Origin of the sequence: Nonomuraea sp. NPDC050643 (assembly GCF_040654715.1) — a bacterium.
Taxonomy (GTDB): domain Bacteria; phylum Actinomycetota; class Actinomycetes; order Streptosporangiales; family Streptosporangiaceae; genus Nonomuraea.
This window is the reverse complement of sequence record NZ_JBFAIM010000048.1, coordinates 55,375-111,125: the sequence shown is the minus strand read 5'-3', so window position 1 is coordinate 111,125 and position 55,751 is coordinate 55,375. Positions and strand designations below refer to the sequence as shown.

At 72.6% G+C, this 55,751-nt stretch carries 49 protein-coding genes and 1 pseudogene (1 of these 50 running past the window's edge); 25 read left to right on the top strand and 25 right to left on the bottom strand.

From position 1 onward, the window contains the following. A pseudogene (locus tag AB0I15_RS44500) lies at positions 1 to 843 on the bottom strand (hypothetical protein); the annotation flags it as partial. 124 nt (positions 844 to 967) lie between these two features. On the opposite strand from AB0I15_RS44500, the gene AB0I15_RS44495 reads away from it, so the two are divergent. After that, positions 968 to 1,873 (top strand): hypothetical protein, encoded by a 906-nt coding sequence (locus AB0I15_RS44495; RefSeq protein WP_358110501.1) that lies wholly within the window; start codon positions 968 to 970, stop codon positions 1,871 to 1,873. A gap of 60 nt (positions 1,874 to 1,933) precedes the next feature. Here the strand turns inward: AB0I15_RS44495 and cpt are convergent, their stop codons facing one another. The 6 genes from cpt to AB0I15_RS44465 all read right to left on the bottom strand — a co-directional run bounded on the left by cpt (position 1,934) and on the right by AB0I15_RS44465 (position 7,722). Continuing rightward, a complete protein-coding gene (cpt, locus tag AB0I15_RS44490; RefSeq protein ID WP_358110498.1) occupies positions 1,934 to 2,467 on the bottom strand; it encodes a chloramphenicol phosphotransferase CPT in 534 nt (177 codons plus the stop codon). 103 nt (positions 2,468 to 2,570) lie between these two features. Continuing rightward, positions 2,571 to 2,696 (bottom strand): hypothetical protein, encoded by a 126-nt coding sequence (locus AB0I15_RS44485; protein WP_358110496.1) that lies wholly within the window; start codon positions 2,694 to 2,696, stop codon positions 2,571 to 2,573. Between the two features lie 92 nt (positions 2,697 to 2,788). Beyond that, positions 2,789 to 4,399, bottom strand: coding sequence for an alpha-L-arabinofuranosidase C-terminal domain-containing protein (locus tag AB0I15_RS44480; protein ID WP_358110493.1), 1,611 nt, complete (start codon positions 4,397 to 4,399; stop codon positions 2,789 to 2,791). Between the two features lie 20 nt (positions 4,400 to 4,419). Next, positions 4,420 to 5,250, bottom strand: coding sequence for a carbohydrate ABC transporter permease (locus AB0I15_RS44475; protein WP_358110491.1), 831 nt, complete (start codon positions 5,248 to 5,250; stop codon positions 4,420 to 4,422). After that, positions 5,247 to 6,170, bottom strand: a complete 924-nt coding sequence (locus AB0I15_RS44470; RefSeq protein ID WP_358110488.1) for a sugar ABC transporter permease — start codon at positions 6,168 to 6,170, stop codon at positions 5,247 to 5,249. Before AB0I15_RS44470 ends, AB0I15_RS44475 begins: the two co-directional genes overlap by 4 nt. A gap of 22 nt (positions 6,171 to 6,192) precedes the next feature. Beyond that, positions 6,193 to 7,722, bottom strand: a complete 1,530-nt coding sequence (locus AB0I15_RS44465; protein WP_358110485.1) for an extracellular solute-binding protein — start codon at positions 7,720 to 7,722, stop codon at positions 6,193 to 6,195. 381 nt (positions 7,723 to 8,103) lie between these two features. On the opposite strand from AB0I15_RS44465, the gene AB0I15_RS44460 reads away from it, so the two are divergent. From AB0I15_RS44460 to AB0I15_RS44445, 4 genes are all read left to right on the top strand, one after another. Further along, the gene (locus tag AB0I15_RS44460; protein ID WP_358110482.1) at positions 8,104 to 9,105 is read left to right on the top strand and encodes a LacI family DNA-binding transcriptional regulator; all 1,002 of its coding nucleotides are present in this window, start codon (positions 8,104 to 8,106) and stop codon (positions 9,103 to 9,105) included. Positions 9,106 to 9,453: 348 nt separating this feature from the next. Further along, complete coding sequence (locus AB0I15_RS44455) at positions 9,454 to 10,446, top strand: endonuclease/exonuclease/phosphatase family protein (protein WP_358110479.1); 993 nt, start codon at positions 9,454 to 9,456, stop codon at positions 10,444 to 10,446. Positions 10,447 to 10,721: 275 nt separating this feature from the next. Next, complete coding sequence (locus AB0I15_RS44450) at positions 10,722 to 13,004, top strand: MMPL family transporter (protein WP_358110476.1); 2,283 nt, start codon at positions 10,722 to 10,724, stop codon at positions 13,002 to 13,004. Continuing rightward, a complete protein-coding gene (locus AB0I15_RS44445) occupies positions 13,001 to 14,005 on the top strand; it encodes a phosphatase PAP2 family protein (RefSeq protein WP_358110473.1) in 1,005 nt (334 codons plus the stop codon). The genes AB0I15_RS44450 and AB0I15_RS44445 overlap by 4 nt, the downstream gene beginning before the upstream one ends. On the opposite strand, the gene AB0I15_RS44440 is transcribed toward AB0I15_RS44445, so the two are convergent. Further along, complete coding sequence (locus AB0I15_RS44440) at positions 13,987 to 15,126, bottom strand: hypothetical protein (RefSeq protein WP_358110471.1); 1,140 nt, start codon at positions 15,124 to 15,126, stop codon at positions 13,987 to 13,989. The two genes, AB0I15_RS44445 and AB0I15_RS44440, sit on opposite strands and share 19 nt — an antisense overlap. Before the next feature lie 167 nt (positions 15,127 to 15,293). Between AB0I15_RS44440 and AB0I15_RS44435 the strand changes: the two genes are divergently transcribed. The 3 genes from AB0I15_RS44435 to AB0I15_RS44425 all read left to right on the top strand — a co-directional run bounded on the left by AB0I15_RS44435 (position 15,294) and on the right by AB0I15_RS44425 (position 18,701). Beyond that, positions 15,294 to 16,490: an aminotransferase class I/II-fold pyridoxal phosphate-dependent enzyme gene (locus AB0I15_RS44435; RefSeq protein WP_358110468.1), complete on the top strand. Its 1,197-nt coding sequence runs from the start codon at positions 15,294 to 15,296 to the stop codon at positions 16,488 to 16,490. Between the two features lie 75 nt (positions 16,491 to 16,565). After that, a complete protein-coding gene (locus AB0I15_RS44430) occupies positions 16,566 to 17,723 on the top strand; it encodes an ROK family transcriptional regulator (protein ID WP_358110465.1) in 1,158 nt (385 codons plus the stop codon). 12 nt (positions 17,724 to 17,735) lie between these two features. Then, positions 17,736 to 18,701: a hypothetical protein gene (locus tag AB0I15_RS44425; protein WP_358110463.1), complete on the top strand. Its 966-nt coding sequence runs from the start codon at positions 17,736 to 17,738 to the stop codon at positions 18,699 to 18,701. Here AB0I15_RS44425 and AB0I15_RS44420 read toward each other — a convergent pair. Beyond that, the gene (locus tag AB0I15_RS44420) at positions 18,682 to 20,127 is read right to left on the bottom strand and encodes an MFS transporter (protein ID WP_358110460.1); all 1,446 of its coding nucleotides are present in this window, start codon (positions 20,125 to 20,127) and stop codon (positions 18,682 to 18,684) included. The genes AB0I15_RS44425 and AB0I15_RS44420 overlap by 20 nt on opposite strands. A gap of 298 nt (positions 20,128 to 20,425) precedes the next feature. On the opposite strand from AB0I15_RS44420, the gene AB0I15_RS44415 reads away from it, so the two are divergent. Continuing rightward, positions 20,426 to 21,382 (top strand): nitronate monooxygenase, encoded by a 957-nt coding sequence (locus AB0I15_RS44415; RefSeq protein WP_358110510.1) that lies wholly within the window; start codon positions 20,426 to 20,428, stop codon positions 21,380 to 21,382. Between the two features lie 221 nt (positions 21,383 to 21,603). Further along, positions 21,604 to 22,812, top strand: a complete 1,209-nt coding sequence (locus AB0I15_RS44410) for a SpoIIE family protein phosphatase (RefSeq protein WP_358110457.1) — start codon at positions 21,604 to 21,606, stop codon at positions 22,810 to 22,812. On the opposite strand, the gene AB0I15_RS44405 is transcribed toward AB0I15_RS44410, so the two are convergent. Next, positions 22,805 to 23,050, bottom strand: a complete 246-nt coding sequence (locus tag AB0I15_RS44405; RefSeq protein ID WP_358110454.1) for a hypothetical protein — start codon at positions 23,048 to 23,050, stop codon at positions 22,805 to 22,807. The two genes, AB0I15_RS44410 and AB0I15_RS44405, sit on opposite strands and share 8 nt — an antisense overlap. 84 nt (positions 23,051 to 23,134) lie before the next feature. Here AB0I15_RS44405 and AB0I15_RS44400 point away from each other — a divergent pair, with 84 nt between their 5' ends. Next, positions 23,135 to 24,049 (top strand): aldo/keto reductase, encoded by a 915-nt coding sequence (locus AB0I15_RS44400; RefSeq protein ID WP_358110451.1) that lies wholly within the window; start codon positions 23,135 to 23,137, stop codon positions 24,047 to 24,049. Positions 24,050 to 24,113: 64 nt separating this feature from the next. Here AB0I15_RS44400 and AB0I15_RS44395 read toward each other — a convergent pair whose 3' ends face one another. The 4 genes from AB0I15_RS44395 to AB0I15_RS44380 are packed head-to-tail and all read right to left on the bottom strand — an operon-like array spanning position 24,114 to position 29,118. After that, the gene (locus tag AB0I15_RS44395) at positions 24,114 to 26,153 is read right to left on the bottom strand and encodes a hypothetical protein (protein ID WP_358110448.1); all 2,040 of its coding nucleotides are present in this window, start codon (positions 26,151 to 26,153) and stop codon (positions 24,114 to 24,116) included. Then, positions 26,150 to 27,445: an extracellular solute-binding protein gene (locus AB0I15_RS44390; protein ID WP_358110445.1), complete on the bottom strand. Its 1,296-nt coding sequence runs from the start codon at positions 27,443 to 27,445 to the stop codon at positions 26,150 to 26,152. The genes AB0I15_RS44395 and AB0I15_RS44390 overlap by 4 nt, the downstream gene beginning before the upstream one ends. A 37-nt stretch (positions 27,446 to 27,482) precedes the next feature. Beyond that, positions 27,483 to 28,310 (bottom strand): carbohydrate ABC transporter permease, encoded by an 828-nt coding sequence (locus tag AB0I15_RS44385; RefSeq protein WP_358110442.1) that lies wholly within the window; start codon positions 28,308 to 28,310, stop codon positions 27,483 to 27,485. Then, complete coding sequence (locus tag AB0I15_RS44380) at positions 28,300 to 29,118, bottom strand: sugar ABC transporter permease (protein WP_358110507.1); 819 nt, start codon at positions 29,116 to 29,118, stop codon at positions 28,300 to 28,302. The genes AB0I15_RS44385 and AB0I15_RS44380 overlap by 11 nt, the downstream gene beginning before the upstream one ends. Before the next feature lie 375 nt (positions 29,119 to 29,493). On the opposite strand from AB0I15_RS44380, the gene AB0I15_RS44375 reads away from it, so the two are divergent. Together AB0I15_RS44375 and AB0I15_RS44370 are read left to right on the top strand one after the other, a co-directional pair. Next, positions 29,494 to 30,558 (top strand): LacI family DNA-binding transcriptional regulator, encoded by a 1,065-nt coding sequence (locus AB0I15_RS44375; protein WP_358110440.1) that lies wholly within the window; start codon positions 29,494 to 29,496, stop codon positions 30,556 to 30,558. 9 nt (positions 30,559 to 30,567) lie between these two features. Beyond that, positions 30,568 to 31,848: a hydroxyacid-oxoacid transhydrogenase gene (locus AB0I15_RS44370; protein ID WP_358110438.1), complete on the top strand. Its 1,281-nt coding sequence runs from the start codon at positions 30,568 to 30,570 to the stop codon at positions 31,846 to 31,848. 22 nt (positions 31,849 to 31,870) lie between these two features. Here AB0I15_RS44370 and AB0I15_RS44365 read toward each other — a convergent pair whose 3' ends face one another. Next, positions 31,871 to 32,512 carry a TetR/AcrR family transcriptional regulator gene (locus AB0I15_RS44365; RefSeq protein ID WP_358110435.1) on the bottom strand — a complete coding sequence of 214 codons (642 nt, stop codon included), beginning with the start codon at positions 32,510 to 32,512 and terminating at the stop codon, positions 31,871 to 31,873. Positions 32,513 to 32,599: 87 nt separating this feature from the next. Here AB0I15_RS44365 and AB0I15_RS44360 point away from each other — a divergent pair, with 87 nt between their 5' ends. From AB0I15_RS44360 to AB0I15_RS44340, 5 genes are all read left to right on the top strand, one after another. Further along, positions 32,600 to 33,907 (top strand): cytochrome P450, encoded by a 1,308-nt coding sequence (locus AB0I15_RS44360; RefSeq protein WP_358110432.1) that lies wholly within the window; start codon positions 32,600 to 32,602, stop codon positions 33,905 to 33,907. An 84-nt stretch (positions 33,908 to 33,991) separates the two neighbouring features. Next, positions 33,992 to 34,966, top strand: coding sequence for an NlpC/P60 family protein (locus AB0I15_RS44355; RefSeq protein WP_358110429.1), 975 nt, complete (start codon positions 33,992 to 33,994; stop codon positions 34,964 to 34,966). Between the two features lie 285 nt (positions 34,967 to 35,251). Then, positions 35,252 to 36,064, top strand: a complete 813-nt coding sequence (locus AB0I15_RS44350; RefSeq protein WP_358110426.1) for an N-acetylmuramoyl-L-alanine amidase — start codon at positions 35,252 to 35,254, stop codon at positions 36,062 to 36,064. Between the two features lie 65 nt (positions 36,065 to 36,129). Next, positions 36,130 to 37,428, top strand: coding sequence for an alpha-glucosidase/alpha-galactosidase (locus AB0I15_RS44345; RefSeq protein WP_358110423.1), 1,299 nt, complete (start codon positions 36,130 to 36,132; stop codon positions 37,426 to 37,428). 8 nt (positions 37,429 to 37,436) lie between these two features. Further along, entirely contained in the window at positions 37,437 to 38,216 is a 780-nt protein-coding gene (locus AB0I15_RS44340) for a DeoR/GlpR family DNA-binding transcription regulator (RefSeq protein WP_358110420.1), read from the top strand. A gap of 58 nt (positions 38,217 to 38,274) precedes the next feature. Here the strand turns inward: AB0I15_RS44340 and AB0I15_RS44335 are convergent, their stop codons facing one another. Both AB0I15_RS44335 and AB0I15_RS44330 read right to left on the bottom strand, forming a co-directional pair. Continuing rightward, positions 38,275 to 39,543 carry an alpha-glucosidase/alpha-galactosidase gene (locus AB0I15_RS44335; protein ID WP_358110417.1) on the bottom strand — a complete coding sequence of 423 codons (1,269 nt, stop codon included), beginning with the start codon at positions 39,541 to 39,543 and terminating at the stop codon, positions 38,275 to 38,277. Then, positions 39,540 to 40,457, bottom strand: coding sequence for a carbohydrate kinase family protein (locus AB0I15_RS44330; RefSeq protein WP_358110414.1), 918 nt, complete (start codon positions 40,455 to 40,457; stop codon positions 39,540 to 39,542). Before AB0I15_RS44330 ends, AB0I15_RS44335 begins: the two co-directional genes overlap by 4 nt. A gap of 116 nt (positions 40,458 to 40,573) precedes the next feature. Here AB0I15_RS44330 and AB0I15_RS44325 point away from each other — a divergent pair, with 116 nt between their 5' ends. The 3 genes from AB0I15_RS44325 to AB0I15_RS44315 are packed head-to-tail and all read left to right on the top strand — an operon-like array spanning position 40,574 to position 43,634. Then, positions 40,574 to 41,872, top strand: a complete 1,299-nt coding sequence (locus tag AB0I15_RS44325; protein ID WP_358110412.1) for an ABC transporter substrate-binding protein — start codon at positions 40,574 to 40,576, stop codon at positions 41,870 to 41,872. A 2-nt stretch (positions 41,873 to 41,874) separates the two neighbouring features. Further along, positions 41,875 to 42,816: a sugar ABC transporter permease gene (locus AB0I15_RS44320; protein WP_358110409.1), complete on the top strand. Its 942-nt coding sequence runs from the start codon at positions 41,875 to 41,877 to the stop codon at positions 42,814 to 42,816. After that, on the top strand, positions 42,816 to 43,634 hold the full coding sequence (locus AB0I15_RS44315) for a carbohydrate ABC transporter permease (protein WP_358110406.1): 819 nt from the start codon (positions 42,816 to 42,818) through the stop codon (positions 43,632 to 43,634). The genes AB0I15_RS44320 and AB0I15_RS44315 overlap by 1 nt, the downstream gene beginning before the upstream one ends. 42 nt (positions 43,635 to 43,676) lie before the next feature. Here AB0I15_RS44315 and AB0I15_RS44310 read toward each other — a convergent pair whose 3' ends face one another. The 4 genes from AB0I15_RS44310 to AB0I15_RS44295 form a co-directional block, all read right to left on the bottom strand. After that, on the bottom strand, positions 43,677 to 44,873 hold the full coding sequence (locus tag AB0I15_RS44310; protein ID WP_358110403.1) for a cytochrome P450: 1,197 nt from the start codon (positions 44,871 to 44,873) through the stop codon (positions 43,677 to 43,679). Between the two features lie 47 nt (positions 44,874 to 44,920). Next, on the bottom strand, positions 44,921 to 46,045 hold the full coding sequence (locus AB0I15_RS44305) for a sialidase family protein (RefSeq protein WP_358110399.1): 1,125 nt from the start codon (positions 46,043 to 46,045) through the stop codon (positions 44,921 to 44,923). After that, positions 46,042 to 46,998: a dihydrodipicolinate synthase family protein gene (locus AB0I15_RS44300; RefSeq protein WP_358110396.1), complete on the bottom strand. Its 957-nt coding sequence runs from the start codon at positions 46,996 to 46,998 to the stop codon at positions 46,042 to 46,044. Before AB0I15_RS44300 ends, AB0I15_RS44305 begins: the two co-directional genes overlap by 4 nt. 148 nt (positions 46,999 to 47,146) lie before the next feature. Continuing rightward, positions 47,147 to 47,824 (bottom strand): GntR family transcriptional regulator, encoded by a 678-nt coding sequence (locus tag AB0I15_RS44295; protein ID WP_358110392.1) that lies wholly within the window; start codon positions 47,822 to 47,824, stop codon positions 47,147 to 47,149. Positions 47,825 to 47,963: 139 nt separating this feature from the next. On the opposite strand from AB0I15_RS44295, the gene AB0I15_RS44290 reads away from it, so the two are divergent. After that, complete coding sequence (locus tag AB0I15_RS44290) at positions 47,964 to 49,292, top strand: MFS transporter (protein ID WP_358110389.1); 1,329 nt, start codon at positions 47,964 to 47,966, stop codon at positions 49,290 to 49,292. Positions 49,293 to 49,295: 3 nt separating this feature from the next. Here AB0I15_RS44290 and AB0I15_RS44285 read toward each other — a convergent pair whose 3' ends face one another. After that, positions 49,296 to 50,480 (bottom strand): winged helix DNA-binding domain-containing protein, encoded by a 1,185-nt coding sequence (locus AB0I15_RS44285; RefSeq protein ID WP_358110387.1) that lies wholly within the window; start codon positions 50,478 to 50,480, stop codon positions 49,296 to 49,298. A gap of 23 nt (positions 50,481 to 50,503) precedes the next feature. Then, positions 50,504 to 50,905 carry a hypothetical protein gene (locus tag AB0I15_RS44280; RefSeq protein WP_358110384.1) on the bottom strand — a complete coding sequence of 134 codons (402 nt, stop codon included), beginning with the start codon at positions 50,903 to 50,905 and terminating at the stop codon, positions 50,504 to 50,506. A 180-nt stretch (positions 50,906 to 51,085) separates the two neighbouring features. Between AB0I15_RS44280 and AB0I15_RS44275 the strand changes: the two genes are divergently transcribed. From AB0I15_RS44275 to AB0I15_RS44265, 3 genes are read left to right on the top strand one after another with little or no spacing between them, the layout of a single operon-like run. Further along, a complete protein-coding gene (locus AB0I15_RS44275) occupies positions 51,086 to 52,825 on the top strand; it encodes a SpoIIE family protein phosphatase (protein WP_358110381.1) in 1,740 nt (579 codons plus the stop codon). Then, on the top strand, positions 52,822 to 53,934 hold the full coding sequence (locus AB0I15_RS44270) for a cobalamin-dependent protein (protein WP_358110378.1): 1,113 nt from the start codon (positions 52,822 to 52,824) through the stop codon (positions 53,932 to 53,934). Before AB0I15_RS44275 ends, AB0I15_RS44270 begins: the two co-directional genes overlap by 4 nt. After that, a complete protein-coding gene (locus AB0I15_RS44265; RefSeq protein WP_358110375.1) occupies positions 53,931 to 54,332 on the top strand; it encodes an STAS domain-containing protein in 402 nt (133 codons plus the stop codon). Before AB0I15_RS44270 ends, AB0I15_RS44265 begins: the two co-directional genes overlap by 4 nt. Before the next feature lie 122 nt (positions 54,333 to 54,454). On the opposite strand, the gene AB0I15_RS44260 is transcribed toward AB0I15_RS44265, so the two are convergent. Beyond that, positions 54,455 to 54,892, bottom strand: a complete 438-nt coding sequence (locus tag AB0I15_RS44260) for an STAS domain-containing protein (protein ID WP_358110372.1) — start codon at positions 54,890 to 54,892, stop codon at positions 54,455 to 54,457. Positions 54,893 to 55,376: 484 nt separating this feature from the next. Continuing rightward, positions 55,377 to 55,751: the end of an FAD-linked oxidase C-terminal domain-containing protein gene (locus tag AB0I15_RS44255; protein WP_358110369.1), read on the bottom strand. 987 nt of this gene lie beyond the right edge of the window; 375 of the gene's 1,362 nt are visible here — the last part of the coding sequence; the start codon falls outside the window, past its right edge — the gene reads right to left on this strand; it ends in the stop codon at positions 55,377 to 55,379.

Here is a 55,751-nt window from a genome sequence, read left to right as displayed (position 1 = left end):
CGCGCGTCCGGCGCGGCGCGGGGTGCGGCCGGCTCGGGCGAACAGCCGTGAGAACGCCGCCGCCACCTGCTCCCGCTCGTCGTCGCCGGGCCGCCGGAACACCGCCCCGGCGGCCTTCCCCAGCGCGGCCGGCCCGGTCAGGTGCCCGGGGGCCCGCAGCGCCCTGGCCCGCTCCTCCGCCCTGGCGAGCAGGTCGCCCCGGGCGGACTCGTTCGGCGCGACCAGGCGCAGCAGCAGTTCGCGGGCAGCCGGCGGCCGCTCCGACGCCGCCGCCACCACCAGGGGCCGCAGCACGGCCGGCAGGGCGTCGGGCTCCGCCGTCGAGGACCCGGTGGCGGTGAAGCGGACGATCTCGGCCCAGGCGCGAACGTCCGCCTCCGGGGACGCCCCGGGAGGGCGGGGCCGTCCGAGGTCGATGACCCGGGGGCCGTCCGGGCCGAGCAGGATCTTGTCCGCGGTCAGCGCGCCGTGCACCACGCCGGCCTCGTGGAGCGCGGTCAGGGCCGCCGCCGTGCCGGCCGCCAGCCGGTGCGGGTCGTCGCCCGTCAGGGCCCCGTGCGCCGCCACCACCGCGGCCAGCGACGGCCCGTCCACGAACTCGCTGACCACGTAGGGCCGCCCGTCGTGCACCCCGCCCGCCAGAACCTCGGCCACGCAGGCGAAGGGCGCCCCGAAGGGGGCCTGCGGCCGGGACGGGCCGCGCAGCACCTTGATCGCCACCCGGGCGCCGGACTCGTCGTAACCCTCGTAGACGTCGGCCCGGTCGCCCGAGGCGAGCCGTCCCGACGGCCGGTAGGCCCCGATACGGGCGGGATCCTGCGCGGTGAGCGGGGCGCGAGCCATTGCGGACCTCCGCGGGCGACAAAGGCTGCTCTGCCCGTCACGGTAGACGAGCCCGGTCCGGGCGCCTCTCCCCCTGGGCGTCTCGGTTCCGTTCTTGCCGGGGATTGCCGATAGGTTCGGCCTCATGACGGAAACAGCACCCGACGTCATCGGCGAGGCCCTGCTGCGGGCCTTCGCGGATCGGGGATACGACGCCAGGCTGCCCGACCCCGCCACCGTCAGCGTCAGGCTGCCGGACGGCTCCACCGCCAGCGCGGACATCAGCGCGTGGCGCGCCCATGCCGGGCGCGGCGGCCCCGAAGGGCTGCCCGGAGCCGCCGCCGACTACGCCGACCAGGCCACCACGGCGTTCGAGCGCAGCACGGGCCAGGTCCAGGACATCTCGGCGAACCTGCGGGTCCGCCTCTACACCGACGACGCCCTCGGCGCGATGCGCGACGCGCTGGTGACCCGCCCCCTCGCCCCCGGGCTGATCGAGACCGTGGTGGTGGACTATCCCGACTCGATCATGCCGCTGGAGCGCAGTCGGCTCGGCGGCCTGACCGAGGACGCCGTCTTCGGCACCGCCCTCGCGCACTCCCTGGAGGAGCCGCACTACGCCGACACGGACACGGTCCAGGGCGTCCAGGTGACGCACGTGGGCGGCACGCACCTCTTCGTGGGCGTCCACGCGCACGCGCTGCTCCGCCACACCGGGCGGGCGCCGTACGGGGCGCTGGTCTCCTTCCCGCTGCCCGAATACGTGCTGGTCCACGTGATCGGCGAGGTGCACCTGTTCGCGGCGATGGAGACCGTGCAGGATCTGTCGCGGCGGCTCTTCGAATCCGGCGAGAAGGGGATCAGCCCGCAGCTCTACTGGTGGCGGCCGGGGGCGTACGAGGAGTTGCCCGAGGAGGCGGCCCTGGGCGGCGGGCACGTCCCGGACCTGCGGCCGGTCGGGATCCAGGTCGACCACGAGGACACGAGCGTCAGTTTCCAGACCACCGACACCGACGTGCTCGCCGACCTCTGGCTCCGCGACCACGCCTGACCCGCGCGGGCAGCTTTCCCCGTCCCGCGCTCCGGAAGCGCGGGGCGGGCCGGGCGCGGATCAGCGGACATGGGCGGCGATGGTTCGCGCGCACTCCAAGGACTCGGTGTGCGTCGTGTCCACCTCCAGGTCGTAGCGCACCCCCACGTGCACCACCTGCGCCTGGGACGCGGCCATCCCCCGGACCCGATCTCCTCGCGCGACCTCACGGCCCGCGGCGACCGTGCTCTCGCATCTGACGCCGACCCACAGCACGTCGAGTCCGCCGAGCACCTTCTGCCACCGCCGCTGGGACGCCGCTCCGCCGAGGAAGACCTCGTCGACGATGATCCTGGCTCCGGCCCGGGCCATGGCCACGACGCCCTGCACCCAGGCGGCGTCGAGCGCCGTGAAATCCGGCCCGACGCTCACCCCGCCGTCCGCCGTGAACACGATCCCCTCGTCCGACCCCTTCATCTTCGCGGGCATGGCGCCGACCAGCGAGTCGACCCCGAGCGCCAGCCACGGATCCGGCAGCACGGCCTGCAGGCACCGGACGATCCCGGACTTCCCCGAGCTGGATCCACCGTTGAGAAAGATCATCTGAATGGTCACCCGCGTCACAGTAGGGCACCCCGGCACGGCACGGAATCAAATTTCCGTTCACCGCCCATTTATCGCGGGCGGTGGGCCACCATCCGCGATAAGGCCCGGCCGTTCAGTTGAAGTGATTGTCGTAGTACGGCGTCGATTCGGTGCGTGACCTGTACTGCCCCTGGTCGTCGAACCACGCGCCCGTGAGCTCGAACCGAAGTTGCGCACTACCTCCTGTTTTCGTGGACATGGTGAAAATTTCATTGACTGCCGGACGTTGTGAAAATTTACGCCAAATGCCCGGCATAATCGCCCCGAGCCGCACCCACGGGGCGTACCGGCTCAGAAACTCAGCACGGTCACGGAGTGCGGCGCGATCTCGTACGTGCCCTCGCTCGCCTCGACCCGCCCCAGATCCCGTACGGCGACCGTGTCCGGCGCCTGGAGCGTGTTGACCGCGTACAGGGTGGGCACGTCGGCGCCGAGGGTGCGCACGTGGGCGCTGCCCGGCCCCGCGAGGCCGTCGAACACGAGCCGCAGCCGCACGGCGTCGTCGCGATGCCGGTTGACCACGGCGATCCGCACCGAGCCGCCGTCCGTGCGGGTGGCCGACACGTCGAGGTGGGGCACGGTCATGGGCACGGTGAGCAGCCGCCCGTCGGGGCCCCGGTTGTCGCCGAGCCGGACGGAGGTGGTGCGGGCCGGGCCGTCCACCTCGCAGGGCAGCACCGTGCGGCCGGTGTGGTGCCGGTACAGGTGCCAGAGGTGGTAGATGGCCGAGCGCAGCGCGCCGCCGGGGCGGGCGACCACCAGGCCGTTGGCGTTGACCAGGTTCACGGGGTTGGCCATGGCGACGGGGGCGGGCAGCCCGGCCGTGCGGTGGACGGCGTGGAACACCCCGGCGCAGAACACCACGTCGGCGACCGTCCTGGGGCTCCACCGGTTGACCCGGGTCCGATCCGGCTCGTCCACGGCGGTGGACTCGCGTGGCGCCACGCCGCCGTCGTCGCCGGGGAGCGGCTGGGGCCAGGACTCGGGCTCCAGGTGGCGCATCGTCCACTCGTCGAGCGCGAGGGCGGGCGGGCGGTCCAGGCCGGTCTCGGCGGCGATGGCGGTGACGAGCTGGGAGTAGGTGTGGATCTCGCGTTCGAAGTAGAGGGACTGGGCGGCGACGGCGTCATAGTCGTCGCCGGTCCACAGATGGGTGGAGGCGCCGTACAGGTGCAGGGACAACTGGTCGAGCAGCGCGCCCGCCCGGGTCAGGAGCGGGCGCGTCCACTCCTCCTGCCGCCAGGGGATGCCGACGCCGATCAGGCGGATCTCGGGGTCGGCCAGGCGCAGGAACCGGGCGTGCTCGCGGGCGGCGGCCGCGTACTCCTCGGGGCCGCGATGGCCCATCTGCCAGGGGCCGTAGACCTCGTTGCCGACGCCCCAGTACCGCACCCGCCACGGCTCGGCGCGCCCGTTCGCCCGGCGGCGGGCGGTGAGCGTGGTGTCCCTGGCGGAGTTGGTGTACTCGATCCAGCGCACCGCCTCGTCCACGTCCCGCGCGGAGTGCACCAGGTACGGCTCCGCCCCCACCGCCTCGCACCAGGCCAGGAACTCGTCGGTGCCGAACCGGTTGGTCTCCAGCCCGCCCCACGCCAGTTCGAGCCGGCTCGGCCGCGCGTCGCGGGGGCCGATGCCGTCCTCCCAGTGGTAGGCGGAGGTGAAGTTGCCGCCGGGCCAGCGGATGGGCCCGGGGCCCAGCTCGCGGCACAGCTCCAGCACGTCGGCGCGGACGCCGCGCAGCGGGCCGGGGTCGTCGACGGACAGGGGCGAGCCCTCGTCGAAGACGCCGCCCTCGATGTTGCCGAAGAAGGCCGACTCCAGGAAGTGCCCGTAGACGTCGTCGTCGATCCGGCCCACCGGGCGGCGGGTGTCGACGGTGACGAGGGCTTCGCGGCTGGACATGTGGGGAAACTCCGTTCCGGTCATTGCTTCACCGCTCCCGCGATGCTGTCGACGAACTTGCGCTGGAGCGCGACGAACACGGCGATCACGGGGATCAGCGAGATCACCGCCGCCGCGGCCATGCCCGACCAGTCGGTGCCCCGCTCGCCCACGAACACGGTCATGCCCACGGCCAGCGTGCGCAGGTCGGGATCGCTGAGCGTGAACACCAGCGGGAGCAGGTAGACGTTCCAGGAGAACAGGAACGTCAGGATGACCACCGTGGCGGTGATCGGCCAGGCGAGCGGCAGCATCACCCGGAAGAAGATCGCGAAGTGCCCGGCGCCGTCCAGGCGCGCGCTCTCCTCCAGCTCCTTCGGCAGCCGCCGGAAGTAGCCCGCGTAGAGCAGGGTCGCGGCGATCTGCCCGCCCGCGCCCAGCCCGAGGATCACGCCCGCGTGCGTGTTGAGCAGCCTGAGCTGGTCGGTGAGCTGGGCGATCGGGATGATCGTGTATCCCTCGGGGAGGAAGAACGTGACCAGGAACAGGCCGATGAGCAGCTTCTTGCCGGCGAAGTCGTAGCGGCCGAGCACGTAACCCGCCAGCGCGCTGCGCACGACGACGAGCAGCACCGTCCCGGCGGTGATGACGAGGGTGTTGACGAAGTACGTGCCGAAGCCCACCTCCGTCCAGGCGCGGGCGTAGTTCTCCCAGACCGGCTCCTCGGGCAGCAGGTTCAGCCCCCGGCCGAAGATCTCGGGCGACGACTTCAGCGACGCCGACACCAGCCATACGAACGGGTACACCCACAGCCCGCCGAGCACCGCCAGCAGCACGACGGTCACGACCTGGCGGGGCTCCGGGCGCCTCACGACGTGCCCATCCGGCCGCGGGCCCAGCGCATGCCGAGCGCCTGGGCGACGGCGAAGAGCACGGTCAGCAGCCCGAACAGCACCGCCGCGGCCGAGGCGTAGCCGAGCTGCGGGACCGTGGCCTGGAAGGCCGTGCGGAAGATGAAGATCTCGATCACCTCCGAGGAGAAGGACGGGCCCCCTCCGGTGAGGGTCTGCATCAGGTCGAAGACGTTGAACGCCGCCACGGTGTCGATCAGCGTGATGATGACGAGGAACGGCACCAGCAGCGGCATCGTCACGTGCCGGAACTCCGCCCACGCGCCGGCGCCGTCGATCATCGCGGCCTCGTGCACGCCCTGCGGGATCGTCTGGAGGGCGGCCAGCCAGTAGATCAGCGTGATGCCGAGCCACTTCCACACCCAGACGGCGATGCCGGCGTACAGGGAGGTGCCGGCGTTGGCCGCGAAGTTGGCGGGCGAGTCGATCAGCCCCGACCAGACCAGGGCCAGGCTCACCGGGCCGCTCGCGTCGAGCAGCAGGGTGAAGACGACGCCGACGATGGCGCCCGTGGTGACGACGGGCAGGAAGAACAGCGTGCGGAAGAACCCCTTGAACGGCGTCTTCTTACTGTTCAGCACGAGGGCCAGCGCGAGCGCCGCACCCACCCGCAGCGGTACGGCGATCACGAGGAACACGATCGAGTTCCAGAAGGCGTTCCAGAACAGGTCGTCCTCGATCAGGCGGGCGAAGTTGTCCAGGCCGGTGAAGGTGCCGGCGGTCGCGAAGCCCGGCCAGTCCAGCAACGCGAACCACCAGGAGGCCAGCAGGGGGTAGACGGTGTAGGCGCCGTACCCGAGGAGGGTCGGCAGCAGGAAGAGGTAGATCCACCAGTCCTGCCGCAGGCGGCGGATCGTCGTCTTGGAGGGGTCGGTCGTCATCGGGCTCCTGTCCGGCACGGGCTCAGCGCCCGGCGTAGGACTTCTGGTCGTAGTCCGCCTTGCGGTCCCAGTTGGCGAACACCCAGGCGTTGAGGTCGACCTCGACGCCCTTCTCCTCGCGCACGGCCTTGACGGCGCGCTCGCGCTCGGCGCTGAGCTGGTCCTTGTAGCGGCGCAACTGGCCGCCGATGTCGGTGGAGGAGCCGGTCAGCACGGACTGGACGATGTCGCCGAGGTTGGGGTGGATGTCGCGCATCTCGGCCCGCGCCTGCCAGACGCCCGGCGTGCCGACCTCGGGCACGGGGCCGATCTTGACGTCCTCCTGGAAGTTGGCCACGCAGGCGCGGTACGCGGGATGCACCTCGGCCTCCGCCACCACCTCGGCCAGCGCGGGCGGCTGGTCCATGGCGGCGGCCAGCTTGGTCTGGAACTCCCTGGTCGTCATCCGCAGCAGGACCTCGGCGGCGACCTTGGCGTGCTCGGACCCCTTCGACACCCAGAACGTGCCGGGCTGCGGCGGGCTGTAGACGAAGTTCCTGGTCGTCTCGGGGCACGGGATGTGCCAGACGCCGACGCCGCGTTCGACCGCCTCGGGCTCGTCCACCCGCAGGCCGCCGATGAACCACGCGCCCCAGAGGTAGACGGCCGCCTGCCCGGCGGCCCAGCGGGCGCGGGCGTCGCGGGGGCCCATGGAGGCCGACGCCGGGTGCACGACCTTGTCCTTCTGCAGCGCGACCAGGTATTCGATGGCGTCGATGTACGGCTGGGAGTCGTGGACGTACTCGCCCGTCGCCCAGTCGATCGCGCCGGGGCCGGGGGCTCCGGCGGTCATGGCGAGCCGGTGCACCAGGGCGGCCAGGTAGTCCGGGTCCTTGCTCGGCACCACCATGCCGTAGACGTCGCCGTCGGTGCCGTTGGTGATGCGGCGGGCGATCTCGCGGAGCCGGTCCCAGGTGCCCGGCTCCTCCTCCGGGTCGACCTTGGCCTCCTTGAGCAGCGCGGTGTTGCACCAGGGCACCGCGTCGTGCCAGCGGCCGGAGAACGGCGGGAAGGAGTGGATCTCGCCGTTGAAGCGGTGGATGCCGTCGTACAGGAGGTCGGCGACGGGGCTGCCGGCGAAGTCGGCGAGCTTGCCGATGGGCTGGAACCACCCTTCGCTCACCAGCGCGGCCGGGGAGACGTCGCCGAGGCCCGCGAGGGAGTGCACGTCGGGCATCTGGTTGCTGCGCCTGGCGACCTGCAGCGCCTGCCCGAGGTCGGGCACGTCCATCTGGCGCCGCTCGACGGTGACGCCGGCGTGCGCCTTCATGTACGGGGCGAACAGGTCGTCCTGCAGCATCTTCGTCAGCGGGCGGAACTGGTCCCACCACTGCAGGGCACCACCACCGCCGCTGCCGCCGCTCGCGCCGCGCTGGGCGAGTTGCCCGCCGCCGGTGCAGGCGGCCAGCGCCGCGGCCAGCACGGCGCCCGTTCCGCCGAGGAAGGCGCGCCGGCCGATGTCGCCCGGCCCGGCGCTGGAAGAAGGTCGAAGGATCCGGTGATGCCGCCGCATGGCGACTCCTCTGTGTCGTCGATTCCGTCACCGACCAGTCCGCCCGGTCCCTGGATCGCAGGGATGCCCCGTGGGGCGGATCTATGTTTGCGCTAACCTAGAGGTGGAGTCTGACAGCGTCAAGGACTCGTTGGTGAGGTTTCTTGCGGCGCTGACCATCGGTTGCCTGCGTTATCGCGTGTTTGCGTAAACATGAATCGCGCGTAAACCCGGCCACCGTCAGGCCCATGTAGCCTGTCGGCGGCAGCCTCGAAGGCCCTGACGCGCAGGGCCGCGACGAGAGGCGCTCCGCCTGCGGCAGCCGCCACACGCTGCCTCGACGAAGGGAGACGGCCCGGCGTGGTGCGACCACCGGGGACCAGGGCGTCCGGAGGGCCCTCCATGGCCGACGTCGCCGAACTCGCCGGCGTCTCGGGCCAGACCGTGTCACGCGTCGTCAACGGCAACGACCGCGTGACCGCCGCGACGCGGCTCAAGGTCGAGGCGGCCATGAGGCAGCTCGGCTACCGCGCCAACATCGCCGCCCGCGCGCTGGCGACGGGCCGGTTCGGCACGATCGGCGTGGTCATGTTCAACCTCAGCGCCGTGCTCAACGTCCGCATCGTCGAGGCCGTGGTGGCCGGGGCGCAGGCGCGCGGCTACTCGGTGAGCGTGGCCGTGGTCGACGCGCCCACGGAGAAGGACGTGCGCGCCGCCGTACGCGGCCTCACCGACCGGGCCGTGGACGGCGTGATCGTCATCGAGGCGCGTGTGCTGGACACGCCCCACCTGTGGCTGCCCGAGGAGGTGCCGCTCGTCATCGCCGACAGCAGGGCGGCGCACAAGCACCCCACGTTCGGCATGGACGAGGCGGCCGGCGCCCGCGCCGCCGTCGACCACCTGCTCGGGCTCGGGCACTCCACGGTGCACCACGTGGCCGGGCCGGCCGGCTCCAACCCGGCGCAGCGGCGGCGGGCGGCCTGGCAACGGCAGCTCAAGCGCTCGGGCCGCGAGGTCCCGCCGCCCGTGGTGGGCGACTGGTCGCCCCGCTCCGGCTACGACGCCGCCCGCGCCCTGCTGGCCGACCACGGGGTGACGGCCGTCTTCGCCGCCAACGACCAGATGGCGGTGGGTGTGCTGCGCGCGGCGGCCGAGCGCGGACTCCGGGTGCCGGAGGAACTGAGCGTCGTGGGCTTCGACGACCTCGACTTCGCCCCCTACCTCACGCCGCCGCTGACCACGGTCCGCCAGGACCTCGAGGCCGTGGGGCGGCGCTGCGTCGGCCATCTGATCGAGCGGATCGAGGCGCCCGCCGAGAGCGGCGCGGCCGAGGTCGTCAGCAGGTTCGTGCGCCCCGAGCTGGTCGTCCGCGCCTCCACCGCCCCGCCTCCCGCGTCGCGCTGACGCCGTCGGGCCGGGCATTGACAGGCTGATCAAGTTAGCGCAAACATGAGATCGCGAACGCGCCGAGACATGGTGCCCGAAGCATCAAGGAGCCGCCATGCCGCGCCGACTGCCGCCCATCGCCCTGACCGCCGCCCGGTGGGTACGCGGCTTCTACCCCAACCTCTGGCTCAAGGGCTTCCGGATGCTGCAGCGGCCCTGACACCGCCACGATCCCGCCGGCGTTCCCGGCATGAGCGCACGGCTCGCGAGCACCCGGCATCCGGGAGTGCTGCCGATCCGTTTTTGGGGCTGGGGAGGGCTGGTTCCTCATCTGCGTTTAAGAATGGTCGCCTAGCGTGAGCGGCTGTGCTGGTGCGTGAGGACGTGGAGACGGCGGGGCGTACGCGGCCCCGCCGGGTGTGGCGGTCGCGGGTGGCCGTCGGGGTGGCCGTGCTGTTCGCGGCGGGGACGGCCGTACGAGCCTTCGGGCTGGAGGCGGGGGTGTTCCTGGTCCCGTTGATGGCCTTCACCCCGTTGTTCGCGATCGGGGCGGTGGTGGCGCTGGCGGCGGTGGCCGCCGTGCGAAGCCGGGGCGCGATCGTCGTCATGCTGGTGGTGTGCGCCTGTCTCGCGTGGTGCGTGGTGCCGCGCGCGGTCAGCGACGGGGACGCGCCGGCCGGCGGGCGGGCGCTACGCCTGCTGACCACGAATCTCAACGGCGGACGCGGGGACGCGGCGGTGATCGTCGATCTCGTACGCCGGCTCAACGTGGACGTGCTGAGCGTTCAGGAGCTGACCTGGTCCGCCCGCGACCGGCTGGCCGCGGCCGGGCTGGCGGCGCTGCTGCCCTACCACGTGGGCCGGGCCGACTACCGCGGCCCCGAGGGCAGCGGCGTGTACGCCCGCCACCCCATGAAGGAGCGCACCGGGCTGTTCCAGCCGGTCGGGCACCACATGCCGGTGGTCGAGGTGGCGCTGCCCGGCGGCTCGCCCGTGGAGGTCGTGGTCGTGCACCCGGTCGCGCCCGTTCCCGCGACGGTGCCCGAATGGGAGGCGGGGGTCGCGGCGCTGCCGCCCGCCCCTTCCTCCGGGGCACCGCGGATCCTGGCGGGCGACTTCAACGCCACGCTCGACCACGCGGTGTTCCGCCGGCTGCTCGACACCGGCTACACCGACGCCGCGGCGGCGACGGGCCAGGGGCTGGTGCCGACGTGGCCGCAGGGGCGCCCGCTGCCGCCGACGGTGGCCATCGACCATGTGCTGACGGACGCGCGTGCCGGGGCGGTGGAGGTGCGGGTGTTCGACGTGCCGAGGTCCGACCATCGCGCGCTGTTCGCGGATATCCGGGTGGCCGCCTGATGCGGAAAGGGACGATCCCCGCATTCTCCCGCGATTCACCACCATTTCCTGTGCGGCCAGCGGAGTTTCGCCATCGAGAGACCGTCGCAGCAGGTCAGGGCCCTCGTGCTACTCATAGATGAATGTCCAATTTGATCCAGACATGACGCGAATATAAGACTCCTGCATAAAGTTGTTTAAGCGGGACCGGGAATTTAGGGTCTACGTGCCGGCCGGCACATGCGTCTCAAGGCCGGGAGTGGGCGGAATTGTCGGTTTTCTCGCGTAAGGCGGTCATGCGGAAATTCGCGGTCGTAGCAGTGCTCTGCTGGGCGGCCGTCGCCGTTGTGGCCGTTTTCGCGAGCGGCCGGCTCGACGACGTCCGGATCACCAGCGGCACCTCGATGATGGCCCGGGACGCCGAGTCCGCCCGCGTCCTCGACATCATGGCCGGGCAGGGCGGCCGGACGGTTCCCGCGCTGGTCGTCTACGAACGGGCCGGGCCGGTCCAGGCGGGCGACCGGGCCGAGGTCCGGCGCGATCTGCGGCGGTTCGAGGGTGTGCCGGGCGTGGTGGGCACGGCCGGGCCGCCGGTGGCCAGCCCCGACGGGCGCGCGCTGCAGGTGACGGTGCTGCTGTCGGGCAAGCCGGGCGTGCTCATCAGCCCGCTGGTCGAGCGGCTGCGCCAGATCGTCGCCGAGGGCCGCCCGCCGGGGCTGACCGGCCACGTGACCGGGGCCGGCGGGGCCGCGGCCGACTACGTCGACTCCTTCCGCCACGTGGACGGCACGCTGCTGGCGCTGAGCGTCGCCGTGGTGTTCCTGGTGCTGCTCGCCGTCTACCGCAGCCCCGTCCTCTGGGTGATTCCGATGCTGGCCGTGGTGGTGGCCTATCTCAGCTCGGCGGCGGCGGTCCACGCGCTGGCCGACGCGGGGCTGATGACGTTGCGCGGCGCGACGCCCGAGGTGTTCACCGTGCTGGTGTTCGGCGTGGCCACCGACTACGCGCTGCTGCTCATCGCCCGCTACCGGGAGCGGCTGCGGGTGAGCGCCGACCAGGAGACGGCGCTGAGGGACGCGCTGTCCGGAGGGATCCGCACGGTCGTCGCCTCCGCGCTCACGGTCGCGGGCGGGATCGGGTGCCTGCTGGTGGCCGACACGAACGCGCTGCGGTCGATCGGCGCGGCGGCCTCCGTCGGGATCGTGATCACGATGGTGGTGATGGTGACGCTCCTGCCCGCGCTGATGCTGCTGGGCGGACGCCGCGCCTTCTGGCCCGCCACACCGCGGCCCGGTCAGGTCGGGCGCGACGGGCTGTGGCGCGGCGTCGCCGATCTCGTCGGGCGGCGGCCCCGGCTCTCCTGGGCGGGGTCTGCGCTGCTGCTGGCCCTGCTCTGCGGAGGGCTGGTCACCCTCGACGCCTCGGGCATCCCGCCGTCCTCGCTGTTCACGATCCGCACGGACTCGGTGGCCGGCTACGACGCCCTGAAGCGGCACTACCCGGCCAGCGCGCCGGTGGTGGTGCTGGCGGAGCGGGCCCGGCGCGGTGCCGTGGCGCAGGCCGTACGGCAGACGGGCGGGGTGGTGTCCATGCGGGCCGTACCACCCACGCGGACGCCGGGCGCGGCGGTGGGCGCACGCGCACCCCGGGCAGGTGGAGCGCTCGCGGCACCGCCCGTGACGCGGCCGGGCGAGGCGGGCGTCGGGCGGTCAGGTGGGGCGGGCGTGGCCCGGCCGGGTGAGGGGGGCGTGAGGCGACTGCTGGCGGCGGCGCCGATGGCGGGTGTGATGACGGGCATGATGACGGGCATGGCGGCGCGGGTGTGGCCGGGGACGCCGGTTTCCGGGGCGGGTCAGCCGGCGGATCGGTGGCAGGTCTTCGATGTGGTGCTGGCCGCCGAGCCGAACACCGCCGACGCCGAGCGGATGGTGGACGACCTGCGGCGCTCGGTGCGGGCCACGGCGGGAGGGGCCGCGCTGGTCGGCGGGTTCACCACCGAACTGCTCGACACCAAAGACGCCGCCCTCGACGACGCGCTGCTCGTCGTCCCGCTGATCCTGCTCGTGGTGGGCCTGATCCTCATCGTGCTGCTGCGCTCGCTGGTGGCGCCACTGCTGCTGATCGGCACGGTCGTGCTCTCCTTCGCCGCCACGCTCGGCCTGTGCTCGGTCGTGTTCACCAGGTTCCTCGGCTATCCCGCCATGGACGTCTCGTTCACGCTGTACGCGTTCGTCTTCCTCATCGCGTTCGGCATCGACTACAACATCTTCCTGATGGCCCGCGTCCGCGAGGAGACCGCCGCGCTGGACACCCGCGCCGCCACCCTGCACGCGCTGCGGGCGACCGGCGGGGTGATCACCGCGGCGGGGGTCGTCCTGGCCGCGGCGTTCTTCGTCCTGACCGTGCTGCCGCTGGTCCCGGTCATCCAGCTCGGGCTGCTGGTGGCGATCGGGGTCGTGATCGACACCGTGCTCGTACGTTCGTTCCTGGTGCCCGCCCTGGCCCACCACCTGGGCCGGTTCATCTGGTGGCCGGCCCGGACGACCCTGCCGGCCCGACGCGAGAGGGCGCCCATGTGAGCCGAGCGCGAGCCGGCCTGCCCACGAGCCCGGCGAGGGCCGGCGTGCCCACGGGGCGGGCGGGGATCCGGCCGGTGGAGGTGGTGGTCCTGGGTTATCTCGGGATCATGGCGATCATCGTGGCCGTGTCCCTGGAGAGGCTGTCCGACGGGCCGGCGCTGCTCGCCGGATACGCCGGGGCCGTGATGTTCCTGCTCGCCGCGGTCTGGGCCGAGCGGCGTTCTCCGGCCGTCGGGGCGGTGAGGTTCCTCCGGTTCGCCGCCCCGCTGCTCGTGCTGCCGTTCGCGTACTCCGCCGCCGGCCGCGCGGTCCTCGTCCTGCACGGGCGTTTCGTCGACGACGCCGTGTACGCGTGGGAGAGCGCCCTGTTCGGCACCCTGCCGAACATCACCGTCACGGCCGCCGGCTCCCCCTTGCTGACCGAGCTGCTGACGTTCTGCTACTTCTCCTTCTACGGCTGCTTCCTGATCCCGGTGGTCCTGTACGCCCGCGGTCGCACGGGCCTGGCCGAGCAGCACCTGTTCGCGTCGCTGACCGCCATGCTGGCCTGCTACCTGGGCTTCCTCACCGTCCCGCTGGCGGGCCCCGCGCTCGCCCTGCCGGAGCTGCACGCCGCGTACGGGCCGTCCGGCCACCTCATCGCCGACCTGCAGAACGCGATCATGACCGCCCTCGACCCGCCCGGCGCGTGTTTCCCGTCGTCACACGTGGCGGGCGCGTGGGTCACCGTGCTGTGCCTGCGCCGGTTCGTCTCCAGGACCACCCGCCTGATCCTGTGGGCGCTGACCCTCGGCCTGACCGTGGCCGTGGTCTACGACTGGTATCACTACGCGTCCGACGTCGTCGCCGGTCTCGCGGTGGCCCTGGCCGCCTACGCCGTCACCGAGCGGGTCCGGGCGCGGCGGGCGGAGGGCGGCGGCCAGGTGGATCGCCCGGCCGCCGACGAAGCCGGTGGCGCCCGCGACCAGGAGGTGTGGGAGCGTCACAGGTCTTGGCGGTAGATGCGGTAGGTCTTGGCGCGGGTGGAGCCGGTGGCCGCCAGATAGCGGTTGATGGCCTGGTTGTCCTCGAGGGTCCAGCCGACCTCGATGCCGCCGTGGTAGCCGCCGGCGATGATCGCGTCGAAGGTGTGGGCGAACAGCGCGGTCTCGACGCCCCGGCCGCGCATGTGCGGGACGACGCCGAACAGCACGGCCCGGGTACGGTTCACGTGCCGGGCCGCCAGCGCCAGGCGTACGAGCCCGACCGGCAGCCCGAAGCGGCTCAGGCGGCCCCGCGCGGCGGGCAGGGCCTGGTTGAGGTCGGGCAGCACGAGCGCGACGGCGACCGGCTCGCCCGCCACCTCGGCGAGCTGGACGAGCCGGGGGTTCACGATCGTGCGCAGGCGGCCCGCGAGGGCGGTGAACTCGGCGTCCGTCATCGGCGTGAAGCCCCAGTTGTGCTGCCAGGCGCCGTCGAAGACGTGCTTGACCCGCATGATCTCGGCCGGGAAGTCGCGCGGCTCGATGGGCCGCACGGTGAAGTGGTGGCGGCGTTCGGCCAGGCGGGCGACCCGCAGCAGCCGCTCGCGGGGCGGGTCGGTGAGCTCCCACGTCCACAGGTCCTTGGCCTTGGCCAGGCCGCAGTCTTCCAGCAGCGCCGGATAGTAGGCCGGGTTGTAGGGCATCATCACCGCGGGCGGGGCGTCGAACCCGTCCACCAGCACGCCGCACTCGTCGTTGGTGGTGAAGTTGACCGGCCCCACCAGGGTGGCCAGGCCGCGCTCGCGCAGCCATCCGGCCGCGGCGTCCAGGAGCGCGCGGGCCACGCCGGGGTCGTCGGCGCAGGCGAACTGGCCGAAGAAGCCGTCGCGGGCCTGGTGGACGTCGTTGTGGCGGGGATTGTGCACGGCGGCGATCCGGCCCGCGACGCGCCCGTCCTTGCGGACGGTGAAGAGCGCGGCGTCGCCGTAGGCGAAGAACGGGTTGCGCCGCCGGTCGAGCAGGCGCCGGCAGTCGCCGCGCAGCGGCGGCACGAAGTGGGGGTCGCGCCCGTGCAACGCGTACGGGAGCTCGACGAATCCGCTCAGCTCACGGCGGGTTCGCACCGGCTCGGCGACGAGCGTCGGCGACAGGGCTCGCATGGTGTTCCCCCGAACGCTAACGAGTAGGGACAGGACGGCTTCGGGCGCGCATCCAGGACACGGTTGACTACTCTACTCTCATCATCGATCACGTACGGTTACGATTGCCCAATGCAGAGCGAGTCGCCAGAATGCTTCAGACTGAGGCGGAAAGTGAGGTCCGCACCGTGACGGACGCCTTCAGCAAGTGCCGGCTCCCGCGGGAGGCCGAGGCCCTTCTCGCCTCGTCCCTCTACCCCTTCTACCTCCCGGTCGAGGGGCGGCCGGGCGACGGGGAGGTCACGGTCGGAGGGCGCCGCGTGCTGATGGCCGGCTCCAACGACTACCTGGCGCTGTCGGACGATCCGCGGGTGAAGGCGGCCGGGGCGGAGGCGGTGCACCGGCTGGGCGCGGGCAACTCGGGCTCACGGGTGCTCAACGGCACGCTGGCGCTGCACGAGAGGCTGGAGGGCGAGCTGGCCGAGTTCCTCGGCCATGAGGCGGCGATGGTGGTCTCGACCGGCTATCAGGCGAGCCTCACCCTGTGCCCGCTGTTCGGGCCGGACGACGTCCTGCTCGCCGACCAGTACGTGCACGCCTCCCTCCTCGACGCCGCCCGCCTCGGCCAGGCGCGGCTGCGGCGCTACCGGCACAACGACATGACCCACCTCGCCCGCCTGCTGGAGGTGGCCGACCCCGGCCAGGGGGCGATCGTGCTGACCGAGGGCATGTTCTCGGTCGGCGGCGATCTGTGCGACCTGCCCGGCATCGCCAAGCTGGCCGCCGTGCACGACGCGCGGGTGGTGATCGACAGCGCTCACGACGCGGGGCTGCTGGGGGCGGGCGGCCGGGGCGCCGGCGAGCACCATGGCCTGCAGTCGGCGGTGGACGTGCAGACGATCACGTTCTCCAAGTGCTTCGGCACCCTCGGCGGGGCCGTCACCGGCCCCCGGCACGTGATCGACTACCTGCGTCACTCCGCGCGGGCCGCGCTGTTCTCGGCCTCGCTGCCGGCGGCCTGCACCGCCGCCGCGCTGACCTCGCTCGGCATCGTCCGTACGGAGCCGGAGCGCCGTCAGAGGGTCCTGGCCGCCGCCGAGCACCTGCGCTCCGGCCTGGTCGCGCTCGGGTTCGCCATCCCGTCCGGCGGCACGCCGACGGTCTCCCTGGTGGTGGGCGACAACGAGTTGTGCTGCCGGTTCTGGAGCGGGCTGCTCGACGAGGGGATCCTGGCCAACGCCATGCTGCCGCCGAGCGTGCCGGGCGGCAAGGCGCAGATCCGGGTCAGCATCACCGCCGCCCACACCGAGGCCCAGGTCGACCGGCTCCTGAGCGCCATCGCCACGGTCACCGGCCGCGTGGGCCCGATCGCCTGCCAGGAGTGAGCCTCCGGCGAGGGGACATTGACGGGGCGGCCGGACCGGGATTAGTTTCTACCCGTTAGTTATTAAGGGGCGGGGATGAAACAGTCACCGGTGCAGGACGTACGGCGGTTGCACCGCCGGCTCGTGCTGCGGAGCCTGCGCGACCACGGCCCCCAGCCGCGCGCCGACCTGGCCCGGCGGCTGGGCCTGTCCCCCACCACCATGACCAAGGTCGTGGCGCAACTGCTCGGCGAGGGCCTGGTCACCGAGGGCGGCGTGGAGAGCGGCGCGGCCGTGCGGGTGGGGCGTCCCTCGACGGACGTCCGGCTGCGCGCGGACGCCCGTCACGTCATCGGCGTGCAGGTGGGCGCGGGCACGGTACGGCTGGGGCTGTGCGACCTCAGGGCCCGCGTCCTGCGCGGTGACGCGTTCGCCTTCGACCTGGCCGGCGAGAGCCCGGAGCGGGTGGTGGCGCGGATCGCCGGGGCCGCCGCAGCGCTGGCGGGCGACCTGCTGCTCGGCGTCGGGGTGGCCGCCCCGGGCCCGGTCGATCCCGCGTACCGGCGTAACGTCCTGTCGGTCAACCTGGGCTGGCGGGACGTGCCGTTCAGCGATCTGCTGGAGGGGGCGCTGGGGGTGCCGGCGGTGGTGGATCACAACGTGCGCGCGATGGCGCTGGCCGAGGCCCGCTACGGCGACACGGCCGGTGCCGACCCCCTCCTGTACGTGTACGTGCGCACCGGCGTCGGCGCCGGCGTGGTCATCGGCGGGCGGCCGTTCCGGCCGGGGACGCACGGCGTGGCCGAGCTGGGGCACCTGCGCGTGGTGGACAAGGGTGAGCCGTGCGCGTGCGGCGCGACCGGGTGCCTGGAGACCGTCGCGGCGGAGCCGTACCTGGCCGCGCAGGCCCGCCTCGCCCTCGGCGGGGAGCCCGTCGACCCGCTCGCCGAGCTGGCGGAGGCCGCCGGCGAGGGCGACGGCCGCGCCGCCGCCGTGCTCGACGACCTGGTGGAGCACCTGGCCACCGGGCTGGCCGGGGCGGTCAACCTGCTCAACCCCGAGCTGATCCTGCTGGGCGGCGCCTTCGACCGGGCCCCCGGCGCGCTGCTCGACCGGCTGGGCGACGCCGTGCGGGCCAGGTCCTTCCCGGTGCTGCGCGACGCGGTCCGCGTGCGGCGCTCGACGCTCGGCCCGGACGCCGGCGTGGTGGGCGGCGCCGCCGTCGCCCTCGACCGGCTGTTCTACGACGCCTGAAAGGTGAAAGTCATGATGGGTCACGGCTCCGCGCCGCTCCCCGCGTTCGACCCGCTCGCGGGCACGGTGGTGCTCGCTCCGGAGAAGGACGAGGAGGGTTACTGGGTGGGCTCGCCGGGTGTGCTGCACGACGGGGAGCGGTTCTGGCTGACGTACCGGCGGCGGCGTCCCCGGGGGTCGGAGGCCGAGCGCGGGTGGTGGGGCGCGGTGGCGGTCAGCGAGGACGGGGTGGGCTTCACCGACGTGTGGTCGGTGCACAAGGACGATCTGGGCACGTCGTCGATGGAGCGGTTCTGCCTGACGCCGGCGGACGAGGGCGGGTTCCGGCTGTACCTGTCGTACGTGGATCCGGCCGACAACCGCTGGCGGATCGACGCGCTGGCGGCCGGGCACCCGTCGGAGTTCGACCTCGCCTCGGCGCGTCCCGTCCTGACCGCCGCGTCGACGGGCACCGAGGGGGTCAAGGATCCGTACGTGCTGCGGTCCGGGCCGGTGACGTACCTGTTCGCCAGCTACGCCGAGGCGCTGCCCGGGCTCGGCCCCGGCGCGCACGCCACCGCCGACATCTACAACGTGGGCGCGACCACGCACCCCACGGGCCTGGCCACCAGCCTGGACGGCGGCGCGACGTTCACCTGGCAGGGGCGGGTCCTCGCGGTGGGCAGGGGCTGGGATCGCTACCAGGCCCGGCTGAACAGCGTCGTGCCGGTCCCCGGCGCCGGCTACGTGGGCTTCTACGACGGGTCGGCCTCGCACGAGGAGAACTACGAGGAACGCTGCGGCGTCGCCGTCTCCGCCGACCTGTTCACCTGGCGGCGCCTGTCGGCCGCGCGGCCGTGGGTGACCTCTCCGCACCGCGGCGGCTCGGTCCGGTACCTGGACGCGCTGCTCCTCGCCGGCCGGTGGTGGCTGTACTACGAGCTGACCCGCGCCGACGGGGCCCACGAGCTGCGCGTGATCACCCTTCCTCAGGTTTGACGGCGACCGCGGACGCCACGGGACGGCTTTCCCGCCGCGGGCTCCGGCGCCCCGGGATGCCGAGGGTGACCAGGGCCGCGACGAGCGCGGCCGTGCCGCCGATGAGCAGGCCGGCGCGCAGGCCGGTCTCCGAGGGCACGGGCACCGGGCCGAGGCGGATGGTGAGCTGGGCCAGTACGGCGCCGATCACCGCGCTGGAGGCGGAGGTGCCGATGGAGCGCATCAGCGAGTTGAGGCCGTTGGCGGCGGCGGTCTCGTGCACCGGGACCGCGCCCATGATAAGGGCGGGCATGGCCGCGTACGCGAGGCCGATGCCCGCGCTGATCACGCTGCCCGCGACGAGGATGCCCCAGGCGTGGCCCATCAGCGGCAGGGCCGCCAGATAGCCGGCGGCGATGACCAGGCTGCCGGTGAACAGGGAGGTCTTCGGGCTGCGGACCCGGGACAGCCTGGCGGCCAACGGCGAGACCGCCATCATGACCAGGCCGCCCGGGGCCATCCAGAGCCCGGCCTCGAACATGGACAGGCCCAGGCCGTAGCCGGTGGCGGCGGGCAGTTGCAGGACCTGCGGGCCGATCAGGGACAGCGCGTACATGGAGAAGCCGACCACGATCGAGGCCAGGTTCGTGAGCAGGATCTGGGGGCGGGCGGTGGTGCGCAGGTCCACCAGGGGCGCGCGGACGCGCAGCTCCCACCAGCCCCACAGCGGCAGGAGCAGCGCGGCGGCGGCGAACAGGCCCAGCGTGGCGCCGCTGGTCCAGCCCCAGTCGCCGCCCTTGGTGACGGGCAGCAGCAGGCAGACCAGGCCGGCGGTGAGGCCGAGGGCGCCGGGCAGGTCGAAGCGGGCGCGGGCGCGTACCGGGGATTCGGGCACGAGGAGCAGGATGAGGACGGCCAGCAGCGCGCCCAGGCCGGCGGAGGCCCAGAACAGGGCGTGCCAGTCGGCGTACTGGGCGATGGCGGCGGCGAGGGGCAGGCCGAGCGCGCCGCCGACGCCGAGCGAGGAGCTCATCACGGCCATCGCCGAGCCCAGGCGCTCCGGGGGCAGCTCGTCGCGCATGATGCTGATGCCCAGCGGGATCACGCCGACGCTCATGCCCTGCAGCGCGCGACCGGCCACGACCGGGGCCGGCGCGTCCGACAGGGCGCACACGACCGAGCCGGCGATCAGCATGAGCGTGCTGATCAGCAGCAGCCGGCGCTTGCCGTAGAGGTCGCCGAGCCGCCCCACCACGGGGGTGGCGACCGCGCCGGCGAGCAGGGTGGCGGTCAGGACCCAGGAGGCGTTGGCGGGCGAGGTGTCCAGCAGCCGGGGCAGGTCGGGGATGAGGGGGATGACGATGGTCTGCATGAGCGCGACCCCGATGCCCGCCCCCGCCAGGACGCCGACGACGACACGGGCGGAGGGCGGGGAGGCAAAGGACATGTACGACGAACCCCCGGTCACGACGTCTGCGCGCTATGTACGGAATCTAACCCCTACGAAGGCGGGACACACCGGCGCGGCCTTCTCGGCGATCGGCACCTTCCGCACCCGGCCACGGGCCCGCGGGTGATCGCCGTCGAGTTCCAGGGCCACGGACGGCCTCGCCCGGGTTCTCGGGAGCCCGCGGCCGGAGGGTCGGCGGCGGGGCGGCCGGGGACCAGGCGGGGGGCCAGCCGGGGACCAGGGCGGGGACCAGGGCGGGGACCAGGCGGGGCCTGGCTAGGATCGCTTCGTGAGCATGATGCGTACCTGGTTGACCGAGCGTTTCGGGCTCGGCCTGCCGCTGGTCGGCGCGCCGATGGCGGGTGTGGGTGACGGGCGGCTGGCGGCGGCCGTGTCGGCGGCGGGCGGGCTGGGCATGGTCGGCGTGGCCGCCACCGCGCCGGCCTCGTGGATCGCCCAGCAGGCCGCCGTCGCCGCCGCGAGCGGCCGGCCGTACGGGATCGGGCTGATGGCCTGGGCACTGGAGCGCAACCCGGGCCAGCTCGACGCGGTGCTCGAGGCCCGTCCCGGCCTGGTGTCGGTCAGTTACGGTGACTACGCCCCCTATGTCGGGCCGCTGCGGGAGGCGGGCATCACCGTGGCGACCCAGGCGGGCACCACGCGGGAGGCACTGGAGGCCGAGCGAGCCGGCGTGGACGTGATCGTGGCGCGCGGCGGTGAGGGCGGCGGCCACGGCCGCGACGACGTGACGACGCTTCCCCTGTTGCAGAGCGTGCTCGACGAGGTGGGCCTGCCGGTGCTCGCGGCGGGCGGCATCGCCACCGCCCGCGGCCTGGCCGCCGTCCTGGCCGCGGGCGCGGAGGGCGCCTGGGTCGGCACGGCGTTCCTGGGCTGCGCCGAGACGACGCTGTCCGAGCCGGCCCGGCGGCGCGTGCTCGAGACCGACGAGACCGGCACCGCGTACGGCCGGGTCTTCGACGTCGCGCAACGGCTCGCCTGGCCCCCCGAGTACGGCGGGCGCGCGCTGCGCAACGGCTTCTTCGACCGCTGGCACGGCAGCGAGGAGCGGCTGGCCACCGACGAGGCGGCCAGGGCCGATCTGGAGGCCGCCCGCGCGGAGGGCGACTTCGACACCGCCTACATCTACGCCGGTCAGGCCGTGGGCCTGGTCCGCCACCCGCGCACCGCCGCCGACGTGGTGTCCGGCTTCGCCGGGGCCGCCGAACTGCTGGACCGCTTCGGCGGCTCGTAGCACGGCGGGCTCGGGCGTGCCGAAGCGGGCGAACGCGTCGACGCGCGCCCGGGATCGCGGCCGAAGCCCCGTTCCGGCACGGCAGCGCACGCCTCCCGCACGCCTCCCGCACGCCTCCCGCACGCCGAGCGGCAAGGTCGGCGCCCGGCCGAAACGGGCCCCACGGACACCGAAGGCGGTCAAGTGGGTAGGGGAGCATCGGCGACGGAAGGAGGGGGCCGGTGCCGAACGAGGGCGAGCGCGTCCTGGGCGGCCTGCTGCAGGCCATGCATCTGTCCGGGATGGAGGACCTGCCGTCCCTGGTCGCCGCGCACGCGCGGCTGATCGGTTTCGAGCGGGTGGTGCTCTACACGACCGACCTGCAGCAGCAGTTCCTCGTGCCGCTGCCTGGGCAGCACGGCGAGCCGCTGGAGCCCATCCGGATCGACGGCACCATGCCGGGCCGCGCCTTCCGCATGGTCGAGGTGGTCCACGCCAGGGCCGCGCGGGATCAGGACGAGGGCACGCGGCGGCTGTGGGTGCCGCTGCTCGATGGCACCGAGCGGGTCGGCGTGATGGGCGTGACCGTGCCCGACAACGGGGAACTGGCCGAGGACCGCGCCAAGCACCTGGCCTCCCTGGTGGCGGTGCTGGTGATCAGCAAACGCCCGCACAGCGACTCCTACGCCCGGATGGTACGCGCCCAGCCCCTCACCCTCTCGGCCGAGATCCTCTGGAACCTCCTGCCCCCGGGGACGTTCGCCAACGAGACCGTGGTGATCAGCGCCGCCCTGGAGCCCGCGTACGAGATGGGCGGGGACGCCTTCGACTACGCGCTCGACGACGGCCTGCTGAACCTGGCGATCTTCGACGCCATGGGACACGACACCTCGGCCGGGCTGACGGCCAGCGTCGCCATGGGCTCCTGCCGGAACAACCGCAGGCAGGGCATGGACCTGGCGGCGAACGGCGAGGCGATCGACGCGGCGATCAAGCAGGAGTTCACCGGCAGGTTCGCCACCGGCATCCTGGCCCGGCTGGATCTGCCCACCGGCTGGCTGACCTGGGTCAACCGCGGCCACCACCCGCCCCTGGTGATCCGGGAGGGCCGGCTGGTCGCGACCCTGGAGAGCAGCCTGCCCGACCCGCCGATGGGCTTCGGCCTGGACGCCGGCACGGGTGCGCTGCGCTACCAGTTGCAGCCGGGCGACCGGCTGCTGTTCTACACCGACGGCGTCATCGAGGCGCAGAGCCCGGACGGGGAGCGGTTCGGCCTGGAGCGCTTCATCGACTTCGTCATCCGGCAGGAGGCGGACGGCGTGTCGGCGCCGGAGACGCTGCGGCGGCTGATCCAGGCCATCCTGCGCCACCAGCGCGGCCGCCTCCAGGACGACGCCACCGTGCTCACCGTGGAGTGGCGCAGCCCGCGCCGGTATCAGCTCCTCATGTAGCCGCCTCGGTGACCTGCCTGATGTACGCGTTGCGCAGCACGATGAGCCTGGTCATGTACCGCCGCGGGACCAGCAGCTCCGCGATCGCGCCCAGGGACAGGTGTCCGGAGGTGACCCCGGCGACCGCCCGCTCGTGCGCGCCGCGCATGGAGGAGGTGTGCAGGTCCACCGACAGGGACGCGTCGAAGACGGTCTCCGGCGGCGCGAGGACGAGGGTGGTCACCTCGAAACGGGCCATGCGCGGAGCCTACCCGCGGCCCGAAACGACGGTCGTGGGAGGATCCTCCGCAGGAGACGGACTCCTGGGAGAGAGGGCGGACAGTTGTCAGAGCAGCAGGGGCGCCGCGTGCCCGGTACGGACGCGCCCATCGACCCGGTGACCCTCGGCACGTCCGGGCTGGGCCGTGACCCGGGTGGCGAGGAGCTGGCCGACGCGCTCATGACCGGCCGTTTCCGGCAGCTCGACACCTCCAACGAGTACGCGGGCGGCCGCAGCGAGACGCTGATCGGCCAGGCGCTCAAGAAGCACCGCGACGGCGTGACGATCTTCACCAAGGCGGACCGGGACCTGGAGACGGGGGTGTTCGACGGTGACCGCGTCATGCGCTCCTTCGAGGAGACGATCTCCCGCCTCGGCGTCGAGACCCTGCCGATCTACCATCTGCACGACCCGTTCACGATCACGGTGCGGGAGGCGATGGCGCCGGGCGGTGCCGTACCGGCCCTGGTGGCGCTGCGCGAGCAGGGGCTCGTCGGCTCGATCGGCATCGCCGCGGCGGGCAACGGCACGATGGTGCAGGACTACGTCCGTACCGACGCGTTCGACGCGGTGCTCACCCACAACCGCTTCACGCTGGTGGACCGGCGGGCGGAGGACATCCTCGACCTCGCCACGGAGCGGGACATGACGGTCTTCAACGCCGCTCCCTTCGGCGGCGGCATCCTGTCCGGCTCCTCCCGCCACGCCACCCGCTACGGCTACCGCCCCATCACCCCCGAGTTCGGCCGGCACGTCGAGCGGGTCACGGCGCTGTGCGAGCAGTGGGGCATCAGCCTCGCTGCGGCCGCCCTGCACTTCTCCATGGCCGAGCCGCGCGTCCACTCCACGGTCGTCGGCATCAGCTCCCTCGAGCGGCTCGCCACGCTGGCGGAGCTCGTGGACACCGCGATCCCCGAAGGATTCTGGGCGGACCTGACGGCCCTCGGGACGCCGCCGCCGTCCCCGGCGGCCGACTGACTCCCGCCGCGCGGGCCGGGGTCGGGTACGGGCCGTCATCGTCCCGATCTCCGCAGCGACGCGCTCACGGGAGCCGTAGCAGCCCTTCGTGCCGGACGGTCCACGACGGCGGGAAGCCGGGCGACGGCGGGCCGCCGTCCCAGCCCTGGGCCATGAGCGCCACCGCCGCCAGCAGCCCGCCGTTGCCGGGCAGGTAGACGGGCAGCGTGGCGGACTGCCGGTTGTGGCCGTTCGGCAGGTAGGTGTTCTTGGCCGCCGGTCTCAGCAGCGCCTCGATCGCGGTGTGCGGCTCGCCCAGCCGGGTGGCGGTCATGGCGATGGCCGGGTGGTCCCAGCCCCACGTGCTCTCCCAGTCCCAGTGGGCCAGCACGTCGTGCAGGGTCGCCCGCATGGTCGTGGCGTCGATGAGCGGGGTGGGCGGGACGAAGCCGAGCGCGTACAGCATGGAGGGGTGGTCGTCGCGCACCGTGTACGGCGGCGCGTCCATGGCCGCGTACACGCCGCCGCGCACGCGCGGACGGGCCATCCCGTCGGCCACCTCGGCCCACGACGGCTCCGGCGGCAGGCCGAGCAGGCGCCGCCAGTGCTGGGCCACCTGGAGCGCCCACGACCAGTAGGCCAGCTCGAACGTCGGGTTGGCCGCGCTCGCCCGCACGTCCGCGTACGACTCCTGCGCCGGCACCAGCGGCGGCCCCAGCCCGTACCCGCCGGGCCCCTTGACCGCGAACGCCGCCATGAAGGCGGCCGTGTCGAGGACGAGCCCGGCGTAGCGGTCGAGCGCGTGGCGGGTGCCGGTCGCGCGGCGCACCAGCTCGGCCAGGAAGATCGGGTGCGGCTGCTGCCAGACCAGGAACGGCCCGATGGGGCTCGGGCTCTCCCGGCCGTCCGGGCCGGTCTGCTTGGGCCAGCGCGCTCCCGGGCAGCCCTGCGCCCTGGCGGTCTCGCGGGCTCGGGGCTGGATGGCGGCGTACCAGCCGAGGCCGCGTTCGAGCAGCTCGGGCCGCCCCCACAGCGGGAAGTGGGCCGCGTGCCACCAGTGCATCTCCAGGTGGAAGCGGCCCCGCCAGCTGTTGGCCATCAGCCCGGTCTCGGCCGGCGGGGACGAGCCCGCGCAGTGGATCGCCGTCAGGAACTGCGACAGCACGATCCGCCGCTCCAGCTCATGGGCCCGCTCGCCGCCCGGCAGCTCCACCGCGCCGCCGGTGTTCCAGAAGCGGGCCCAGTGCCGGGCCGAGGCTGCGGCGACCTGGCGGAAGCAGGGCAGGCCGCCCTCGGTCCTGAAGGCGATCACCAGCTCGGCGGCCGGCTCGCCGAAGGTGATCAGGAACTCGTGCGGCCCGCCCGCCGACACCCGGCCGCCGCCGGTCATGGTCACCGCCACGTCGTACGCGGTGTCGTCGAGCACCCGCTGGACGGTGAACCCGCCGGCCGAGGGCCGCAGCACCGACGCGTGCGCCTCCGGCCGCGACCAGTCCGCCGCGTTCCCCCACGCCTGCGACCCGTACGGGAACGCCAGCCGCACCGCCAGCTCGCTCAGCACCGGCGACTCGACGCGCACGGCCAGCACGTCCCGCTCGGGATGGCAGGCGGTGACGACCGTGAACGGCGCTCCGCGCAGCCGGTAGCGGCTGGTCAGCACGCCGGTCCACAGGTCGAGCCGCTGGTGGACGTCGCCGAGGTCGGCCGGCGACAGCGGCGGCCCGGCGACCGCCGCCAGCCCGATCCGGCCGAGGTCGAGCCGGTGCGGGTTGGCGCGCAGCCACGCCTCGGCCGCCGACGCGGGCGCCTCCCCCGAGCCGCTCAGCCCGCCCCGCATGTCCACGTACGGCACCGGCCCCCGCGCCGTCTCGTACGTCCGCGTCGTCTCGGCCGGCGCGTGCGAGCCGGGCACGCTGTGCCAGCCCCACGAGGCCATGATGGCCAGCAGCGTCCCCGGCCCCGTGCCGGTGCGGTCCTCGGCCGGGTGGGCGGCCGGGAAGGTCTGCAGCCCGGTGACGTCCACCGTGCAGCAGAGCTCCCCGTTGCCCACCGACAGCGGTGACTCCGGCAGGATCCGCCGCGTCTCGACCGCGTGCCTGCCGACGAGCTCCCGGCGGTCGATCACGGCTTGATCGCCGTCCCGACCTGCTGGACGAAGTCGGCCGCCGCCGCGGCCGGCTGCTGCCGGCCGAACAGCACCTCGGCGTTGACCCGGTCGAGGATCTTGGGCGTGTCCGTGGATCCGGCCGGGCCGATCACCAGCGGCGGCCCGGCCTTGGGCGTCAGGCCGTCGATGAACTCGGCCTGGGCCTTCTCCTCCGGACCGAGCACGCTCTGGATGGCCGTGCGGACGTCGGAGTTGGCGGGGATGCCCCGGTCCGCCAGGATGATCTTCCCGGCCTCCGGGCTGTTGACCAGGAAGTCCACGAATTTGGCCGCCTCCTGCGGATGCTCGCTCCTGGCGTTGACGCTGTAGATCTGCGACGCCTGCAGCCACATGCCGGGCTGGGTGCCGCCGCTCTCGCCCGGCAGCCGCATCAGCCGCAGCGGCTGCCCGGCGGCCTTGCTCAGCGCGGTGAGCTGGTTGCTCCAGTCGAACTGCATCGCGGCCTGGCCCCGGCCCATCAGCGACTGCTCGGGCGCGGGCTGGGTGATGAGCTCGGCGGTCTGCGAGGCGGGCGGGGTCGCCTTGGCGTCACGCAGTCCCAGCGTCATCGTCCACCAGTCCGCCAGCGTCTTCTCGCTGATGCCGACCTTGCCGTCGGCGGTGTAGAGCGCCTCGCCGCGCTGGCGCGAGTACGCGTCCAGCATGTCGGTCCTGGTGGGGTCGGCCAGCGCGAACGTGCCCCGCGGCGCCTTGGCGGCCAGGTCCTTGGCGATGCGGGTGAAGTCGTCCCAGGTCCAGGTGTCCTCCTCGGGCAGCGCCACCCCGGCCTTGTCGAAGACCGCGGGGTTGACGACGACGGCGATGGCGTTGACTCCGGTCGGGACGCCGTACTGGACGCCGCCGAAGTTGCCGTTGCCCAGCGCCGCCGCGCCGATCTTGTCGGTCTTCAGCGCGCCGCCCACCTTGGACAGGTCGAGCAGCGCGCCGCGGTCGCCGTACTCGCGCGGGTAGGCGCCGCCGAGCGTGATGACGTCGGGCGCGCGCCCGCCCGCCACCTCGGTGGCCAGCCGGTCGAAGTAGGAGTTGAAGTCCGTGTACGTCCCTTTGACCGTGATCCCGGGGTTCGCCGCCTGGAACGCCTGGATGACGCGCTGGGTGGCCGCCGCCCGGTCGTTGTTGCCCCACCAGCCGAACCGCAGTTCGACCGCGCCGCCGTCGCCGCCCCCGGACGAGCCCCCGCCGCAGGCGGAGGCCGCGAGCAGCACGCCGGTCAGGCAGAGCGCCGCCAGGCCACTGGATCTTCTCGGCATGGCCCTTCTCCTTTGAACGTTTCAATCACAGGCACGATCATTTGAAGCCGGTCGTCGAGATGCCCTGCGTCAGGTAGCGCTGGCCGGCCAGGAAGAACCCGAAGATCGGCGCCAACCCCACGATCGACATGGCGAAGAGCTGGCCCCAGGCCGTCTCGCCCTGCCCGTCCATGAACGAGCGCAGCGCCACGGGCATGGTCCACAGCTCGGGGTCGGTCAGGAAGATGAGCTGGCTGAAGAAGTCGTTCCAGGTCCAGATGAAGGTGAACAGCGCCGAGGTGGCCAGCGCCGGCACCGACAGCGGCATGATGATCCGCCAATAGATCCGGATGTGCCCGCAGCCGTCGATGCGCGCGGCCTCGTCGAGCTCGCGGGGCAGGCCGCGGATGAACTGCACCATGAGGAAGATGAAGAACGCGTCGTGCGCCAGGAACTTCGGCACGACCAGCGGCAGGTTCGTGTTGATCCAGTCGAGCTGGGAGAACAGCACGTACTGGGGGACGATGAGCACGTGGACGGGCAGCATCAGCGTCGCCAGCATCATGGCGAAGAAGATCTTCCTGCCCCGGAACTCGAGCCGCGCGAACGCGTACGCGGCCAGCGAGCACGACACCAGGTTGCCCGCCACGGCCAGGATCGCGATCACGGCCGAGTTCAGCAGGTAGAAGTGGAAGGGATGGTCGAGCGCGGTCCAGCCCTCGACGTAGTTGCCCAGGTCGAGCCGGGTCGGCCAGATCGACGGGTCGCGGAAGATGGTCTCGGTGGGCTTGACCGAGCTGGACACCATCCACAGCAGCGGATAGAGCATCACCAGCCCGAAGCCGATGAGCACGGCGTGCCTGCCCAGGCGCCGTCTAGCTCCCATAGAAGACCCACCGCCTGGCGAAGAGGAAGTTGACCCCGGTCAGCACGGCGATGACGGCGAGCAGCACCCACGCCATGGCGGAGGCGTAGCCCATGTCGAAGGAGCCGAAGCCGCGCTCGTACAGGTAGAGCGTGTAGAGCAGGGTGGCGTCCGACGGGCCGCCGCGTCCGCCGCTGATCACGAACGCCTGGGTGAAGCTCTGGAAGGCGCCGATGAGCTGCAGGACCAGGTTGAAGAAGATGATCGGGGTGAGCATCGGCAGCGTGATGTGGACGAAGCGCGACATCGTCCCCGCGCCGTCCACCTCGGCGGCCTCGTAGTAGGAGACGGGGATCTGGCGCAGCCCGGCGAGGAAGATGACCATGGGCGCCCCGAACGTCCAGGCGTTGAGCAGCACCAGCGTGCCCAGCGCGAAGTCGGGGTGGGCCACCCAGCTCACGCCTTCGACGCCGGCCAGCGCCAGGAGCTGGTTGATCAGGCCGTCCTTGCCGAAGAGCTGACGCCAGAGGATGGCGATCGACACGCTGCCGGCCAGCAGCGAGGGCAGGTAGTAGACCGAGCGGTAGAAGCTCAGGCCGCGTACGCCGCGGTTGAGCAGGAGTGCCAGGGCCAGCGCGAGCACGAGCTGGACGGGCACCGAGACGAACACGTACACGAAGGTGACCAGCAGCGACTTGTGCAGCCGCGGGTCGTCGAGCATCTGGCGGTAGTTCTCGAGTCCGAGCCATTCCGGCGGCTTGAGCAGCGTGTACTCGGTGAACGACAGGTAGAGGGAGGCCAGGATCGGGCCCACGGTGAACAGGGCCATGCCGAGGAACCACGGGGTGAGGAAGAGGTAGCCGATCCGGTCCTGGGGCGGGCCGGCCGATCGCGTGCGGCGGGGCCGAGGCTCGGTGGGGGGCGGGGGCGGGGAGACGGCGGTGTCGGGGAGTGCCAAACGTCTGCTCATCTATCACCCTTCGCAGTCACGCTGAGCAGCGGACAGGCGGTGAGTAACCAGTTTCTAACACCGCTCGTCCCGAGTGTCAACGACGCATTGAACTGGCCGGATGGGGCTTGCGCAGGGCGCGGCAACCGGTTGTAATGCGAGGTGAGAAACCGGTATCTCGACGTCCGCGCCCGCCCGCCGCGGCTCGGCGATTTAATGCGTTCAGGACACGGCCCGAGCGTGCAGGGAGAGCGGATGAGGGCGAGCGCCGAAGACGACGGGCAGGACCACGCGGCTCCCCCTTCCGGCGGCCGGACGGGCAGGCGCGGGCCGCGGCCGGCCGGGTCGGTGACCATCAGCGGGGTGGCGGCGGCGGCCGGGGTGTCCAGGGCGACGGTGTCGCGGGTCATGAACGGCTCGACGAGCGTGCATCCGGAGCTGGCCGCCCGCGTGCGCGCCGCCGCCGAACGCCTCGACTACGCGCCGAGCGTGGCCGCCCGCAGGCTGGCGCTCGGCCGTACCGGGACCATCGCGCTCGTCGTTCCCGACCTGGCCAACCCGCTGTTCCAGAGCGTGCTGCGCGGGCTCAGCCAGGCGGCGGGCAAGGCCGGCCGCCAGCTCCTGGTGGCCGAGTCCAACGAGGACCCGGAGGAGGAGGTCGTCCTGGCCATCGAGGCGCGGCGCAACTCCGACGGGCTCGTGCTGGCCTCGCCCCGCGCTCCCGACGAGCGGCTGCGCGCCCTCAGCGACAGGCTCGCGCCGTTCGTGCTCGTCTACCGGCAGGTCCCGGGTCTGGAGGCGCCGTCGCTGTCGATCGACAACGCCGCCGCCATCGGCGAGATCGTGGCCCACCTCACCGGCTCGGGCCACCGCCGCCTGGCCTACCTCGCCGGTCCCCCGGGCAGCGCGGGCAACGCCGAACGCCTGGCCGCGCTGCGCGCCGCGCCCGGCCTGGACCTGACCGTGCTGCCGTGCGGCTCCATGTTCGACGACGGGTACGCCGCCGCCGGCGCGGTCGTGCGGTCCGGCGCGAGCGCGGTGGTCGGGTTCAACGACATGGTCGCCTCCGGCGTGCTGACCGGCCTGCGGGAGCTGGAGGTCGAGGTGCCCGGCGACGTGTCGGTCACCGGCTTCGACGACATCCCGTTCGCCCGTTACACCACGCCGCCGCTGACCACGGTGTCGATCCCGAAGAGCGAGCTGGGGGCGCAGGCGTGGGAGCGGCTGTGGGCGCTGATGAACGGCGAGAGCGGTGGGTACAACGTACGCTTCCAGCCCCGGCTGCTCGTCCGCGGCAGCACCGGGCCCGCACGGTCCTAGGAGGCAGACGTGGCGGCAGATGACGAATCGGTGTTCACCTACGGCTCGCCGGCGCTGAAGTTCGGGCCCGGCGCGTCCGCCGAGATCGGCCACGACCTGGCCCAGTACGGCGTCCGCCGCGCCCTCGTCGTCACCGACCCCGGCGTGGCCGCCACCGGCCACCCCCGGCGCATCGCCGGCGAGCTGGCCGGGTACGGCATCGAGGCCGCGGTGTTCGACGGCGTGCGCGTCGAGCCGACCGACGAGAGCCTGCGGCGGGCGGCCGAGCACGCCCGCGCCACCGGGCCGTGGGACGCGTTCGTCGCGGTCGGCGGCGGGTCCAGCATCGACACCGCCAAGGCCGTCAACCTGCTGACGACCAACCCGGGCGAGCTCATGGACTACGTCAACGTGCCGGTCGGGCGGGGCCGCGCCCCGGAGCGGCCGCTCAAGCCGCTGGTCGCGGTGCCGACCACGACGGGGACGGGCGCGGAGAGCACCACGGTGTGCGTGATGGACGTGCTGTCGCTCAAGGTCAAGACCGGCATCAGCCACGCGCGGCTGCGGCCGGCGCTCGCGGTCGTCGATCCCGGCCTGACCATGACCCAGCCGGCCGGGGTGACGGCCGCAGCGGGCATGGACATCCTCTGCCACGCGCTGGAGAGCTACACGGCCAGGCCGTACACGTCGTTCGAGCGCAAGCGGCCCGAGGAGCGGGTCCCGTACTGCGGGGCGAACCCGATCTCCGACATGTGGGCGGAGCGGGCGATGGCCCTGCTGGCGGTGTCCTTCCGCCGGGCGGTGCGGGACGGGCGGGACGTGGCCGCGCGGACCGACATGGCGCTGGCGGCGACGTTCGCCGGGCTCGGGTTCGGCAACGCCGGGGTGCACCTTCCGCACGCCAGCGCCTATCCGGTCGCGGGCCGGGTGAAGGACTTCCACCCGGAGGGCTATCCGGCGGGCGAGCCGCTCGTCCCGCACGGCATGTCGGTGGCGCTGACCGCGCCGGAGGCGTTCCGTTTCACGTTCGAGGCGTGCCCCGAGCGCCACCTCCGGGCGGCCGAGCTGCTCGAGCCCGGCGCGGCGGGCGGGCCGGGCGAGCCCGCCGACCGGCTGCCGGGCGTGCTGACGCGGCTGATGCGCGACCTCGGACTGCCGAACGGCCTGGGCGGCGTCGGCTACACCGAGTCCGACGTGCCCGGCCTGGTGGAGGGGACGATGCGGCAGCAGCGCCTGCTGGCCACCGCGCCCAGGCCCGTGGACGAGGAGGCGGTGGCGGGCATCCTGCGCCGCTCGATCGAGAACTGGTGAGGCGACCGGAGCCGGAGCGAACCTAGCGGAGCCGGTGCTCCAGGGCCGGGGCGAGGTCGGTCGTCGTCAGCACCAGAGCGACGATGTAGTCGACGAGATGCTCGCGGCCGGTGTCCACCTCGCCGCGGAACCAGGCGGCGAGCAGCTCCCACAGCCCGCTCACGACGGTCAGCGCGGTCATCTCGAGGTCGGCCGGCCCCAGCGGGACCTCGTCGAAGAGCTCGTGTACCTGCGCGGTGAAGATGCCGGTCAGCTCCCCGATGATGCGGCGGCGGCGCTCCTGCAGCAGGGGGTTGGCCGGGAACTCGTAGGCCAGGATGCGGGCCCGGCGCGGGTCGGCGGCCAGGAAGTCCACCATGGCCGTCACCATGGCGCGCGTGCGCGGCCGCAGGCGGCGCGGCGCCCGCCGGGCCACGTCGAGGATCAGGCCGGTGCACCGCGCGGCCTGGTCGTCGGCGACGGCCAGCAGCAGGGCGTCGAGGTCGGCGAAGCTCTCGTAGAAGTAGCGGTCGTTGAGCCCGGCCTGGCCGCAGACGCCGCGCACCGTCGCGGCGGCCCAGCCCCGCGTGCCCAGCACCTCCAGGCCGGCCTCCAGCAGCGCGGCCCGCCGCCGCGCCCGGCGCTGCTCGGCGGGCACACCACGGTAAGGGCGCGGGGACGTCACAGCTCCCGATTCTGCCGCAGACCTTGACGCTCGCCGCAAATCTGGTGAGGCTGGACACCAGAATCAGCCTGCGGAAGGCGGTGGACCGTGACCACGCGGCAGCCTGCGGACCTCACCCCGGCCGACATCGATCTCGGCGACCTGCGATTCTGGGAGCGGCCCCTGGCCGAACGGGCTCAGGCGTTCGCGATGTTACGCGCCGAGCCCGCGCCCCGGCTCTTCCGGCTGCCCAAGGTGCCCTTCCTGCGCCCCGATCCCGGCGCCTGGGCGCTGGTACGCCACGCCGACGTGGTCGAGGCCGGCCGCCACCCCGAGGTGTTCAGCAGCGAGCCGAGCGCGACCAGCCCGACCGACATGCCGCGGTGGATGGACGGCTACTTCAACTCGATGATCGACATGGACGACCCGCGGCACGCCAAGATCCGCCGCATCGTGTCCCGGGCGTTCACCCCGAAGACCCTGGCCAAGGCCGAGGAGGACGTCGCCCGCCGCGCGCGGCGGATCGTGGACGAGCTGATCGCGGCCGGTCCCGGCGACTTCGTGGCGCGGGTGGCGATGCGGCTGCCGGTCGAGGTGATCTGCGACATGCTCGGCATCCCGCCCCACGAGCACGAGCGGGTGGTACGGCTGACCAACATCGTCATCGGCTACACCGACCCCGAGTACGTCGGCTCCCCCGTCGACTACACCGGCGGCCTGGCCAAGGTCGGCCGCCTGCGCACGGCCCGGCTGCTGGGCACGGTGGCGCTGGCCGGCTGGCGGCTGCACCGGCTGGCCGCCCGCCTGGGCCGGCAGCGCCGCGCGGCCCCCACGGGCGACCTCACCTCCGCCCTGGTCAACGCCAACATCGACGGCGAACGGCTGAGCCCGCGCGAGTTCGGCGCGTTCTTCCTGCTGCTCGTGGTGGCCGGGAACGAGACCACCCGCACGGCGCTGGCCCACGGGCTCAAGCTGCTCACCGACCATCCGGACCAGCGCGAGCTGCTGCTGGCCGACTTCGACGCCCGCATCGGCGGCGCCGTCGAGGAGATCGTGCGCCACGCCTCCCCCGTGCTGTTCATGCGCCGCAACCTCACCCGCGACCACGAGCTGAACGGCCACCTCCTCAAGGCCGGCGACCGGGTCACGCTCTGGTACTGCTCCGCCAACCGCGACGAGAACGTCTTCACCGACCCCGACGCCTTCGACATCACCCGCTCCCCCAACCCGCACGTCGGCTTCGGCGGCCCCGGCCCGCATTTCTGCCTGGGCGCGAACCTGGCGCGCCGCGAGATCGCGGTGATGTTCCGCGAGCTGTTCACCCGCCTGCCCGACATCGCCGCGGGCGAGCCGGACCGGCTCCTGTCCAGCTTCATCAACGGCTACAAGCGCCTGCCCTGCACGTTCGGCCGCTAGGAGACCCCCGGCCTGAACTCCGCCGGGACAGCCTGCGTATCCCCTCATGAGGCGGTGCCATCACGCCCACGAGGAGGCTGAGGAGTGGAAGGGGTCAAGCGGACAGCGGCGCTCGCCGTGGCGCTGGCCGGGGTCATCGTGGCCACCGTGCCCGGGACCGCCGTCGCCGATCCGTCGCCCGTCAAGGTCAGGGCCAGGCTCGTGAAGCTGAACGAGCAGGCCGACCAGCTCGTCGAGCGGTACAACCGGGCCACCGAGACCTACCAGAAGGCCAGGAAGAAGTACGACACGCTCGACGCCGAGCTCGACAGTAAGGACGCGCAGGTGGCGATCATGCGCAGGGAGCTCGTCGGCGTGGCGGTCAGCGACTATCAGTTCGGCTCCCCGCTGGGCTGGCAGCGGCTCGTCGCCCAGGGCACCCCCGAGACGGTCCTGGGCGGCATGGCCTCACTCGAGCAGATGGCCGAGGCCAGGAAGGCGAAGATACGCCTGTTCGAGGCGAACACCAAGGAGCTGCGCGAACGCCGCGACGAGGCCAAGGACGTGCTGGCCGAGGCGGACCGGGCCCGCGACAAGGTACGCGGCGAGAAGGCGAAGGTCGACAAGCTCGTCTCCGAGCAGACCAAGATCCTGCGCCGCCTGGGCACCTTCAAGACCGGCAACCCGAACGGCACCGGCATCAAGTACACCGGCCCGGCCTCGGGCAACGCCCGCGAGGCCCTGCAGTTCGCCTTCGCCCAGGTCGGCAAGCCGTACCAGTACGGCGCCACGGGGCCGAGCTCCTTCGACTGCTCCGGCTTCACCCAGGCCTCCTGGCGGGCCGCCGGGGTCGAGCTGCCGCGGACGACGTACACGCAGTGGAGCTGGGGTTCGAGCCGGCGCGTCTCCCTGGACGAGGTCCAGCCAGGCGACCTGCTCTTCAGCAAGGGGCTCGGGCACATGGGCATGTACGTGGGCAACGGCAAGATGGTGCACGCGCCGCAGACCGGCGACGTCGTCAAGATCGTCAGCCTCGACGACTACTGGCGCAACCGTCTGCTGGGCGCGGTCCGGCCCTGAACGGGCGGCGCGTACCCCTTTTCCGGATTTTCCGGCCACGCTCCGATGCGGCATGCTAAAGATCTGTAAGCACCCGCCCGCGCCGTCATGAGGAAAACCGCAGCCATCCACCCAGCAGGACGTCTGATCAGCCCCCTCGACGGTGCCGCGCTGCCTGTTTCCGGGCTCGCTCCCCTTCTTTCAGGCATCCGTTCGCCCGATGGTGATCACTTAGCGCAATAGGGTGACCACTTTTCGTCAATCGAAGGTTGTGAGACTCATCGAAACGCATTACGGAGGTTCACGATGCCCTACCTGACGCAGCTAGCAGACGTCGCTCGCCGCACCGGCCACCCGGTGACCGAAGTCGCCGGGTGGAAGACCCGCGGCCACGGTCCCCAGCCGGAGGTCCAGGGCATCGTCTGCCACCACACCGCGGGCCCGGCCGGGGGCGGCGACTACCCCTCGCTCGCGGTGGTGCGTGACGGCCGGCCCGGCCTGAGCGGGCCGCTGTCGCAGTTCGGGCTCGGCAGGTCCGGCCAGATCTACGTCATCGCCGCCGGGCGCTGCTGGCACAACGCCCCCTCGACCTCGCCGTTCCACGACAACTCCAGCTCGCTCGGCATCGAGGCCGAGAACAACGGCAGCCAGCCGTGGCCCGAGATGCAGCGCGACGCCTACGTCAAGCTCTGCGCGGAGCTGTGCCGCGAGTTCGGGCTGCCCGCCTCGCGGGTGAAGGCCCACCGGGAGGTCAACACGGCCAAGCCCGACCCCCACTCCATCAACATGAACGAGTTCCGGGCGGCCGTCGCCGCCGTCATCAACGGCGGCACGCCGCCTTCCGCATCCTGGACGGAGAAGATCGTGAGAGAACTGCCGATGATCCGGCCCGGCGACGACAACTTCGACGTGAAGACGGTCAGGGGCTGCCTGTTCGCCCGGGGCCACGTGCCGCCCACCGCGTACGCGAGCGTCGACGGCGGCCTGGAGGGCTGGCTCAGCTCCACGAGCTGCGACGCCGGCCTCGCCGAGCTGGTCCGGGGGTTCCAGAAGGCCGAGGGGCTCAGCGACGACGGCATCGTCGGCCAGGCGACCTGGCCCCCGCTGCTGCGGGTGTAGCGGCGGGGCGGGGCCCGATGACGGGGTGAGGGAGCGGGCCCGGCGGGTCGTGCGATACTTCGGGGATGGCGCGGATCGTCTTCATCGGGGTCGGTGACGTGGAGCTGACGCGCCGCGTCGTCTCCGCCCTGGTGCTCGCCCCCACGCTCCGCGGCGAGCTGGAGATCGTCCTGCACGACGACGATCCCGGCCGGCTCGCGACGACGGAGACGCTCGTGCGCGCGCTCGACGCGGAGGCGGGCGCGGACGCGAAGATCCGCAGCGTCTTCGACCGGCGGCAGGCCCTGCGCGGCGCCGACTTCGTGGTGAGCCACCTCGACGTCGGCGGCTTCGAGGCGACCCTGCGGGACTTCGAGATCCCCCACCGCTACGGCCTGCGCCAGACCATCGGCGACACGATCGGCATCGGCGGCGTCTTCCGGGGCCTGCGCACGATCCCGGTGCTGGTGGAGCTGGCCGGCGAGATGGCCGACGAGTGCCCCGACGCCTGGCTGCTGAGCTGCACCGACCCGATGGCGATGACCGGCTGGGCGGTGCGGCAGGCCACCGGCTTCGAGCGGTTCGCGGGGCTGTGCCACTCGGTCTGCGACACGCACGCCTACCTGGCCGACCTGGTCGGGCGCGGGCAGGACGAGGTGGGCTTCCTCAGCGCCGGGCTCAACCACCAGTCGTTCGTGCTGCGCTTCGAGGCCGAAGGCCGCTCGCTCTACCCCGAGCTCGACACGGTCCTCGCCGCCGACCCGCAGCTCGGCCGGCACGTGCGGGTGGAGCTCTACCGCAAGTTCGGCTACTTCCCCACGCAGTCGAGCGAGCACGCCGCCGAATACGTGCCCTGGATCATGCGGCACTCCGAGGAGACCGCCAGGCTCGGCGTGCCGGTCGAGGAATACCTGCGCCGCGTGGGCAAGAGCCTGCACCTCTACGAGGAGACCCGCCGCGCCCTGTCCGCCGGTCACTCGCTGCTCGTCAGATGGCAGCACCAGGAGCCGGCGGCCGCGGTGATCCTGGCGATGCTGACCGGCGAGGAGAAGGAGATCTACGTCAACGTGGCCAACCAGGGCCTGATCGGCAACCTGCCGGAGGGGTGCTGCGTGGAGGTGCCGGCCCTGGTCGGCTCCGGCGGGGTGCGCCCGCGGGCCGTCGGCGACCTGCCCGTCCAGCTCGCCGCGCTCAACCGGACGTTCCTCAACGTGGTCGAGCTGACCATGCGCGCGGTGCTCGACGGCGACCGCGGGCACGTCTACCACGCGGCGATGCTCGACCCGAACACGGCGGCGACGCTGCCGCTGCCCGCGATCGAGGCGCTCTGCGACGAGCTGATCGAGGCCCACGGCGACCTGCTGCCGCAGGCGGTCCGTGGATGATGGAGTCGATGCCGACCGAGGTGCGGCGCGAGCGGATGCTGACCCTGCTGACCGAGCAGGAGTTCGCGCGGGTGGCGGAGCTGGCCGAGGCGTTCGGGGTGTCCAGCGTGACGGTCCGCGCGGACCTGGACGCGCTGGAGGAGCAGGGCAAGGTGCGCCGGGTGCGCGGCGGCGCCGTCTCCGCCGCGCCGTCGCCGCACGTGGAGCCGTCGTTCGAGCTGTCGCTGGGCACGGCGGCGGTGGAGAAGTCGCTCATCGCCAAGGTCGCGGCGCGGCTGGTCGGCTCGGGCGAGAGCGTGCTCATGGGGGCCGGCACCACGACCGCCTACGTCGCCAGGGAGCTGGTCGCCCGCCCCGACCTGACGGAGGTGACGGTGTTCACCAACGGGCTGCGCACCGCGCTGGAGCTGGAGCCGGCGCTGCCCCGGCTCTCGGTCGTGGTGACGGGCGGCAGCCTGCGCCGCCAGCAGCACTCGCTGGTCGACCCGCTGGGCGGCAAGCTGCTGGAGGGCATCCGCGCCCACACCGTCATCCTGGGCTGTGGCGGCGTCGACGCCGCGGGCGGGGTGACCAACGTGAGCCTGCCGGACGCCGAGATGAAGCAGCGCATGCTCCGGGCCGCGGCCAGGAAGATCCTGGTGGCCGACGCGTCCAAGCTCGGGGTGGTGGAGATGGCGCCGATCTGCGCGGTCGGGGAGATCGACCTGCTGATCACCGGCGAGTCGGCCGACCCCGAGTGCGTCGCCTCGCTGCGCGACAAGGGCCTCGACGTGGAGATCGCCCGCTGACCGGGGTCAGCGGGCGAAGACCGTGCGGTCGGGCCCAGGGCGACCAGGCACAGGGTGGTCAGGCGCGTAGCGCCTCCGGGAGGAGGTCGCCGTGGGCGCGGGTCAGGTCGTCGGCCAGGCGCCAGATGTCCTCCAGCGGGAGCGAGGCGGCGGTGTTGGGGTCCATCATGAGCGCGTGCCGGACGTGGCGGGGGTCGCCTTCGAGGGCGGCGCGGACCGTCAGCTCCGCGACGCTGACGTAGGTGCGGTTCAGGGCCGCGCACTGCGGGGGCAGGGCGCCGACCGCAGTGGGGCGCACTCCGGTGGCGTCCACCACGCACGGCACCTCGACCACGCTGCCGTGGGGCAGGTTCGAGATGAGGCCGTCGTTGACGACGTTGCCGTAGACGACGCGCGGGGTGCCGGTGACGACGCTGTGGATGATCTGCGGGGCGTACTCGTCGGTTCCGGCGATGTCGAGTTCGCCGCCGTGGCGGACGAGGTCCCGAGTGCGCTTGTACTCGGCCAGGTTCTCCTCGCTGACCCGCAGGTACTCGCCCACCGGGATGCGCAGCCGCTCCAGCTCGCCGTCGTGGTGCATGAACCAGGGCACGTACTCGGCCGAGTGCTCGCTGGTCTCCGTCGGGTAGTAGCCGAGCCGCCGGTACATGTCGACCCGCACCCGCCGCCGCAGCTCCGGGTCGTCGGCGTCGAGGCGGGGGTAGAGGTCCTCGCCGTCGCGTTCGAAGCGCAGCACCCACGCCTGGTGGTTGACGCCGGCCGCCACGTACGAGATCTCCTCGTACGGCACCGACACCAGCTCGGCCAGCCCCCGCATCGTCCAGTACACCGAGTGGCACAGCCCGACCACGTTCCTGACCTTGCCGGACAGGTACCAGACGTTCATCGCCATCGGGTTGGTGTAGTTGAGCAGCAGCGTGTCGGGGCAGACGGCGGCGATGTCGAGGGCCAGGGCGTCGAGCACGGGGAACGTGCGCAGCGCCCGGAAAACGCCGCCCGCGCCGATCGTGTCGGCGATCGTCTGGCGCAGGCCGTACCGGGCGGGGATCTCGAAGTCGACGACGGTGGAGTCGTAGCCGCCGACCTGGATCATGTTGATCACGAAGTCGGCCCCGTCGAGCGCCTCGCGCCGGTCGAGGTGGGCGGTGACGGTGGCGGCGCCCTCGGTGATGCGGCGGGCCACGGCCTCGGCGACCTGGAGGCGTTCGGGGTCGATGTCGTGCAGCGCGATGTGCGCGCCCCGCAGTTCCGGGAACTTCACCAGGTCGGCGAGCAGCCCCTGGGTGAAGACGACGCTTCCCGCCCCGACGAACACGATCTTCTTCATGAGGTTGCTTCCTCCCAGGTGGGCTGCGCCGCGGTGCCCCCGGCGGCGCGGGTGGACAGGGTGCCGCAGGCCACGGCGACCGTCATGCTGTCGCGCAGCGGCCGGCCGCGCAGGAGCGCGGCGAGCAGGCCGGCGTTGAAGCTGTCGCCGGCGCCGACGGCGTCGACCACGGTGGCGGGCCGCGCCGGGACCTCGACCAGCTCGCCGTCGGCGAAGGCGAGCGCGCCGCGCTCACCACGCTTGACGACGGGCAGCGTGCCCTTGGCGGCCAGTTCCCGGACGGCCTGACACACCTCGCCGGCCCCCGTGATGGCCAGGGCCTCGGACTCGTTGGGCAGCAGGACGTCGGTGAGCGGGAGCACCTCATCGAGCCCCCGCCACGTGCCGGCCGGGTCGTCGTTGGTGTCGAGGGAGGTGGAGGCGCCCGCGGCGCGGGCCGTGCCCAGCAGGGCCGGCAGGCCGGCGGCCAGCAGCGGCTGCAGGAAGTACGACGACACGTGGACGTGCGCGGCCCGTTCGATCAGCCCGGCCGGTACGTCGGCGGCGTCGAGGCGGTCGAGGCAGCCGGGCGCGGTGAGGATGGCGCGGTCGTCGCCGTCCACCAGGATCACCGTCATCGCGGTGGGAACGGCGGGGTCGACGACGCAGCCCGACACGTCCACGCCGCCGGCGCGCAGGGCGTCCAGGACGAAGGCCCCCGCGGGGTCGTCCCCCATCCGCCCGACGAACGCGGTGCGCAGGCCGAGCCTGGCGGCGCCGTACGCGGTGATCGCGCCGGAGCCGCCGAGCACCAGGCCGGCGGCGGGTACGAGCTGCTCGCGCTGGCCGAACTCGGGATGGCGAGGCGAACCCGAGACGATCACGTCCGGGTTGGCGTCGCCCACGACAAGAAGGTCGAAGGTCGTTCTGGACACCAGGGCACCGTCGCAGGAGTTGTGAAACCTTGTCAACCCTTGCGATTTTTCGAAGGTATTGACAAGACTTCGAAAGACACCATGATTGGCTCCAACATCCGGGAGGAGCACCCACAGTGCGAAGAAGAACCGCGATAGCCCTGGTCGCGGCGATCATCCTGGCGGCCTCAGGCTGCGGGGGGTCGTCACAGGAGGGCCCCAAGACGGTGGACCCGCAGGCGAAGGTGAAGCTCACCTGGTGGACGGGCCAGACGGCGGACGCCGAGAAGATCCTCGAAGGACTGGCGGCCAAGTTCACCCAGCAACACCCCAACGTGAGCATCGAGGTCTCCTCGGGCGCGTCCACGACCGACGAGCTGCTGCAGAAGCTGTCCGCGGGCTTCGCCAGCGGCGTTTATCCCGATATTTCGTATGCTTTCGGCAGTTGGGCCTCGCAGCTCCAGGAGTCCGGCAAGACCCTCGACCTCACCGCCAAGGTGAAGGACGCGGCCGTCAAGTGGGAGGAGTTCCCCGCGGCGGCCCGTACCACCGCGACGCCGAACGGCCAGGTCATCGGCTTTCCCGCGATCGTGGACAACCTCGCGCTGCTGTACAACAAGACGGTGTTCGACGCCAAGAAGGTGCCGTACCCGACCGACGACTGGACCTGGGACGACTTCCGGGCGGCGGCGAAGAAGCTCACGGATCCGGCGGCGAAGATCTACGGGACCGCCTACTCCGTCAGCGCCTCCGAGGACACGACCTGGCACTTCTGGCCGCTGCTGTGGCAGCGCGGCGGCGCCGTCCTGTCGCCCGACCAGAAGAAGGCCGCCTTCAACTCCCAGGCGGGGGTGGACGCGCTGGAGTTCCTGCGGGCGATGGCGGTGGACGACAAGAGCGTCTACCTGGACCAGACCGACGAGCGGTACGCGCCGCTGTTCGCGGACAACAGGATCGGGATGATCATCAATGGCCCGTGGACGCTGTTCGACCTGAAGCAGAAGAAGACCGACTACGGCGTGACCTTCCTGCCGGGCACGAACGGCGACCACCAGACGGTCTCCGGCCCCGACCTGTGGACGCTGTTCGACAACGGCGACGCCAACCGGGCCTACTGGTCGTATGAGCTGATCAAGTGGCTGACCTCGGCCGAGGGCGACGCCCAGTGGAACCTGGCCCAGGGCAACCTGCCGCTGCGCGCCTCCGAGACCTCGCTGCCGGAGTACCAGACCTACATCAAGGAGTTCCCCGGCGTCGAGAAGCTGGTGGACAACCTGGCCAACGCCAAGCAGGCCAGGCCCACGGTCAGCGGGTACGTCGAGATGTCCCGACACGTCGGCGAGGCCATCTCCAAGACGCTGCAGGGCGCGGCCACGCCGAAGGCGGCGCTGGACGAGGCGGCGGCCAAGTCGGTCCAGGCCCTGGCCGGAGGCTGACGATGGCGCTGCTGTTCGCCGGCCGCCGCCGCCCCGCGACCCATCAGGCGGCGGCCCCGACCAGCAGGGGGCGGTGGCTGCACCGCACCCTGGTCGGCTGGGGCTTCGCGGGTCCCGCCACCGCGCTCGTCGTGGGGCTGTCGATCTTCCCGGCCGTGTGGGCGTTCCTCATCTCCCAGCAGAAGTGGAACGGCATCTCCCCGGCCAAGCCCATCGGCTGGCTCAACTACGAGCTCATGGCCCAGGACCCGGACCTGCTCGCGGCAGTTCAGCACACGGTGGTGTTCACGCTGCTGTTCGTGCCGGCGTCGATCTTCCTCGGGATGCTCGTCGCCGTCGCGCTGAACCGGCCGATCAAGCTGGTGGGCTTCTACCGTACGTGCATCTTCGTCCCGTTCGTGGCGTCGGCGGCGGCGACCGGCATCCTGGCCAGCTTCGTCTTCAACCCCCAGTACGGCGCCGCCAACAGCGTGCTGCGCACCCTCGGGCTGCCGCAGCAGCAGTTCCTGGAGAGCCAGGCGCAGGCGCTCATGGTGATCTGCCTGATCGCGCTGTGGGGGCAGGTCGGGTTCACCGTGGTCGTGTACCTCGCCGCGCTGCAGGACATCCCCAAGGACGTCGTCGAGGCGGCCAGGATGGACGGCGCGAACCGCTGGCAGGTGTTCAGGAACGTCACGCTACCCGCGCTGGGCCCGGTGACGGTGTTCACCTCCATCTGGCAGACGATCACCGCGCTGCAGCTCTTCGACCTGGTCTTCACCACGACGAGGGGCGGCCCGCTGGGGGCGACGCAGACGATCGTCTACTACGTCTACACCCAGGCGTTCAAGCTCACCAAGTTCGGCTACGGGTCGGCCGTCGCCTACGGGTTGTTCGCCGCCACCCTGGTCATCACCGTCGGGATGATCGTCTACTCCCGGCGCAGCAAGATCGAGGCCTTCTGATGAGACGCCTGCCCTTCAGCCCCTGGCACCTGCTGCTGATGCCGCTGGCGCTGCTGTTCGCGCTGCCGCTGGTGCAGATGGTGCTGACCGCGTTCATGCCGGACGGCGACATCAACCGCTTCCCGCCCCGGTTCCTGCCGAGCCGGCTGCAGCTCGACGGCTTCATCGGCCTGTTCACCGAGTCCTCGGCGCTGCGCTGGCTGCTCAACACGGTCATCGTGGCGGCGATCGCGGTGGTCTCGCAGCTGATCCTGTGCTCGATGGCCGGGTACGGGTTCGCGCGGCTGAAGTTCTTCGGCAAGCAGGCCGGGTTCCTGGTGATCCTGGCGACCATCATGATCCCGACCCAGTTGCTGATGATCCCGACGTACGTCATGTTCAGCCGGCTGGGGCTGATCGACACGCTGGCGGCGGCGTTCGTGCCGTGGCTGGCGTCGGCGTTCGGGATCTTCCTGATGCGGCAGTTCTTCCTGTCGCTGCCCGCCGAGCTCGAGGACGCCGCCCGGATCGACGGGTGCTCGACGTTCGGCGTGTTCTGGCGGGTGGTGCTGCCGCTGGCCAAGCCCGCTCTGGCGACGCTGACGGTGTTCACGCTGCTGGGCTCGTGGAACGACCTGATCTGGCCGCTGGTCGCGATCAGCGACGAGAGCCTGTACACGATCCAGCTCGGGCTGGCCAACTTCCAGGGCACCCGGCACACGCAGTGGTCGCTGCTCATGGCGGGGAACGTGGTGGCGACGATGCCGCTCATCATCGCGTTCGTGGTGGCGCAGCGGCAGTTCGTGGCGACCATGACGTTCAGCGGGCTCAAGGGCTGACACCACGGCGGTGCCGCGAGGCGCTGAGCCGGATCGGGCGGGTTACCAGGCGACCGGGAAAGAGGTCAGCCCGTAGACGACGTTGAAGGAGCGGAACTCGGCCGGCTCCCCCGCCTCGCGCAGCCCGGGGAAGCGCTCGAACAGGGCCGGGAACGCGATGTGCATCTCCATCCTGGCCAGCGGCGCGCCCAGGCAGTGGTGCACGCCGTGGCCGAACGCGACGTGGCCCAGGTCACCGCGGGTGAGGTCGAGCCGGTCCGGGTCGGCGACGAGCGCCGGGTCGCGGTTGGCCGCGGGCAGCGCGCACACCACCAGCTCGTCCGCCGGGATGCGGGTGCCCGCCAGCTCGACCTCGGTCGTGGTGACCTTGAACGTGCCGGAGTGCACGATGCTGAGCCAGCGCAGCAGTTCCTCCACCGCCGCGTTGATCCGCTCGGGCTCCTTCCTGAGCAGCTCGAACTGGTCGGGGTGGCGCAGCAGGGCCAGGGTGCCGATGCCGAGCATGTTGGAGGTGGTCTCGTGGCCGGCCAGCAGGAGGAGACTGCCGATGCCGATGAGCTCGTCGGTGCTCAGGTCGTCGCCGTGCTCGCGGACGAGCATGCCGAGCAGCTCCTCGCCGGGCTCGGCCTGGGTGCGGGCGACGAGCTCGGACATGTAGGCGCGCGACTCCAGGCTGGCCGCGACCCGCTTCTCGGGGGGCAGGGAGAGGTCGAGCATCCTGCTCGTACGCCGCTGGAAGTCCTCCCGGTCGCCGTACGGGACGCCCAGCAGCTCGCAGATCACCAGCGACGGCACCGGCAGCGCGAAGTCCCTGACGAGATCCGCCGGCGGCCCGGCCGCCTCCATCGCGTCGAGGTGCTCGGCGACGATGTCCTTGATGCGCGGTTCGAGCCTGCGCATCCGGCGCATGGTGAACTCCGGCGTCAGCATCCGGCGCAGCCGCGTGTGCTCGGGCGGGTCGAACGCCAGCAGGTTGCCCGCCCGCATCGCCTTGAGCTGCTCTTCACTGATCTCCGGCAGACCCGGCGGGCGGAAACCGGCCCGCTGAGCGTTGCTGAACCGGGCCGAGTCGCCGAGGACCTCCCTGACGTCGGCGAAACGGGTGACCATCCAGGCATCGAGCCCGAACGAGGTGCTCACCCGCCGCACGCCCTCCTCGTCTCGCGCCTGGGCGAGCTCGGGGTGGGGATCGAAGCCGGCACGCTTCATGAACAGGGGCAGTATCGCGGAATCGCTCATCGTCGTCTCCTGACCGGGATCGGCACTGATCACCGCCTAGAACGACACTAACTCCGCGTCCGGCCCGATGGCCGTGACCCTCCTCTCAGATCGCGCCGCTCCAGGTCGGCGAGGTGGAGCCGGGCGAGCACGATGCCCCGGCGTTGCCAGGTGTAGGTGATGAGGAGGTCATCGGAGGTGAGGACGGCGGAGGGATAGCTGTACTCGGCGGCGCCGGTGGTGATCACGCCCGCGTCCCCGGGCGCGAACCCGGCGGCGGCCGGTGGGCCCTGCGGGACGGCCGGATCGACGGGGGTGACGCCGTCGTCCACGGTCGGCCCCGGGCGCCAGGTCATCCCGTCGTCGTCGGACAGCGACACGACGAGCGGGCAGCGGCTCCCCCACGACTCCCCCGACGGGTTGTGCACGCAGGCCACCCGCCCCGACGGCAGGGCCAGCGCCGCGAGGCCGCTGTTGTTGTTCGGCAGGCCGGTGGGCCCGGCGGGCGTCCAGGTGAGACCGCCGTCGGCGGAGACCGACCGGTACGCCCGGCCCTCGGTGCTGCGCATCAGCGCGACGAGCCCGTCCGCGCCCTGCCACAGCGCGGGCTGGATGTGCCCGGCGCCGGTCAGGGCGTCGTGGTCCACGGGGATCGGGGAGCGCGTCCAGGTCCGGCCGCCGTCTGCGGAGACGTCCACGAACGGGTCCCAGCGCGGCGGCTCGCCCCACCGCTCGGTGGAGCCGGGGGCCAGCCAGCGTCCCGTGCCGGGATCGAGCAGCGGCGGGTTCCTGACCGGCCCGCGACCTCCGGAGCCGTCCCCCGGGACGAGTTCGCGTACCGGCTCCCAGGTGCGGCCGCCGTCGTGGGAGCGGGTGACGAGCGTGATCCACGCGGAGATCCGCTCCCCCGCCTTGCAGAACAGCCACAGGGCGCCGTCGGGGCCGGGCGCCAGCACCGGGTTCCAGTGGGCGACGTCCCGGCCGGTGTCCAGGGTGCGCAGGTGGCCGTCGCGGGCGACGCGGATGCGGTTGTCGGGCGTGCCCTCCCTGGTCCCGGCGAACCAGGCGACGACGGGGACACCGTCCACCACGGCCAGCGTGGAGGCATGGCACTGCGGGCGGCCGGGTTCGTCCACCGTCACGAACTCCCGGCGCGTCGAGCCGACGACCGGGGGATGAGGCTTCGCCCTCATCGGGCCGCCAGGCGGGCGATGCGCCGCCGCGTCTCGGGATCGATCTCGGGGGCGGGCATGCGCAGGGCGCCGGTACCGCGCCCCAGGTGACGCAGGGCCAGCTTGATGCCCTCCACGGTGCCGCCCAGCGTGGCCAGCACCTCGTCGGCCCGCGCCTGGGCGGAGCGCTCCGCGCCGGCGTCGCCGTTCGCCACCGCGTCGGCGAGCAGCGCGAACGGCTCGGGGAAGGCCGACGACAGCCCGGAGACGACACCGGCGCCGCCGAGGCGCACGACCTCGGCGAGCCTGGTGTCGGCCCCCGACCAGAGCCGCGCCCCACCGGGCAGGGCGTCGCGGTAGTCCGCGAACCGCTCGGACGCCAGCCCGCTCAGCTTGGCCCCGGCCAGCCCGGTCTCGGCGGCGATCGCGGCGAACTCGGCGGGCTCCACGCTCACGCCGGTGCGCTCGCTGAACAGGTAGCCATAGACGGCGGCCGGCCCCGCCGCCCGCGCCACCGCCCCGAAGTGCCGCAGCACCGCCCCGGCGTCGGCCGGCAGATAGTACGGGGTCAGCACGGCCACCCTGCGCGCCCCGAGCGCGACGGCCTCCCGGGTGAGCGCCACCGCCTCCCGCGTGGCCGCGGCGCCGACGTGCGCCACGACCCGGTCCTGACCGAACACGGCCAGCGCGGCCTCGGTCACCATCGCCCGCTCGGCCCGGTCGAGCGCCGGGAACTCGCCGGTGGTCCCGCACACGAAGACACCGTCGACCCGGTGCGCGAGATCCGCGAAGTGCGCCTTCGTCGTGGCCTGGTCGAGCTCCCCCGACGCGTCGAAGAAGGTGGGCACCGCGGCGAGAACCTCGGCACGGGTCTCGGCACGGGTCTCGGCACGGGTCTCGGCACGGGTCTCGGCACGGGTCTCGGCACGGGTCTCGGCACGGGTCTCGGCACGGGGCCGGCTGTGGTCTGGCATGGCGAAGCCTCGGTTCGTCGTGGAGGGCAGGCGCGACAGGGCCGCGCCAGGGCACGTCGGGGGGCGAGAGGGCGCGCCGGAGCGGCCGACCGGTCGGCAGGTCGTCCGGCGGATCGTACGGTGGGTGGGGAGCGGGCGGGGAAGCGGGTCAGAAGGCGGGCTGCGGGCGCGGCCGTTCGCTCAGCGTCGCGCGGATCCTGTCGCAGGATCCGTCGAGGTGCGTGGCGAGCGCGGCCAGCGCGGCGTCCACGTCGCCAGAGCGGATGATCCCGCTCAACTCGGCGTGGTCGTCGGCGACGCGCACGAGGTCGCGGTCGGTGTTGGTGATCTCCAGCACGGTGGCGAACAGCGGCCGGTGCAGCGCCCACGTGGCGGTGAGCCAGCGGTTGTCGCCGAGGAGGTAGAAGCCGCTGTGGAAGTCGAGGTCGGCGGCGGCGAACTTGGCGGGGTCGGACGCGACGGCGGCGGAGCGCATCTGCTCGAGCGCCTCGTCGATCGGGGTCCAGTCGGCGGCGTCGAGCCGGGCGACGGCCTCCTTGATGGCCAGGCTCTCCAGGGCGCCGCGCAGGGAGTAGAGCTCCACGAGATCCTTCTCCGACAGCCCGCGGACGTAGACGCCGCGCTTGCGCGTCTCGACCAGCCCTTCGATCTCGAGCTGGCGGAGCGCGTCGCGGACAGGCCCGCGGCTGACGCCGAAACGCTCGGCGATCCTGCCCTCGACCAGGTGCGTGCCCACGCTCAGCTCACCACGCACGATGAGCGAGCGGAGCTGGAAGAGCAGTTGATCTCCGAGCGGCGGGTTGCGCAACGGATTGGTGAACGTCACCAGCGCTCCTCTCGTGTTCTCCACCCGGGGTGGAGACTATCCCGCCCCACGGTACACGGTCAACGTTAACCGTTGACGGTTAACCGTCATCCGGGTCATAGTGTGCGACAACCGAAACTCCTGCGGAAAGGGAGTCGCCATGGTCGCGACCTCTCAGAAGACGGACCTTCGCTACACGTGGAAGGTCACCGCCTCCAGCTTTCTCGGCAACACCCTCGAGTACTACGACTTCCTGGTGTACGGGACGGCCGCCGCCGTCGTCTTCCCCAAGGTCTTCTTCCCCGACGCCAGCGGCTTCGTGGCCACGCTCTCCGCCTTCGGCACCTTCGCCGTCGGCTTCCTGGCCCGGCCCCTGGGCGGGCTGTTCTTCGGCAGCCGGGGAGACCGGCACGGCCGCAAGTCCACCTTGATGGTCACCCTCGTCGTGATGGGCGTGAGCACGATCCTCATCGGGCTGCTGCCGGGCTACGCGACGATCGGGATCTGGGCCCCGATCCTGCTGGTGGCGCTGCGGCTGCTGCAGGGGTTCGCGGTCGGCGGCGAGTGGGGCGGCTCAATGATCATCGTGCTGGAGTCGGCGCCGCCGCACCGGCGCGGCTTCTTCAGCGCCTGGCCCAACACGGGCGGGTTCTCGGCCCAGATCCTCATCACGGGGGTCTTCGCCTACGTCTACACCCTCTCCGACGAGCAGTTGCTGAGCTGGGGGTGGCGCATCCCGTTCCTGCTGTCGGCCGTCGTGCTCGTCGTGACGTTCTGGATGCGGCGCAGCCTGCACGAGACGCCGGTGTTCACGAAGGCGGTCGCCGGGGAGACCGCGACCGGCGGCAAGCCGGCCAACCCCATCCGGCAGATCTTCGTCGACGACTGGCGCAACCTGCTGCTGATCCTCGGGCTGCGGTTCGCGGAGGCGCTGCCGTACTTCCTGCTCACGGTGTTCGCGCTGTCGTACGGCACCAACACGCTCGGCCTGGAGAAGAGCCAGCTCAACAACGCGATCCTGATCGCCGCCGTGCTCTCGTTCATCAGCCATGGCGTCTTCGCCGCGATCTCCGACCGCATCGGCAGGCGGCCGGTCTACCTCTTCGGCGCGGTCGTGGTGTTCGTGATGGCCTTCCCGTTCTTCGCGATGCTGCACAGCGGGTCGCTGGTGCTGATCGTGCTCGGGTACGTGCTGGTGCTCAACCTCGGGCACAACGCGATCAACGCCATCCAGCCCGCGTTCTTCGCCGAGCTGTTCCCCGCCGAGCGGCGCTACACGGGGGCGGCGGCGGGCCGGGAGATCGCCTCGATCTTCGCGGGCGGGCTGACGCCGTTCGTCGCCACGGCCCTGGCCGGCTCGGACGGGACCCGGTGGCCGCTGGTGGCGGCGTACGTGATGGTGGGGGCGGCGGTGACGATGTTCGCGGTGTGGAAGGCGCCGGAGCCCTTCCGCCGCGACCTGACCACCACGGGCACCACGGTCCGCTAGGCGTCACCAGCCGCTGATCGCGCCCGGCGCGAGGCCGCGGTGGCGGGCGACCCTGGCCGCCTCCTCCTCGATCGGCGCGCGGTGCGCACGCCCGATCGCCCGCAGGGGTTCGAGGGTGAGGCCGAGCCTGCCGGACCTGGCCTCGGGCCGCCACAGCGCCCGGATCTCGCCGTCCACCAGGATCACCCCGGGGTTGCCGACGGTGCGCCAGACGCGCTGGTGCCAGGCGCGGTCGGGCAGGAGCGTCCGGCGGTCCCTGGCCTGCAGGTACGGGTCGTGCGGCGGCAACATCCGCACCCCGTGGGGCTCGGGCGGCGACTCCAGGAGCGCGAGCTCGTCATTGAGCACCCACCCGCCGTCCAGCTCCGCCAGCTCCTCCCGGACCGCCTGCCATGCCCCGTCCGCCTGCGCGGCGGCGATCCCGCCCCACGCGGCGTAGTGGCCGGGCGTGGAGGGGCCGAAGCAGCGCAGATAGCGCCGTACGAGCTCGGCGGCGGCGCTCTCCGGCCCTTCGCGGATCGGCCCTTCGCGGATCGGCCCTGTCCACTGGTCGGTACGGCGCAGCAGCGGCGAGCGGCCCTTGCGCCCGCCGTGACAGAGCACGCCCCGCAGGGACGCGACGGGCAGGGCGAACCGGACGAGCGACTCCCCGAGGAACTGCTTGGCGGAGTAGGGCGAAGGCCCCTTCCAGCCGTCCCGCAGCCCGGCGGGCAGCCTGCCGGTGATCCGCTCCCCGGCCCGCGCGCCGAGCTCGTCCTTGGTCAGCGCCGTCCCGTCGAGGACGTCCGCCACCGCCTCGCAGGCGTGTTCGGCGAGGTCGGTGGCCGGCAGCCCCAGCTCGTCGAGCGAGGGCACCGCGCCCCGGAGGAACTCCCGCAGGGACTCCTCGTCGCGGGGCAGCAGCCCCCGGGTGAAGACGGCGCCGTCGCGCACGGGGAAGACGTGCGGCGCGCCACGGGCGCCGAACGCCTGCAGCAGCGTCCGGCTCTCCTCCAGCAGCTCGGTGATCGTCTCCCGCGTCGCGCCGGGCACGCGCGCCGACAGCGCCAGCCCGGCCGATCCGGGAGGCGTGTTCTGCGGGTAACACCGGCCGGCCACCTCCGCCAGGTCGGCGGGGCGTGCCGGCTCCGTGAGCCCCTGACCGTGGAGGCGGTAGGCGAGGATCCGCTCACGTTCGATCTTGCGCATGGGCTTTCCCTACCCAGTGCGCGTCAGGCGTCCCGGTTGAGCCGTTCGACCAGGCGGGCGGGGTTCTCGACGGTGACGGTCAGCGCGGGGTGGGCGAGCAGGCCGACGGGGTCGCTGCCGCGTACCGGGCGGTGGAAGCGGATGCAGACGCCCTGCTCGGTGCTGGTGCCGAAGGTGAGCCCCCGGTCGGCCAGCGACATGCGCACGCCGACGGCCTTGAGCGGCGCATAGGGCCCGGACAGCTCGGCGCCGGCCACGTTGCCGCGCGGCGTCACCACGAACCAGGGCCCGAAGCGGACGCGCAGCACCTGCGGGGTGACCGTGAGCAGGCACGTCCGCGGGCGGATGCCGAGCACGCCCAGCAGCCGCCGGTATCGGTCGTCGAAGACGAACGCGTACTGCTCCGTTTCCCCGTAGTGGCTCACGTGCCGTCGGATACCCCGGGTTCCTGCGGTCACACCCTGATCGCATTCTTGGATAATTTGTCTAATATGCGGAAGCGTGTCCTATTTGCCCGATGGGTGGCTGGGCTACAGTGGGAGGAACGTTGTGACGGAACACCGGAGAAGAGGCCAGGGAGGCAGAGCCCGTAACGGCTCGTAGTTGTGACCAGTCCGACGAGAGATCTCGAAGAGCCGGGGACCGGTTCGGTGTGGCTGAGCGCCCCCTACCCGGTGCTGGTGGTCGCCGCCTCAGGGGTCATCCTCCAGGTCAACGACGCGGCGCGGCTGCTGCTCACCACCGCCGCCCCCGGTGTGCCGCTGGCCGACGCCGCCCCCGGCTGGCTCGCGCGGGCGCACGGGCGGTCGGGTGCCGCCCGGACGAGCGGCCCGGATACCGGCCCGGTCGCCGGCCCCGTCCCCGGCCCCGTCCCCGGCCCTGTCCCCGGCCCTGTCCCCGGCCCTGTCCCCGGCCCTGTCCCCGGCCCTGTCCCCGGGCCTGTTCGCGGGACGATCGGCGAGCGCACGTTCGAGGCGCGTCCCGTCCCCAGCGGCCAGGGCCTGGCGTGGTGGCTGATCGACCACACCGAGCACGAGCTCACCGAGCGGACGCTGCGCACCGAGCGGGAGCGCACCGCGTTCCTCGACGAGGCCTCCAACGAGCTGCTCTCCACGCTCAACCTCGACCGCTGCATGGAGGCGACCGCCCGCCTGGCCGTCCGCCACCTGGCCGACGCCGCGCTGGTCATCACCCCCAGAGCCGGGCACAAGCACCCGGTCGCCTACTGCGGGCCGCAGGGCACGGTCGTCCGCGAAGACCTGGCCATCGATCCCCGGCTGGTGCCCGGCCTGGCCGAGGCGCTGCAGGGGTTCCCGCCGGTGCCCTCGCGCTGGATCGACCCCAGCACCGCCCCCGGCTGGCTCGCCCGCGAGGGGCTGGGCGCGGTGGGCTCCATGGTCGTGACGGCGCTGCCGGGCCACGGCGTACCCGCCGGGGCGCTGGTGCTCCTGCGCGGCGCGGGCCAGGCCGGCTTCTCGGAGGGCGAGGAGGTGTTCGCGCGGCTGTTCGCCACCCGGGCCGGCGCGGCCATGTCGGCCGCCCGCCTCTACGCCGAGCAGACCGCCATCACCGAGACCCTGATGCGCGAGCTGCTGCCGCCGAAGACCAAAGACCTCAACGGCGTCGAGCTGGCGGCCCGCTACCGGCCGGCCCGCGACACCGAGTTCGTCGGCGGCGACTTCTACGACCTGCACCAGGCCACCGACGACGGCGACGAGTCGCTGGTGGTGCTCGGCGACGTGTGCGGCAAGGGCCTGGAGGCCGCCGTGCTCACCGGGAAGATCAGGAACACGCTGCAGGCGCTGCTGCCGATGGCCGGCGACCACCAGCGGGTGCTGGGGCTGCTGAACGGCGTGCTGCTGAGCGGCGACCGCTCCCGCTTCGTCACGCTCGTGCTGGCCTCGGTGCGCCGCTCGGCCGGCCGGGTGGCGTTGCGGCTGACGAGCGCCGGGCACGCGCCGCCGCTGATCGTACGCGCGGACGGCCGCGTGGAGGCGGCCCGGACGAAGGGCACCCTGATCGGGATGCTGGACGACATCACCAGCGTCACCGACACCGTGACGCTGGAGCCCGGCGACACCTGCCTGCTCTACACCGACGGCGTCACCGAGGCCGTCGGCGGGCCGCTGGGCAACGAGATGTTCGGCGAACAGCGGCTGTGCGAAGAGCTCGAACAGTGCGGCGGCATGCCTCCCGAGGCGCTCGCGGAGCGGGTCCACATGCTCATGGGGCAGTGGATCGGCGGCGGCGACCACGACGACATGGCCGTCATCGCCATCACCGCTCCCCGGCGGGCCCATCTCAGCGCGGTCGGGGGGCAGGGACCGGGAAGGTTCACCGCATGATCGAAGGCGCCGGGCCGGAGGAGCTCGAAGCCTGGACGGGCAAGATGTGGAACGCCGCGCTGGCCGGTGACGAATACGCCGCCGCCGACGCCGCGATGACCGTGCTCGACAGCGGCATCACCATGGAGAGCCTGCTGCTCGACGTGATCGCCTCCGTACAGGCGCGGGTCGGCCGGGAGTGGGCGGCCAACCGCATCACGGTCGCGGAGGAGCACACCGCCACCGCCGTCAACGAGCGGGTGATCGCGGCCCTCGCCCACCACCCCACGGCACGCGACAGAGCCCGTACGCAGCCGCGCCGCGGCCGGATCACGGTGGCCTGCATCGACGGCGAATGGCACGCGATGCCCGCCCGCCTGCTGGCCGAGGTGCTGCGCCTGCGCGGCTGGCACGTCGACTACCTGGGGGCGCAGGTGCCGACGCCGCACCTGATCGCGCACCTGCACCGCACGGACACCGACCTGGTCGCCCTGTCGAGCTCGATCGCCACCCGGCTGCCCGACGCGCACGCGGCCATCACCGCCTGCCAGGCGACCGGCACGCCGGTCCTGGTCGGCGGCGCCGCGTTCGGGGCCGACGGCCGCCACGCCCGCCTGCTCGGCGCCGACGCCTGGGCCACGGACGCCCGCCAGGCCGCCGGCCACCTGTCCGGCGGGCCGCCACCGCGCCCCTCCCCCGGCCGCCAGGCCATCGACGACCTGCCGCACCTGGGCGACCAGGAGTACACGCTGATCACCCGCTCGGCCGCCGAGCTGGTCCGCCATGTCATGGGCGAGCTGGAGCGGCACATCCCCGAGATGGCGGGCTACACGGCGCGGCAGCGCCGCCACACCGCCGAGGACATCGCCCACATCGTGAGCTTCCTCGGCGCAGCCGTCTACCTCGACTCGCCCGAGCTGTTCGGCGACTTTCTCACGTGGACGGCCGCGATCCTCACGGCCCGGGGCGTACCGGCGGCCACCCTGCTGCCCGCGCTGACCCTGCTGGGCGACCGCCTGTCCGACTTCCCGCGCGCCACGCTGATGCTGCAGCATGGACGCGACGCGCTGAGCGCCTCCGACGACCACCCTGCCCGCCCTGCCCGCCCTGCCCACGGAAAGCCCGCATGACCGAGTACGCCGCCGCCCCTCTCACCCTGATCCTGGTCACGCCCGAGCCGCACGTGCTGCGCATCGGCGTGCACGGTGACCTCGACCATGCCACCGCGGGCGAGTTGATGGACGCCGCGAGCGCCGCCCTCGACGGCGACCTGCGGGACCTGCGTCTCGACTGCGCCGGGCTGGGGGTGTGCGACTCCAGCGGGCTGTCGGTGCTGCTGATGATCCGCCGCCGGACGAGCGCCGCGGGCATCCGGCTGCACCTGGACCGGCGCCCGCCGTCCCTCGACCGGCTGCTCGACGTGAGCGGCACGTTCGAACACCTCACCGGCGGCCCGCCGCGTACGGAGGAGGAACACCTCACCGGCTCCCCGTCACCCGAGCGACGCACGTCCTCGACCAGCGACTGACGGACGCTCGGTCGTCTGAGCGGCGCACGTCTTCGACCGGTGAATGACGCGCTGTCGGCCGCCCGGCGCGTTCGGCGCTCAGCCGGCCTCTGTCGCGGGGACGGGCCGCGCCGTCTCGGCGCTCAGCCGGCCTGTCGTGTGGACGGCCGCGCCGTGGGCGGCCGGCCCGCCAGCAGCCCGGCCCTGACGGCCGGGACGGCGTCGGCCATGACGATGTGGTCGGCCAGGCTGGTGCGGCGCATCATGATCGAGCACACCCTCGGCGGCCGGGCCACGCCCAGGTCGCCGCCCTCGTTGCGCGCCTTCTTCCACACGGCCACGATCGCGCCCAGCCCCGAGGAGTCGAAGAACGCCACCTCGTCCAGGTCGAGCACGATGCGAGCGGCCACCAGGCCGCCGTCAACGGCCTCCAGCATCCAGTCACGTAGACCGGGCGCGCTGGTGAAGTCCATGTCGCCCTTGACGTGGAGGACCGAGCATCCGCCCGTGCTCTCCCCTTCCACCTGAAGCCGCGGCCCCCGCCAGGAGATCTCACGCTGTTCGCCCTCGATGATCCTCACCTCCGGTGAACAGTTCTCTACCCCGGGCCACTGCATGCACTCCCGTATCACCGGAACCGATCTCTCAAGGGACCTGGCAGGCGGGAGACATCGGGGGTCACCCTACCGGATCGAATGTGTAGGAGAAGGTCGTTTCCCCGCTTCAGGCGGGGCGCGGCGAGAGGGCGAGGAAGGCGGCGCGGACGAGCGCGGCCGACACGGCGCAGCAGCCAAGGGCGTCCTCAGGGGCCTCGCCGGCCTCTTGCTCTTTCCGGGTTTCCCGGGCTGGTCCGGATTCCCGGGCGGTACGTCGGCGGCCCGGCGAGCGACCTTGGACGCCCGCGGGTTCCGTACGGCGGAGGCGCACCTGTTTCTCCATTCGCGCAAGGACCGGCCCCGGCGGTGACGCGGGGCTTGACCCTGCCCAGCATGGACTCCGGCGCTCTCAGGACTCTCCGCACATTGTCACGATCTTCTCCTGCTCCCGCCCGTCGCCGGCACCTCCTCAGATGACCTTGCCGGGGTTGAAGATCCCGGCCGGGTCCAGCGCCGACTTGATCGCCCGGTGCAGCGCCAGCACGTCCTCGCCAAGTTCGGCGTGCATGCCGCGCCTCTTCAGCAGGCCCACCCCGTGCTCGCCGGTGACCGTGCCGCCGAGCGCGATGGCGTCGTCGAGGATCGCCTCGAACGCGCCCTGCGCCCGGGCGCGGGCCGCGTCGTCCCCGGCCGGTACGACGATCAGCGGGTGCAGGTTCCCGTCGCCCGCGTGCGCGATGTTGGCGATGTGCACGTCATGCGCCTTCGCGTGCCCCTCGATGCGGGCGAGCATCTCGGGCACCAGCCCGCGCGGCACGCACACGTCCTCGGTCAGCACCGGGCC

Excerpts from the sequence above, each read along its gene's own strand:
- AB0I15_RS44495 (WP_358110501.1), top strand. The coding sequence starts at position 968 with ATGACGGAAACAGCACCCGACGTCATCGGCGAGGCCCTGCTGCGGGCC.
- AB0I15_RS44485 (WP_358110496.1), bottom strand. The coding sequence starts at position 2,696 with ATGTCCACGAAAACAGGAGGTAGTGCGCAACTTCGGTTCGAGCTCACG.
- AB0I15_RS44480 (WP_358110493.1), bottom strand. The coding sequence starts at position 4,399 with ATGTCCAGCCGCGAAGCCCTCGTCACCGTCGACACCCGCCGCCCGGTG.
- AB0I15_RS44470 (WP_358110488.1), bottom strand. The coding sequence starts at position 6,170 with ATGACGACCGACCCCTCCAAGACGACGATCCGCCGCCTGCGGCAGGAC.
- AB0I15_RS44465 (WP_358110485.1), bottom strand. The coding sequence starts at position 7,722 with ATGCGGCGGCATCACCGGATCCTTCGACCTTCTTCCAGCGCCGGGCCG.
- AB0I15_RS44460 (WP_358110482.1), top strand. The coding sequence starts at position 8,104 with ATGGCCGACGTCGCCGAACTCGCCGGCGTCTCGGGCCAGACCGTGTCA.
- AB0I15_RS44450 (WP_358110476.1), top strand. The coding sequence starts at position 10,722 with ATGCGGAAATTCGCGGTCGTAGCAGTGCTCTGCTGGGCGGCCGTCGCC.
- AB0I15_RS44440 (WP_358110471.1), bottom strand. The coding sequence starts at position 15,126 with ATGCGAGCCCTGTCGCCGACGCTCGTCGCCGAGCCGGTGCGAACCCGC.
- AB0I15_RS44430 (WP_358110465.1), top strand. The coding sequence starts at position 16,566 with ATGAAACAGTCACCGGTGCAGGACGTACGGCGGTTGCACCGCCGGCTC.
- AB0I15_RS44425 (WP_358110463.1), top strand. The coding sequence starts at position 17,736 with ATGATGGGTCACGGCTCCGCGCCGCTCCCCGCGTTCGACCCGCTCGCG.
- AB0I15_RS44420 (WP_358110460.1), bottom strand. The coding sequence starts at position 20,127 with ATGTCCTTTGCCTCCCCGCCCTCCGCCCGTGTCGTCGTCGGCGTCCTG.
- AB0I15_RS44415 (WP_358110510.1), top strand. The coding sequence starts at position 20,426 with ATGATGCGTACCTGGTTGACCGAGCGTTTCGGGCTCGGCCTGCCGCTG.
- AB0I15_RS44405 (WP_358110454.1), bottom strand. The coding sequence starts at position 23,050 with ATGGCCCGTTTCGAGGTGACCACCCTCGTCCTCGCGCCGCCGGAGACC.
- AB0I15_RS44390 (WP_358110445.1), bottom strand. The coding sequence starts at position 27,445 with ATGCCGAGAAGATCCAGTGGCCTGGCGGCGCTCTGCCTGACCGGCGTG.
- AB0I15_RS44385 (WP_358110442.1), bottom strand. The coding sequence starts at position 28,310 with ATGGGAGCTAGACGGCGCCTGGGCAGGCACGCCGTGCTCATCGGCTTC.
- AB0I15_RS44380 (WP_358110507.1), bottom strand. The coding sequence starts at position 29,118 with ATGGCCCTGTTCACCGTGGGCCCGATCCTGGCCTCCCTCTACCTGTCG.
- AB0I15_RS44375 (WP_358110440.1), top strand. The coding sequence starts at position 29,494 with ATGAGGGCGAGCGCCGAAGACGACGGGCAGGACCACGCGGCTCCCCCT.
- AB0I15_RS44350 (WP_358110426.1), top strand. The coding sequence starts at position 35,252 with ATGCCCTACCTGACGCAGCTAGCAGACGTCGCTCGCCGCACCGGCCAC.
- AB0I15_RS44345 (WP_358110423.1), top strand. The coding sequence starts at position 36,130 with ATGGCGCGGATCGTCTTCATCGGGGTCGGTGACGTGGAGCTGACGCGC.
- AB0I15_RS44340 (WP_358110420.1), top strand. The coding sequence starts at position 37,437 with ATGCCGACCGAGGTGCGGCGCGAGCGGATGCTGACCCTGCTGACCGAG.
- AB0I15_RS44335 (WP_358110417.1), bottom strand. The coding sequence starts at position 39,543 with ATGAAGAAGATCGTGTTCGTCGGGGCGGGAAGCGTCGTCTTCACCCAG.
- AB0I15_RS44320 (WP_358110409.1), top strand. The coding sequence starts at position 41,875 with ATGGCGCTGCTGTTCGCCGGCCGCCGCCGCCCCGCGACCCATCAGGCG.
- AB0I15_RS44315 (WP_358110406.1), top strand. The coding sequence starts at position 42,816 with ATGAGACGCCTGCCCTTCAGCCCCTGGCACCTGCTGCTGATGCCGCTG.
- AB0I15_RS44310 (WP_358110403.1), bottom strand. The coding sequence starts at position 44,873 with ATGAGCGATTCCGCGATACTGCCCCTGTTCATGAAGCGTGCCGGCTTC.
- AB0I15_RS44305 (WP_358110399.1), bottom strand. The coding sequence starts at position 46,045 with ATGAGGGCGAAGCCTCATCCCCCGGTCGTCGGCTCGACGCGCCGGGAG.
- AB0I15_RS44300 (WP_358110396.1), bottom strand. The coding sequence starts at position 46,998 with ATGCCAGACCACAGCCGGCCCCGTGCCGAGACCCGTGCCGAGACCCGT.
- AB0I15_RS44290 (WP_358110389.1), top strand. The coding sequence starts at position 47,964 with ATGGTCGCGACCTCTCAGAAGACGGACCTTCGCTACACGTGGAAGGTC.
- AB0I15_RS44285 (WP_358110387.1), bottom strand. The coding sequence starts at position 50,480 with ATGCGCAAGATCGAACGTGAGCGGATCCTCGCCTACCGCCTCCACGGT.
- AB0I15_RS44270 (WP_358110378.1), top strand. The coding sequence starts at position 52,822 with ATGATCGAAGGCGCCGGGCCGGAGGAGCTCGAAGCCTGGACGGGCAAG.
- AB0I15_RS44265 (WP_358110375.1), top strand. The coding sequence starts at position 53,931 with ATGACCGAGTACGCCGCCGCCCCTCTCACCCTGATCCTGGTCACGCCC.